General features: G+C 37.9%; 42 protein-coding genes and 1 rRNA gene (1 of these 43 running past the window's edge). 36 read left to right on the forward strand and 7 right to left on the reverse strand.

The features are described from left to right. The 5 genes from LI954_RS00865 to LI954_RS00885 form a co-directional block, all read right to left on the reverse strand. On the reverse strand, window positions 1-371 hold the start of the coding sequence (locus tag LI954_RS00865) for an ABC transporter permease (RefSeq protein ID WP_202067856.1). 439 nt of this gene lie to the left of the window's left edge; 371 of the gene's 810 nt are visible here — the first part of the coding sequence; its start codon is at window positions 369-371; its stop codon lies off the left edge, out of view. A gap of 12 nt (window positions 372-383) precedes the next feature. Next, a complete protein-coding gene (locus LI954_RS00870) occupies window positions 384-1,736 on the reverse strand; it encodes an ATP-binding cassette domain-containing protein (RefSeq protein ID WP_229442417.1) in 1,353 nt (450 codons plus the stop codon). 57 nt (window positions 1,737-1,793) lie between these two features. After that, the gene (locus LI954_RS00875) at window positions 1,794-2,516 is read right to left on the reverse strand and encodes a WecB/TagA/CpsF family glycosyltransferase (RefSeq protein WP_229443244.1); all 723 of its coding nucleotides are present in this window, start codon (window positions 2,514-2,516) and stop codon (window positions 1,794-1,796) included. After that, entirely contained in the window at window positions 2,513-3,631 is a 1,119-nt protein-coding gene (locus LI954_RS00880) for a CDP-glycerol glycerophosphotransferase family protein (protein ID WP_229443245.1), read from the reverse strand. Before LI954_RS00880 ends, LI954_RS00875 begins: the two co-directional genes overlap by 4 nt. A gap of 509 nt (window positions 3,632-4,140) precedes the next feature. Continuing rightward, a complete protein-coding gene (locus LI954_RS00885) occupies window positions 4,141-5,247 on the reverse strand; it encodes a tyrosine-type recombinase/integrase (RefSeq protein ID WP_229442414.1) in 1,107 nt (368 codons plus the stop codon). 554 nt (window positions 5,248-5,801) lie between these two features. On the opposite strand from LI954_RS00885, the gene LI954_RS00890 reads away from it, so the two are divergent. The 12 genes from LI954_RS00890 (at window position 5,802) to tagD (ending at window position 21,714) form a co-directional block, all read left to right on the forward strand. Further along, window positions 5,802-6,920 (forward strand): CDP-glycerol glycerophosphotransferase family protein, encoded by a 1,119-nt coding sequence (locus LI954_RS00890; RefSeq protein ID WP_229443246.1) that lies wholly within the window; start codon window positions 5,802-5,804, stop codon window positions 6,918-6,920. Beyond that, window positions 6,917-7,639, forward strand: coding sequence for a WecB/TagA/CpsF family glycosyltransferase (locus tag LI954_RS00895; RefSeq protein ID WP_229443247.1), 723 nt, complete (start codon window positions 6,917-6,919; stop codon window positions 7,637-7,639). Before LI954_RS00890 ends, LI954_RS00895 begins: the two co-directional genes overlap by 4 nt. 59 nt (window positions 7,640-7,698) lie before the next feature. Further along, complete coding sequence (locus LI954_RS00900; RefSeq protein ID WP_229443248.1) at window positions 7,699-9,060, forward strand: ATP-binding cassette domain-containing protein; 1,362 nt, start codon at window positions 7,699-7,701, stop codon at window positions 9,058-9,060. A gap of 12 nt (window positions 9,061-9,072) precedes the next feature. Further along, a complete protein-coding gene (locus LI954_RS00905; RefSeq protein ID WP_229442410.1) occupies window positions 9,073-9,882 on the forward strand; it encodes an ABC transporter permease in 810 nt (269 codons plus the stop codon). Window positions 9,883-9,905: 23 nt separating this feature from the next. Next, complete coding sequence (locus LI954_RS00910) at window positions 9,906-10,619, forward strand: 2-C-methyl-D-erythritol 4-phosphate cytidylyltransferase (RefSeq protein ID WP_229442409.1); 714 nt, start codon at window positions 9,906-9,908, stop codon at window positions 10,617-10,619. After that, window positions 10,612-11,637, forward strand: coding sequence for an alcohol dehydrogenase catalytic domain-containing protein (locus LI954_RS00915; RefSeq protein WP_229442408.1), 1,026 nt, complete (start codon window positions 10,612-10,614; stop codon window positions 11,635-11,637). The genes LI954_RS00910 and LI954_RS00915 overlap by 8 nt, the downstream gene beginning before the upstream one ends. Then, the gene (locus LI954_RS00920) at window positions 11,625-12,746 is read left to right on the forward strand and encodes a CDP-glycerol glycerophosphotransferase family protein (protein ID WP_229443249.1); all 1,122 of its coding nucleotides are present in this window, start codon (window positions 11,625-11,627) and stop codon (window positions 12,744-12,746) included. Before LI954_RS00915 ends, LI954_RS00920 begins: the two co-directional genes overlap by 13 nt. A 12-nt stretch (window positions 12,747-12,758) precedes the next feature. Continuing rightward, window positions 12,759-13,850 (forward strand): hypothetical protein, encoded by a 1,092-nt coding sequence (locus LI954_RS00925; RefSeq protein WP_229442406.1) that lies wholly within the window; start codon window positions 12,759-12,761, stop codon window positions 13,848-13,850. Window positions 13,851-13,964: 114 nt separating this feature from the next. Beyond that, window positions 13,965-15,107, forward strand: a complete 1,143-nt coding sequence (locus LI954_RS00930; protein ID WP_229443250.1) for a CDP-glycerol glycerophosphotransferase family protein — start codon at window positions 13,965-13,967, stop codon at window positions 15,105-15,107. Window positions 15,108-15,150: 43 nt separating this feature from the next. Further along, window positions 15,151-16,470, forward strand: a complete 1,320-nt coding sequence (locus tag LI954_RS00935) for a polysaccharide pyruvyl transferase family protein (RefSeq protein ID WP_229442404.1) — start codon at window positions 15,151-15,153, stop codon at window positions 16,468-16,470. A 1,238-nt stretch (window positions 16,471-17,708) separates the two neighbouring features. Next, window positions 17,709-21,260 (forward strand): glycosyltransferase, encoded by a 3,552-nt coding sequence (locus LI954_RS00940; RefSeq protein ID WP_229443251.1) that lies wholly within the window; start codon window positions 17,709-17,711, stop codon window positions 21,258-21,260. A 46-nt stretch (window positions 21,261-21,306) separates the two neighbouring features. Beyond that, window positions 21,307-21,714: a glycerol-3-phosphate cytidylyltransferase gene (gene tagD, locus LI954_RS00945; RefSeq protein ID WP_229442402.1), complete on the forward strand. Its 408-nt coding sequence runs from the start codon at window positions 21,307-21,309 to the stop codon at window positions 21,712-21,714. Window positions 21,715-22,465: 751 nt separating this feature from the next. On the opposite strand, the gene LI954_RS00950 is transcribed toward tagD, so the two are convergent. Next, window positions 22,466-22,765, reverse strand: coding sequence for a hypothetical protein (locus LI954_RS00950; RefSeq protein WP_202068830.1), 300 nt, complete (start codon window positions 22,763-22,765; stop codon window positions 22,466-22,468). A 473-nt stretch (window positions 22,766-23,238) separates the two neighbouring features. Between LI954_RS00950 and LI954_RS00955 the strand changes: the two genes are divergently transcribed. From LI954_RS00955 to LI954_RS01005, 11 genes are all read left to right on the forward strand, one after another. Continuing rightward, window positions 23,239-23,607 carry a hypothetical protein gene (locus LI954_RS00955; protein WP_229443253.1) on the forward strand — a complete coding sequence of 123 codons (369 nt, stop codon included), beginning with the start codon at window positions 23,239-23,241 and terminating at the stop codon, window positions 23,605-23,607. A gap of 264 nt (window positions 23,608-23,871) precedes the next feature. After that, a complete protein-coding gene (locus LI954_RS00960) occupies window positions 23,872-25,893 on the forward strand; it encodes a BglG family transcription antiterminator (protein ID WP_229443255.1) in 2,022 nt (673 codons plus the stop codon). A 44-nt stretch (window positions 25,894-25,937) separates the two neighbouring features. Continuing rightward, the gene (locus tag LI954_RS00965) at window positions 25,938-26,411 is read left to right on the forward strand and encodes a PTS sugar transporter subunit IIA (RefSeq protein ID WP_202068826.1); all 474 of its coding nucleotides are present in this window, start codon (window positions 25,938-25,940) and stop codon (window positions 26,409-26,411) included. 216 nt (window positions 26,412-26,627) lie between these two features. Beyond that, window positions 26,628-26,906, forward strand: a complete 279-nt coding sequence (locus LI954_RS00970) for a PTS sugar transporter subunit IIB (protein ID WP_202068825.1) — start codon at window positions 26,628-26,630, stop codon at window positions 26,904-26,906. Between the two features lie 22 nt (window positions 26,907-26,928). Then, the gene (locus LI954_RS00975; protein ID WP_229443256.1) at window positions 26,929-28,317 is read left to right on the forward strand and encodes a PTS galactitol transporter subunit IIC; all 1,389 of its coding nucleotides are present in this window, start codon (window positions 26,929-26,931) and stop codon (window positions 28,315-28,317) included. Window positions 28,318-28,611: 294 nt separating this feature from the next. Beyond that, window positions 28,612-29,547: a 1-phosphofructokinase family hexose kinase gene (locus LI954_RS00980; RefSeq protein WP_229443257.1), complete on the forward strand. Its 936-nt coding sequence runs from the start codon at window positions 28,612-28,614 to the stop codon at window positions 29,545-29,547. Between the two features lie 10 nt (window positions 29,548-29,557). Beyond that, on the forward strand, window positions 29,558-30,205 hold the full coding sequence (locus tag LI954_RS00985) for a class II aldolase/adducin family protein (RefSeq protein WP_229443258.1): 648 nt from the start codon (window positions 29,558-29,560) through the stop codon (window positions 30,203-30,205). 251 nt (window positions 30,206-30,456) lie between these two features. Continuing rightward, window positions 30,457-31,170 (forward strand): NAD-dependent protein deacylase, encoded by a 714-nt coding sequence (locus LI954_RS00990; RefSeq protein WP_202068856.1) that lies wholly within the window; start codon window positions 30,457-30,459, stop codon window positions 31,168-31,170. A gap of 6 nt (window positions 31,171-31,176) precedes the next feature. Next, window positions 31,177-32,025 (forward strand): chorismate mutase, encoded by an 849-nt coding sequence (locus LI954_RS00995; RefSeq protein ID WP_229443259.1) that lies wholly within the window; start codon window positions 31,177-31,179, stop codon window positions 32,023-32,025. A 16-nt stretch (window positions 32,026-32,041) separates the two neighbouring features. Continuing rightward, on the forward strand, window positions 32,042-32,554 hold the full coding sequence (locus tag LI954_RS01000; protein WP_202068821.1) for a transcription repressor NadR: 513 nt from the start codon (window positions 32,042-32,044) through the stop codon (window positions 32,552-32,554). 196 nt (window positions 32,555-32,750) lie between these two features. Continuing rightward, window positions 32,751-34,244, forward strand: coding sequence for an aldehyde dehydrogenase family protein (locus LI954_RS01005; RefSeq protein ID WP_229443260.1), 1,494 nt, complete (start codon window positions 32,751-32,753; stop codon window positions 34,242-34,244). Window positions 34,245-34,480: 236 nt separating this feature from the next. Here the strand turns inward: LI954_RS01005 and LI954_RS01010 are convergent, their stop codons facing one another. Beyond that, window positions 34,481-35,461 (reverse strand): L-lactate dehydrogenase, encoded by a 981-nt coding sequence (locus LI954_RS01010; RefSeq protein WP_202068852.1) that lies wholly within the window; start codon window positions 35,459-35,461, stop codon window positions 34,481-34,483. 427 nt (window positions 35,462-35,888) lie between these two features. Between LI954_RS01010 and pth the strand changes: the two genes are divergently transcribed. The 13 genes from pth (at window position 35,889) to LI954_RS01075 (ending at window position 54,168) form a co-directional block, all read left to right on the forward strand. Continuing rightward, a complete protein-coding gene (gene pth / locus LI954_RS01015; RefSeq protein ID WP_229443261.1) occupies window positions 35,889-36,455 on the forward strand; it encodes an aminoacyl-tRNA hydrolase in 567 nt (188 codons plus the stop codon). Between the two features lie 18 nt (window positions 36,456-36,473). Beyond that, window positions 36,474-40,001, forward strand: coding sequence for a transcription-repair coupling factor (gene mfd, locus LI954_RS01020; protein WP_229443262.1), 3,528 nt, complete (start codon window positions 36,474-36,476; stop codon window positions 39,999-40,001). A 24-nt stretch (window positions 40,002-40,025) separates the two neighbouring features. Further along, complete coding sequence (locus LI954_RS01025; protein ID WP_229443263.1) at window positions 40,026-41,612, forward strand: putative polysaccharide biosynthesis protein; 1,587 nt, start codon at window positions 40,026-40,028, stop codon at window positions 41,610-41,612. Between the two features lie 4 nt (window positions 41,613-41,616). Continuing rightward, window positions 41,617-41,886 carry an RNA-binding S4 domain-containing protein gene (locus tag LI954_RS01030; RefSeq protein ID WP_202068816.1) on the forward strand — a complete coding sequence of 90 codons (270 nt, stop codon included), beginning with the start codon at window positions 41,617-41,619 and terminating at the stop codon, window positions 41,884-41,886. A gap of 67 nt (window positions 41,887-41,953) precedes the next feature. Then, window positions 41,954-42,418 carry an FtsB family cell division protein gene (locus LI954_RS01035; protein ID WP_202068815.1) on the forward strand — a complete coding sequence of 155 codons (465 nt, stop codon included), beginning with the start codon at window positions 41,954-41,956 and terminating at the stop codon, window positions 42,416-42,418. Between the two features lie 63 nt (window positions 42,419-42,481). Continuing rightward, entirely contained in the window at window positions 42,482-42,979 is a 498-nt protein-coding gene (locus tag LI954_RS01040; protein ID WP_202068814.1) for a S1 domain-containing RNA-binding protein, read from the forward strand. A gap of 606 nt (window positions 42,980-43,585) precedes the next feature. Then, window positions 43,586-44,968 carry a tRNA lysidine(34) synthetase TilS gene (gene tilS, locus LI954_RS01045; RefSeq protein ID WP_229442392.1) on the forward strand — a complete coding sequence of 461 codons (1,383 nt, stop codon included), beginning with the start codon at window positions 43,586-43,588 and terminating at the stop codon, window positions 44,966-44,968. 18 nt (window positions 44,969-44,986) lie between these two features. Next, window positions 44,987-45,532 (forward strand): hypoxanthine phosphoribosyltransferase, encoded by a 546-nt coding sequence (gene hpt / locus LI954_RS01050; protein WP_229442391.1) that lies wholly within the window; start codon window positions 44,987-44,989, stop codon window positions 45,530-45,532. Window positions 45,533-45,628: 96 nt separating this feature from the next. Beyond that, window positions 45,629-47,794, forward strand: coding sequence for an ATP-dependent zinc metalloprotease FtsH (ftsH, locus tag LI954_RS01055; protein WP_202068809.1), 2,166 nt, complete (start codon window positions 45,629-45,631; stop codon window positions 47,792-47,794). A 278-nt stretch (window positions 47,795-48,072) separates the two neighbouring features. After that, entirely contained in the window at window positions 48,073-48,969 is an 897-nt protein-coding gene (gene hslO / locus LI954_RS01060; protein ID WP_202068807.1) for an Hsp33 family molecular chaperone HslO, read from the forward strand. Between the two features lie 13 nt (window positions 48,970-48,982). Beyond that, the gene (dusB, locus tag LI954_RS01065; protein WP_229442390.1) at window positions 48,983-49,978 is read left to right on the forward strand and encodes a tRNA dihydrouridine synthase DusB; all 996 of its coding nucleotides are present in this window, start codon (window positions 48,983-48,985) and stop codon (window positions 49,976-49,978) included. Window positions 49,979-50,457: 479 nt separating this feature from the next. After that, on the forward strand, window positions 50,458-51,954 hold the full coding sequence (gene lysS, locus LI954_RS01070; protein WP_229442389.1) for a lysine--tRNA ligase: 1,497 nt from the start codon (window positions 50,458-50,460) through the stop codon (window positions 51,952-51,954). Window positions 51,955-52,607: 653 nt separating this feature from the next. Further along, window positions 52,608-54,168 (forward strand): 16S ribosomal RNA (locus tag LI954_RS01075). Window positions 54,169-54,231: the final 63 nt, after the last annotated feature.

Consider the following 54,231-nt stretch of genomic DNA (forward strand, 5'->3'; position numbering starts at 1 on the left):
TAGTTGATTAAATTACTGGCTATGGAAATTGAAGGTAAGGCACTGACTGGAAATTTCATTTTTGCCACTAAACCGACATTACGATAAATACTGTTAGAGGCACCAATAACTGAACCATTAATAAAAAACCAAGTGCTGATTCCGATCATCATCCAGACAATAAAAGGTACACCTTTAATTTCTCTGCCGCCATTTACACCCAGACCAAAGATCATATAATAAATTCCAATCTGAATCATTGGATTTAATATCTGCCATATCAAGCCAAGATAGTGACTTTGATAAGTTGCTTTTTCCTCGTATTTGGACATCCGGAAAATAATACCCAGATTATTTAGCTGTTCCTTGATAATAATGACTACTTCTTTCATAATCTGCTCCTTTTATTCTCCTTGCGGGATAGTCAGTACTTGTCCTACATTTATGTCAGTTGATTCCAGATTATTTGTTAAAATCAGGGCCTCAACTGTTGTCTGATGCTCTGCAGCAATGCCATCAAGTGTATCTCCTTCTTGAACTAGATAACTTTCTGATACAGGTACAGTTGTGCTTTCTGTTGTTAAGAGATTACCTGTAGAACTCATTGCTGTTGATGTTTCACTTGTTTCTGTTGGGGGCTGGACAATTGTCGAATCAAAAGTCCGCGTAGTGGAGCTTTGGGTAGAATCTTTTGTAGCTGTATCTTTCTTTGGTTCATCTAGCTGATAGAACAAAGTTTTGAACGGTTGAGCAACGACACTGGAAATAGCCCGGCCACTGAAACTAACCATACACAGGAACAGAGTAATAAGCATTAAAACGGCTAAGAGCACCCGCGTCCCACCAGACATGTTGCGCCCCACTTGGATCGGTTCTGTATCCTTTTGTATTTCTTTAATCTCCATTCGAGACATTTGAGTATCTGCAATTTGATTGATTTCCTCACGGCGAAGACGTTTCAAACTGAACGTTTTCTGAGTAGATACCTGTTCTTCTTTGTAGTCGCTTTGTTCTTTCTTCGTTAAACCCTTGAACCATGTATTAAATTTTTTATATTCGGCAATCACTTCTTTGGTAGGACCAAACATTTTTAACTGCCCATAGTGCATCCAAATCGTCTTATCACATAGGTTGGCTACTTGACCTAGGGCATGACTGACAAAAAAGATGGTCTTCCCTTGTTCCTTAAATTCCATCATTTTGTGCAAGCATTTTTGATAAAACGTGTCGTCACCAACTGCCAGAGCCTCATCAATGATCAATATATCTGGGTTTTGGTGTACCGCAATCGCAAATCCTAGTCGACTTTTCATCCCACTGGAATAGCTTTTTACCGGCTGATTGATAAAGTCTCCTAATTCAGAGAAATCAATAATTTCTGAAGTGATTGCTGCGATTTCTTTGTTGGTCATTCCCAACATCAGACACTTTAGCCGGATATTTTCCATTCCCGTAAGCGGACCTTTTAGTCCGGCGCCAATGGAAATGATGGAGGTTTCTCCATTGATTTCCAAATTACCGGAGGTGGGGGGAATAATCCCGCTTAAGATGTTGGACAAGGTGGATTTCCCAGATCCATTAATTCCTATAATGCCCACTGTCTCTCCATCATGAACCTCAAAAGATACACCCTTTAAGGCCCAAAACTTTGGAATATTTTTTCTTTTAATTGAAAAGAGACTTTTTAGCTTATCTGATTTTTTCTTGAGCAGATCATATTCTTTTGTGATGTATTGCGCTTTTACTTTATACGTCAATAGACTTCCCTCGTTTTTTATGTAGAATAGATTGAAGTGGTTGCTGGCAACTACTTCTTATTTTCCTCGTTTGGTACGCATAACCTTCCAGACATACTGTGGAATCTGAATCAGCCGGTCATAACGATGGAACTTAATCGATCGGTACAGCCATTCAATGTTGTGATCCAGAAAGAATTTCGGTGCTCTCGGTACTGCTCCTGACAGCACATCAAAGGTCCCGCCCACATTCAAAAAGACTTTGGCATTCAATTCCTCTACATGCCGTTCCAGAAAAATCTCCTGCTTGGGTGATCCCAGCGCCACAAACAGAAAGTCCGGTGCCGCTTCATTGATAATCTCCACAATGTTTGGTTCCTCTTTACTGGTAAAGCCATGCAAGTGATCGGCAATCACCAAATTCGGATATTGCTTTTGAATGTTTTCCGCTGCCTGTGCCACGATCTCTTTCTTCGCCCCATAAAGAAAAATCCGTTTCCTGTATTCATTGGCATATGTCAAACAGTTGTCCATCACATCAATGCCGGTGATCCGTTCGGTAATTTCCCCGCCGGTTACCTTGGACATCTTGACAATACCAATCCCATCGGCGATCCGATGGGTTGCCCGATGGATGTATTGAAAGACCTCCGGCTGCTCATACGCCTGTAAAGTAATCTGCGGATTTACGCTCGTAATGATCATTTTTTTATTTGCAGCCAGATAGTCCGGAATGTCTTCCAGAATCTTTTCGTGGGTTAACACATCTACCGGCAGTCCCCCTATGTATTCTGTTTTCATTTTATTCTCCCCAATCCGGCATCAACCAACGCCAACACTCGTTTTCCTGCTTCGCCATCGTTATATTGATTCCACTGTTCTTCCCATTGAACAGCTCGTTCTTCAAAAGAACTGAATTCGTTTTTGTTCAATACCTCGGTCAATTCTTCTGTTGTCTTCGTTACGGGTCCCGGTGCATAATCCAAAAATTCTTTCTGAATACCGGGCATTGCTTTATAAATTTCTAGATCTGGTACAAAAAAAATAACTTTGCCGTTCGTTCTGCTCACCATAAATTCGAACAGACTGGCGGAATAATCAGTAACCAGAATCTTTATCTGTGGAAACAACTGTTCTAAAGATTCTTTTGTCAGCACAACATTATTCGGCAGTACCAGCTTATCGATGCTTACAGCAGGATGCAGCTTTAACAGAAAGCTTTGTTCAGAAAGCTGTGAAAATGCTTGAATTGCGCTTTCAATGACTGCCATCATAGCTGCTGAATTCTCGCGGTAGGTGGGTGCATAGAGTATGGAGCTGCCGTGTTGTGTCGCAATGCTTTGCTTGACAAGCAAGTCTGCCTTGGGAAAGCCCAGATAACGAAGGACTTCCGGTGCTGCTTTCCAGCTGTTCACAAAGACCTGGCCCATGGCCTCTGAGCTGACCACAATATCTGTAAAAGCATCGTAGACTTTCTGGAACCGGCGCTGATCAGAAGTGCTGCGGTTTAGGGTGGCGGAATCCTCCCAACCAAAAGTTTTAACAGCACCGATCGCATGCCAAAGCTGGATGATTCGCCGATTTTTGTTTGGTTTCAAGATAGCCAGCTCTGGAAAATAGTTATCTGCCACAACCACTTGAGCTTGCTTTAAATAGGAAATTCCATTATGAACCAGCAACTGTTTTTGGCTGTAGGGTAGAATAGTGACCTCTTTTTCAGCTAATTTCTCAGCATATAATCGATTGTTTTCAGTGAAGAATAACAAAAAATCAGTTGAATACTTTTCAGCTAGTCGTTTAATAACTTCTCCATCATTACTCGAAAAGCTCATCAAATATACAATTGTAACTTGCTTTTTTTTCGATAGAGGAAGCCAGTATATTAAAAATAGATAGAAAGATTTTAAATAGTTCATAACAAGCTCTTTTCCGAGATCATTTCTTATTTGGGTAGTATCTTGAACAGTTAATAAAATTTCGGATAAATTAGGTATTATTCTGATTATCCTTGTGTGTCTTTTTTACTATCTGGACGAGTAAAGCAAGAATCTTTCATACATTAAAAAAAAGAGTTAAAATTCAATAATCACTACTTTGATTTATTTTTAGAAATAGCCTTCTAAAAAAGAGAATTTATTAAAGATGGTAGCAGGTTTGGGTATGGTTAAAAATTTCATGTTTTGCGTAAAAATAGGAATAACTCGCAAATTCCCAATAAAAATAGCCATCAATTTCGCTTTTGACGGCGAAACTGACGGCGCAGAGACTGACAGAGGTTAAAATAATTACATGTGGAAATTTCATATTTTGCGTAAAAATAGGAATAACCCGCAAATTCCCAATAAAAATAGTCATCAAATTCACTTATGACGGCGAAACTGACGGCTCAGAATAGGATAGAGATTAAGTCTTTATAGGGCTTTTCCTATTTGAACGTAAATTTTTCAACAATACTGCGTTGATCTTCTAGAAAACTGCTGGTGTATGTGTCTAGTGTCATCTTGATGGATGAATGTCCAAGCATTGCACTGACAGCAGCAACATTCCCTCCTAAAGTAATGCAGCGTGTAGCGAAGCTATGGCGTAAAGCATGGAAGGTTCCTTGCTCAATCCCCAGCTGTCTTTTCAACTGAACAAATCTGTAATTGATTGTACGTGGTTCAACCTGTTTGTTTTTTCCTGTTGTGACCACATATTCAGAAAACGAAGAGTTCCTTTTTTTTATATCTAATAACGTATTTCTTAATGTACAGGTCAAAGGAATTGTGCGGAATCCTTTAGTCGTTTTCGGTGTTCCTTCTATAAGTTCGGTTTTTTTGTGTTTATCTTGGCTTGAAACTCGCTGGACGGTTCTTCGAACATGAAGGACTGACGAAGTAAAATCAATGTCTGCCCATTTTAATCCACAAATCTCACCAATTCGAAGACCCGATTCTAAGGCTAATAACACGGGTAAATATTTAGTTTCTTTTTGACTGATTTGAATCATTTGTTTCTGTATTTCCATAGAGAAAGCTTCTACTTTTTTATTTTGTATAGCAGGCAATATAACATTATCACAAGGATTAACAGCGATGTATTTTTTTTGTTTTGCTGTTTCCAGACAATCTTTTAATAGATGAAAGATTAATTGAACAGAACTGGAAGCTAATCGTTTAGTTAAATGACCGATCAAATCAGAAATATGATAGATGGTAATTTTTTCCAATTTATACTTACCTAATAATGGGAAAAGATGAACATGAAACTTATTTTGATAACTTGTATAGGTACTTACTTTGATAAGTTTTCCTTTTATTTCTCTTAACCAAAAATTTCCCCAATCAGTAAATGTGCCAGTATAGGGCCGTACTTTTGATGACTGTTCTAGGTAATAATAGGTCTTTCTTTCAAAAAGTCTTTCTTTGACTGAACGATAGGTATCACCATAAATATAGCCATAGTATAAAGAACCATTTTCTTTTCGCCCCTTAGGATACCGACCTTCCCAACGTCCATCCTTTCTTTTGTAAATATTTTCTCCTTTAGCCATAAAGAGTATTCAATCCTTTCTTTGACGGCGAATTTGACGGTGGAAAAAAACAAGAAAATTACTCTCAAACTTTTATTTATAGAATTATAGAAGGTTTTTCCCAATCTTTTAATCAAATTGAAAGATAAAAAGAGCAAATTCGTCCTATGTGTTATTGATTTTTAATAGTAATATGTGTAGAATTTAATTGTTGTGTACAAAAAATGGGTTAGTAAGTGAAAAAATGGAAGAAATACATACTAGAAAATTTCATGTTTTTACGCAAAACATGAAATTTTTCAAGCATATTAACCACATTTTTTTATTTATATGACATCAGTTGCTATAGTTCATAATGGTTGAGTTTAGCGGGAGAGAGTTAGAAGCATCGTTAGCATTCTATATTAATAATACTTCATAATACATAAAATATTTTTTCTTCTGGGAAATTATTATTTATGGTACGTAATTTAAAGTGCTGATCTTCAATTAATATTTGTAGGAAAGACAATTTAGAGAGACTAGTTGTTTGCCTACCACAATTTCTTTAATAAATTTCAGAAAGTGTGAATATTGTGAAGTACCTAAAGGTTTTCTATTTATTGTTCTTACGTCTATTGCCAAAAACAGTAAAAAAGCAAGTTACAATCGTATATTTGATGAGCTTTTCGAGCAATGATGGAGAAGTTATTCAACGACTAGCTGAAAAGTATTCAACTGATTTTTTGTTATTCTTCACTGAAAACAATCAATTATATGCTAAGAAATTAGCTGAAAAAGGGGTCACTATTCTACCCTACAGCCAAAAACAGTTGCTGGTTCATAATGGAATTTCCTATTTAAAGCAAGCTCAAGTGGTTGTGGCAGATAACTATTTTCCAGAGCTGGCTATCTTGAAACCAAACAAAAATCGGCGAATCATCCAGCTTTGGCATGCGATCGGTGCTGTTAAAACTTTTGGTTGGGAGGATTCCGCCACCCTAAACCGCAGCACTTCTGATCAGCGCCGGTTCCAGAAAGTCTACGATGCTTTTACAGATATTGTGGTCAGCTCAGAGGCCATGGGCCAGGTCTTTGTGAACAGCTGGAAAGCAGCACCGGAAGTCCTTCGTTATCTGGGCTTTCCCAAGGCAGACTTGCTTGTCAAGCAAAGCATTGCGACACAACACGGCAGCTCCATACTCTATGCACCCACCTACCGCGAGAATTCAGCAGCTATGATGGCAGTCATTGAAAGCGCAATTCAAGCATTTTCACAGCTTTCTGAACAAAGCTTTCTGTTAAAGCTGCATCCTGCTGTAAGCATTGATAAGCTGGTACTGCCGAATAATGTTGCGCTGACAAAAGAATCTTTAGAACAGTTGTTTCCACAGACAGAGATTCTGGTTACCGATTATTCCGCCAGTCTGTTCGAATTTATGGTGAGCAGAACGAACGGCAAAGTTATTTTTTTTGTACCAGATCTAGAAATTTATAAAGCAATGCCCGGTATTCAGAAAGAATTTTTGGATTATGCACCGGGACCCGTAACGAAGACAACAGAAGAATTGACCGAGGTATTGAACAAAAACGAATTCAGTTCTTTTGAAGAACGAGCTGTTCAATGGGGAGAACAGTGGAATCAATATAACGATGGCGAAGCAGGCAAACGAGTGTTGGCGTTGGTTGATGCCGGATTGGGGAGAATAAAATGAAAACAGAATACATAGGGGGACTGCCGGTAGATGTGTTAACCCACGAAAAGATTCTGGAAGACATTCCGGACTATCTGGCTTCAAATAAAAAAATGATCATTACGAGCGTGAATCCACAGATTACTTTACAGGCGTATGAGCAGCCGGAGGTCTTTCAATACATCCATCGGGCAACCCATCGGATCGCCGATGGGATTGGTATTGTCAAGATGTCCAAGGCAACCGGCGGGGAAATTACCGAACGGATCACCGGCATTGATGTGATGGACAACTGTTTGACATATGCCAATGAATACAGGAAACGGATTTTTCTTTATGGGGCGAAGAAAGAGATCGTGGCACAGGCAGCGGAAAACATTCAAAAGCAATATCCGAATTTGGTGATTGCCGATCACTTGCATGGCTTTACCAGTAAAGAGGAACCAAACATTGTGGAGATTATCAATGAAGCGGCACCGGACTTTCTGTTTGTGGCGCTGGGATCACCCAAGCAAGAGATTTTTCTGGAACGGCATGTAGAGGAATTGAATGCCAAAGTCTTTTTGAATGTGGGCGGGACCTTTGATGTGCTGTCAGGAGCAGTACCGAGAGCACCGAAATTCTTTCTGGATCACAATATTGAATGGCTGTACCGATCGATTAAGTTCCATCGTTATGACCGGCTGATTCAGATTCCACAGTATGTCTGGAAGGTACTACGAACAAAAAATAGAAAATAACTAGTTTGGGTACTATGTATGTCTATACCCTAATACTACTATAAAACGAGGGAAGTCTATTGACGTATAAAGTAAAAGCACAATACATCACAAAAGAATACGATCTGCTCAAGAAAAAATCAGATAAACTAAAAAGTCTCTTTTCAATTAAAAGAAAAAATATTCCAAAGTTTTGGGCGTTGAAAGGCGTTTCTTTTGAAGTTCAGGATGGAGAAACTATCGGAATTATTGGGATTAATGGTTCAGGGAAATCAACACTGTCCAATATCTTAAGCGGAATTATCCCTCCTACTTCCGGTAGTTTGGAAATCAATGGAGAAACCTCCATCATTTCCATTGGTGCCGGACTAAAAGGACCACTTACGGGAATGGAAAATATCCGGCTAAAGTGTCTGATGTTGGGAATGACCAATAAAGAAATCGAAGCAATCACTTCAGAAATTATTGATTTCTCTGAATTAGGAGACTTTATTAACCAGCCAGTTAAAAGTTATTCCAGTGGGATGAAAAGCCGGTTAGGTTTTGCGATAGCTGTACATCAGAATCCAGATATATTAATCATTGATGAAGCATTAGCAGTCGGCGATGACACCTTTTATCAGAAATGCTTGCACAAAATGATGGAATTTAAGGAACAAGGCAAAACAATTTTCTTTGTTAGCCATTCATTAGGTCAAGTGGAAAAACTGTGTGAAAAGACGATTTGGATGCACTATGGGCAGTTAAAAATGTTTGGCCCTACCAAAGAAGTGATTGCCGAATATAAAAAATTTAATACATGGTTCAAGGGTTTAACGAAGAAAGAACAAAGCGACTACAAAGAAGAACAGGTATCTACTCAGAAAACGTTCAGTTTGAAACGATTTCGCCGAGAGGAAATTAATAAAATTGAAGATAACCAAATGTCACGAGTTGAAATCAAAGAAATTAATAAAGATACTGAACCAATACAAGTAGGACGTAATATGTCCGCCAGCACAAGAGTTTTCTTAGCTTTTCTGATGGTGATGACTCTGTTTTTAAGTATGGTTAGTTTTAGTGGACGAGCAATTTCCAGTGTGGTTAATCAGCCGTTTAAATCGATGTTTACACAGCTGGAAGAACCTAAAAAAAGTAGGAAGACATCGACTTCATCAAGAAGTGCCGATTCAACAGTACCCTCAACCCATGCCTCTATAGTGACATATGATTCAACATTGCCAGCTGTGGAGCCTGTTCTAAGTACTTCAATTGAACCTGAGACTTCGGAAAGTAGCACCTCAGTAGATGAAAACGGCAATTATATGGTTGTAGAAGGTGATACACTAGAGGATATTGCCTTCCAGCATCAAACAACAGTTGATGCATTGATTCTGGCAAACAACTTAGAATCAACCGACATCAATGTGGGACAGATACTGGTTATCCCGCAAGGAGAATAAAAGGAGCAGATTATGAAAGAAGTATTCATTATTATCAAAGAACAACTAAATAATCTGGGTATTATTTTCCGGATGTCTAAATATGAAGAAAAGGCGACTTATCAAAGTCATTATCTAGGATTAATGTGGCAGATTTTAAATCCTATGATTCAAATTGGAATTTACTATATGATTTTTGGACTTGGGGTTAACGGAGGTAGAGAAATTGAAGGCGTTCCTTTTATTGTTTGGATGATGATTGGAATCAGCACTTGGTTTTTTATCAACAGCGCGATTATAGGTGCTTCAAATAGTATTTATAAGAATGTTGGCTTAGTGGCAAAAATGAAATTCCCGGTAAGTGCTCTTCCTTCCATTTCAATTGTCAGTAATTTAATGAACTTTTTTTGGATGTTCTTTATTACACTGATTGTTTTGATTAGCGCAAGTGTCTATCCTACACTTTATTGGTTGCAAAGCCTGTACTATTTTGCAGCAATGATTATTTTTATTTTTTCGTTCAGTATCTTGAATGCCACACTGACTACTTTAGTACGTGATTATCATATTATGTTGCAATCTATTTTCCGAGTTCTCTTCTATGTTTCAGGTCCTATTTGGAACATAGAAAATCGAAATTTACCTGTTGGATTGATCAATATACTTAAATTGAATCCCTTTTACTATATCATTGAAGGGTTTCGAGACAGTTTTTTATCTAGAAGCTGGTTCTGGGAAAAAGGAAATTATACCCTGATCTTTTGGTTGACAGCTCTGATTCTACTGATTATCGGCTCCCATCTACATCTGAAATTCAGAGCAAAGTTTGTCGATTATATTTAATTATCATGCTTGGAGGAAAAACTATGTACTTTGCACAAATCATGGCTGCTGGCAGTGGAAAACGAATGGGGAATACGACAATGCCAAAGCAGTTTTTATTACTTGGAGATAAGCCAATTATTATTCATACTTTAGAGAAGTTTATACTAAACCCTGATTTTGAAAAAATCATTATTTCTTGTTCAGAAAGTTGGATTCAATACACTCAAGATTTAATCAAAAAGTATATTGGCTCTGATGATCCACGAATTGTGGTTATTGAAGGTGGGGAAGAACGAAATGATACCTTAAATAAGGCCATAGAATATATTGAAACAGAATATACCATTACAGACAAAGACGTACTACTGATTCACGATGCAGTTCGTCCATTTATTACGAAGAGAATTATTAGTGATAATTTAGCAGCAACAGAGAACTACACTGCTGTTGATACAGGAATTCCAGCATTTGATACTATTGTCCAAGTGAGACAAGACATTATTTCTGATATTCCAAACAGAGATGAGATGTATCAAGGGCAAACACCCCAAACGTTTAATATCAAGGTACTAAAAAGATCCTATAGTTTATTGACGGAGGAACAGAAAAATATTCTCAGTGATTCCTGTAAGATTTGTTTATTAGCTGGTGAAAAGGTCAAAATGGTGGATGGAGAATTATTCAACATTAAAATTACTGCACCCTATGATTTAAAAATCGCTAACGCTTTACTTGAGGAGAGAGAAAATGATTAATCAAGTGATTCGTCTGACAGGTCCAAGACAATTTGAACAATTTTCCATAGAAGAGAAGATTTCAAATAGAACAACTATTGTCAGACCTACCTACCTTTCTATCTGTCATGCAGATCAGCGTTACTATACTGGTTCAAGGGATAAAGAGGTATTAAAGAAGAAATTACCAATGGCGCTAATTCACGAGGGTATCGGTGAAATTGTTTTGGATAAAACAGGAACATTTAAACGAGGGCAACGTGTAGTGTTAGTTCCGAATACACCTACAGAAAGCTCTGAACACATTAAAGAGAACTATTTACCAAGTTCACGTTTTCGCTCCAGCGGTTTTGATGGATTAATGCAAGAATATGTTTTTACAACACCCAACCGATTGGTAACTGTACCAGATTCACTACCTTCTGAGGTAGCTGCCTATACAGAATTGATTTCTGTCGCAATTCACTCAATATCAAGAATGCAAAAAAGAATGAATAGCGATATAGAATCTTTTGGTGTATGGGGAGATGGTAATTTAGGATTTATTACCAGCCTGTTATTAAAGCGGTTCTTTCCGAAATCTAAAATCATAGTATTTGGTAAAAATCCTGAAAAGCTTCAATATTTTTCTTTTGCTCATGAAATCTATTTAATTGATGAGATTCCTTTAGATTTAATGATTTCTCAAGCCGTAGAATGCGTTGGCGGTATGGGCAGTCAAGATGCTATCAATCAGATTATAGATCACATAAAACCGGAAGGAACTATTGCTGTTATGGGGGTTTCTGAACGTCTGATAGAAATTAATACTCGAATGGTTTTAGAAAAAGGCTTGACAATGGTTGGAAGCAGCCGTAGTGGTAGAGAAGATTTTGAGAAAACTGTTCAATTTTTACATGAACATGAGCATGCAAGAAAACGCTTGGAAGGACTAATCGGTATCGTTCAAGATATCTCAACGATTTCTGAGATTCATCATTTCTTTGAGTGCGAACTGCAAAATACTTGGGGAAAAGCCGTGATGAAATGGAATATCTAGCTTATTTAAAGATAAATGTACTGAAGCTTATATTTTCTGTTTTATACCTATTTTGGAGTTTCGTTATACCTTTTAAAAAAAATTCTATTCTATTTTGCAGTTCACGTAGTGAAGAAATGTCTCCCTCTATGCAAGCATTAAAAGACGGACTTTCTTTACAAGCTTATGGTATTTTTTCATTCAAACAACTCATGTTTAACCGGAAAGGAACGAAATCAAGTTATTTAAAAAATTGTTTCAAAGCTACAAAGCTAATTGCAGAAAGCGAAATAATTATTCTTGATGATCATTTCTTTCCAGTAAACGCCTTAATATATAAACAGAAAAAAAATCAAGTTATTCAGATCTGGCATGCAGCAGGAACCATTAAGCATTTTGGTAACAGTTTGCAAAACAAAAAAAATTTTATTCCACATAAAAATTATGATTTAGTATGCGTCAATTCAGAGAAAGATCGTAAAGCTTATGCAGAAGCTTTAGGAGTTTCCATCGAACAGACAATGGTCACAGGTGCAATACAACTAGAACTAGCGAAAAAAATTTATGAAGAGTTCCCCTACCAAATTTCAGAAAAAATTAAAATTTTTTATGCACCTACATATAGAAAAGGTAATGAGGACTATTCTCTTCATTTGATTCAAACACTAATCAAATTATTTGAGGAAGAGATGCCTGGTTTTGAACTAAAGTTATCTGTTCATCCTTACGTTCAATCAAAGGGAGTTAGCGATGATTATATTGTCCGTCCAGATCAGCTATATGAGGAGCTCTTATCCAGTGATTTATTGATAACCGATTACTCTTCTTTGATGATTGATTACAGTATTACAGAACGGCCCATCTTGATTTGGACTCCCGATCTAGAAGAATATGAACAGAATGTTGGTTTTTTTAACAAAAATTTTTTTATTAAATACGACTTTTTTCAAGCTATTGAACTATCAGATATACAAAATTTTTGTATAAAAATGAAAAAAGGAACCTTGAGTGAAAAAACAAAGCACTTGGCAGTAGATGAACATGTTACCAACAATATTAAAGCTGTTGAAACTATTAATGAAATTATCTTAAAAATATGTTTGATAGAAAAAGCAACTACTGAAATTTAGGATGGTATGAGAATGCAAAATATATATAGGACACCTACCGAGATGTATCAGGCACTTTTGGATAATGGATCTGTTAATGTCGAGTACCCCAACATTATTATCTCAGAAAATTTAGATAAAATACTTAAAAATACTTGGCAGAAAATGTTGTTCAACAGATTTATAACCTTTAATTTGCTTGATGCAGTTATAGATAAATCTGCTCAATCTTCTTCTGATTTCTATTCAAATAATATAATGATTATAAATGATTTTAAGCATATTGATCCTATCCAAATTTCTACATTTGACAAAATAGAACGAATGAAAAAGCTGTTAGATTTCTTATCTTTTGATGCTTCCAATTTAAGAAAACAAAAGAGTAAAGAAATGCAGAAAATTAAGCAACGTGTTTATGTGGATGGACAAATAAAGATTAAATATGGTTACAAAAATAATAATGGAAAAAAACTAATGATTTTTTTTCAAGGAAAAAGAGCAAGTCTGGCTGAGATCCACAGACAAGAAAATAAAATAACCCATAAGACAATGAATGAATTATTTCAACATGATAAATATCAGTTTTTTAAATACTCATTAAATAATCCTAACTATGATTTTGTCTATCTTGAAGATGATTTCAACTATATTCATGGGTGGTATATGACTAATTTTGGTTCAATGATTGTCTCTAATATTCAAAATTTCATTGTAAATCTCGGGAATAATTACGAAGAAATCCATTTTGTTGGAACTTCAAAAGGTGGATATGGTGCCTACCATGTTGGAAAAGATATGAAACAACTTACTAGTTTAACCCTTATTGCACCAATTCTGGACATTGCTCATTACATTGATATATTAAAAGTACCAACACTAAAAGCTGAGCTTTCAAATAATGATTCTGCTCTATTTAAACAGATTCAACAAAGGGAACAAATAAAACCTGATTTCCCTGAAAAAATTATGATTGTTACAGGAAAATCAGATTATGATTATAAAAAGTTACTACAGTTGTCTCACGAGTATCCAGAAATCATTTTTGAGGAAGTTGATGAGAACTATACTCATTTGGAAATAATAAGTAACAGCTATAAAAGGGTATTGTCAAAAAGATTAAATTAATTCCCTCTTTCACTACTAAAATGATATTTACTTATCTTTTCTAGTTAATGAATCTCTAATTAAATATCATTTTTACAGTATTAAACTTTTCAAACCGGAAATGAGGATAAAAAGATGAAATTATTGAAACTATTTAGAAAGGCAAAAACATTTAGTTTCAAAATATTATATATGTGCTTTTCTATTATTCCCATCAATAAAAAAAGAATAACCTTTGCCTCAGATAGTCGAGCCACTTTATCGGGAAATTTGGAGTACTTATATACAGAAATTAATCGAAGAAATAAACAGTTTTCAAGTGTCTTTTTTTTAAAAGCATCAATAAATGACAAGAAAACTCTTTTTTATCTTATTAAATTCGCATGGTCATTGGCCAGAAGCCGATACATACTTATTGATGATTTTTTTCCATTGATCTATCAACTGAAAATAAGGAAAGAAACAGATCTAATACAAGTTTGGCATGCTGCAGGTGCTTTTAAAAAATTTGGTTATAGTCGAATGGGTCTTCCAGGTGGACCTTCTCCAAAATCAAAAAACCATAAAAATTATACTAAAGTTTTTGTCAGTTCTTCAAATGTTATAGAACAGTATGCGGAAGGGTTTGGTGTTTCTCCATCTACCATCCTGCCTTTAGGTCTACCTCGTACAGATTTATTTTTTGACTTAAAAAAAATGTCAAAAATTGAAACATATTTAAAGACGAAGCTTCCTTTTATAATCAATAAAAAAATAATACTATTTGCACCGACTTTTCGAGGAAACGGACAATTATCAGCTTACTATCCTAATGACTGGCTTGACTACGAAAAGCTATATGAAACGTATGCCAATTCAAACTATATTTGTCTTATAAAATTTCATCCTTTTATAAAAGAATATACAATCTCTGATAAATATAAGGATTTTTTCTTTGATGTCTCTGAATTTAGAGAAATAAATGATTTGTTAATCATTGCAGATGTTCTAGTTACTGACTATTCTTCAGTTATTTTTGAATATGCTTTATTAAAGAAGAAGATTATATTTTTCACTCCTGATTTGGATGAATATATTGAGAAAAGAGGCTTTTATTTTGATTTTAAACAATTTGTACCTGGCCCAGTAGCTTATTCTTCTGATGAATTAATTCATTTACTTGATGAGCAAATTAAGGCTGATATACCAAAAATTGAAAAATTTATCGAATATAGCTTTGATTACTTGGATGGTCGATCATCAGAACGGATTATTGATTATTTGATAGAAATACAATAATCAATAAATATTTATTAAAAACAGCAACTTAAGGAGAAAAACTATGCGCATTTTAATTAGATCAGCAATGACACCATTAGAAAATTATACAGCAGAAGAATTATTAAAAAAAGATCGCTTTGGAGTAAATGTTGGAAATTTAGTTTATCAATATTCTGTATATAGACTATTATATGATGAAGTAAATACTTTAACTCCAGATGGATTAATTATGGATCCTAACAGAGCTGATTGGATTAATGAAAATTTTGATCTCTATGTTCTTCCTTTTGCAGATGCATTCAGACCTGATTTCAGAAAATATTTGAAATTGTATACCGAACTTTTTAAGCGTTTAAAGATTCCTATTTGTATACTAGGAATTGGAATGCGCGCTTCCTATGAGCCTAATCTACAGGAAAAATTTGTATTTGATGATGATACTAAAGCATTCATCAATGCGGCACTGGAAAAATCTTCAATGATTGGTTTACGTGGTGAAATTACTGCAGAATATCTCACCAAATTAGGCTATACACCAGAAAAAGATTTTTCAGTCATTGGGTGTCCTTCACTTTATACTTTTGGTAGAAATCTAACTCTTAGAGAAATTAATTTGCAAGAAAATTCAAGAATATCATTAAATGGAACCCAAGGTATGTCACAAGACCTAATGGACTATCTTGTCAGTATAAGCAAACAATTTCCTGATCATTTTTTTATTCCTCAAGTCTGGAGTGAAATGGTAACTGGCTATTTAGGTGGTCCTTCGATTGCACATACCGCAGATAGTTACCCTTATTCAATTGAAAGTGATTTTTATAAAGAAGGAAAAGTAAAATTTTTCTTAAATGCCAAAAGTTGGTTTGATTATATGAAAACAGTAGACTTTAGTGTTGGGAGTAGATTACATGGAAACATTACAGCAACAATTAACGGTACACCAAGCCTAACTATTGCAAGTGATGCCAGAGTCAGAGAACTTGTTTCATATCATAAGCTACCTTCTATACCTCTTCATTTAATAGACTATGATAAACCACTTAGCCAATATGTAGAAGAAACAGATTTCAAGTCCCCTGAAAGACAACAGGAACATAATTTTGATCATTATCTTGATTTTTTAAATACTAATGGTATAGAAACAATTTTTTCTAAAGATCGAAACAGAAAATTTGCTCCTATAGATGAAGTATTAGCCAAAATTAATTATGAAAAACCTGTAAAACCAATAATTAGTGTTTCTGATAGTGAAAAAATAAATCGCTTAAGTTTTGGATTAGACTGGTATAAAGAGAAAAAGACAAAAGAAATAGCTGTGGAAAAACATAAAAATACTGAATTGACTAAAAAGCTAAACACTATAAGAGATTTATTAAGATAGTGTAATACCTTAATAAAGATTAGTGTGTTGACCGTTGACTGAATTAAAAATATAGTTATGCTTCTAATCCAAGAAACGTATAGCCAGTACGGGAGTGGGACTGTGACAAAAGTATGTCTGAGATCCCTAAAACCGAATAAACAGTGTTTCAGTCTTTGTATGATTCGAGCATTCGAAGAAACCGTAGGAGCAAGTTCATACCTGCCCCCCAGATATACGACGAGCATTCGAAGAAACCGTAGGAGCAAGTTCATACCTGCCCCCCAGACATGCGACGAGCATTCGAAGAAACCGTAGGAGCAAGTTCATACCTGCCCCCCAGACATACGACGAGCATTCGAAGAAACCGTAGGAGCAAGTTCATACCTGCCCCCAGACATGCGACGAGCATTCGAAGAAACCGTAGGAGCAAGTTCATACCTGCCCCCCAGACATGCGACGAGCATTCGAAGAAACCGTAGGAGCAAGTTCATACCTGCCCCCCAGACATGCGACGAGCATTCGAAGAAACCGTAGGAGCAAGTTCATACCTGCCCCTCAGACATACGACGAGCATTCGAAGAAACCGTAGGAGCAAGTTCATACCTGCCCCCCAGACATGCGACGAGCATTCGAAGAAGCGTAGGAGCAAGTTCATACCTGCCCCCCAGACATGCGACGAGCATTCGAAGAAGCGTAGGAGCAAAGCCCCTCCATGCTTCGAGGATCGGAACGAAGTCCTTCAATTCTTAGCGGCTCTGCCATTTAGAAATTGATGAGATCGAAACGAAGTGTAGTGAGAACCGTAGATGCAGACAAACGGATACAGCGTAATGTTTTGTCTCGAGAATCGTTAGACTCGTAGAGACAGCAGTTCTGGAAATAAGTTGAATGATACTGAAAATATGAGTAGCTCAAGGGAGGTATCAATTCACAGCTATTCATTTTATAACTAGTGTTTCTTGACAATTTTCGTATATTCCGACTTATTGATATAAATCACTACGATTGACTTGTCAGAGTAGATGATGCATGATACCTATCTGGTTCTTGAGACAGAACACTTCTGCTCCTGCGGTTACTCGTCGCATGGAGAAGCTTTGTCACAACCTCATTTTCTCCTATTAATTAGCAGATACTTGTTCTTGTCATTGAATCATACAAGTTAAAATATTCTACCATTGAATATCATTTATAATTTGGTTGGAGCACTAGGTGTTAAGAAAAATACAATTTATGCAGAAAGGTGCTAAATAAAAATGTTGATCTCTGTTATTATACCTGTGTACAATGCTGAAGATACGATAGAAGATGCTTTAATATCCATTTATAATAATCAAAATCTTTCAATTGAAGAATTGGAGATTGTTATTATTGATGATGGCTCTACAGATAATTCTAGAGAAATTATCAATGCATGGAAAAACAGATTGGATACAAATATAATTATATTAGATGGATATCATAATGGTGTATCAAAAGCCAGAAATTTAGGGCTTAAAGTAGCTACTGGAAAGTTCATTACATTTTTAGATGCTGATGATACATACTCAAATAATCATTTTGAACCGATTATTGATTTTCTTGAATCTGATACAGGAAAAGAAACTGATATAGTTGCTTATCCTGAAAGATATTTATATGAATATCCTATTGAAGTATTTGCAAAATATGGTTTTCCTAAAGATTACAAAGAATATAAACTTGTAAGGAATTCGAACCAAAAATTTATTTACAGAAAAATAAATGATTCTGTCAAAAATACATTATATAAAAATGGATCTGGACTTTACCCAACAGATTTGAATTATCACATATCACAGGCTCGCTTAAACGTAGTAATTAAAAATCTTCCCGAAGACGAAAAAATCTATTTTGATGAAGAATTACCGTATGCTGAAGATTCTTTATTTGTAACCCAATATATTATAAGAAAAAATTGTATTGGCTATGTAAAAGAAGGGCTTACTTATGATTACTTAAAATCTGGTTTTTCTACAGTCGATAAATATGCAAATCCTGTACAGGCTTCAGATATTTTATTGACATGGTCAAAAACATTGATTAAAGCTACTAAAAGAATGGATAATACAATCCCCAAATATGTTCAAGGAGTTTTATTAAATGAGTATGGCTGGCGTTGGTTAGGAACAAAATTACTCCCTAAACATTTAAATCACTTTGAATATGCTGCATGGCTGGATGAGTTTAAAAAAATATTAGCCTATATTAATTCTGAAATAATTTTAGAAGGACTCAAAAATTCAAAAAATTGGGATTCCTTTTTTATGGACATGATTGCTGAGCTTAAGGGAATTTCAATTGACTACAAATGCAGAGAAAATAGTATTGAATATTATCAAAAGAATGAACTAGTTAGAATTGACAAAAAAGTGGAATACTTTTGGACTGATTTAGATATAAAAAATAATAGATTGCTGCTCTCAGGTTTTTTCAAACTTCACTTTGGAGCAATCTTGAACCCCAAATTTTTTTACAGGAATGGGGATATAGAAAAAGAAATTTGTAGTTTTGAATCTTCATACAGTTATTACCGAAATAAAATAAAAACACATAAATTTTTTGCAATAAATATAAGTATTCCTCTTGAAAATCTAATTGAAGGAAACTTAAATGTAGGTTTCTACTTAGATAATAAAGAATTTTGTCCTCAGGTAGTCTCAGTTTTAAATAATCGTCTTTTTCCAAATGAGCTTGGGAAAAATACTGTTGTAAGAAATGGCTTCATTTTTTCTTTAGTTGATAGTAATTCTACATTGTATATAAGAAAACATTCTGCAAGTTATTCCCCTTATTTAGAAATTGGTTTTTTGCAAAAATTAGAAAAACTTGAAAATAATACATTAGCACAAGCTATTATTTATAAAACAATTGATAATGCAGCTAAGATTTGGCTCTATTCCGATTCTAGTACAGCTATAGATAATGCATACTATCAATTTATTCACGATATATCATTAGATGATGGAATAACTAGGTACTATGTTTTACACAGAGGTTCAAAAGTTGAAAATATAATATTATCTTCAGCAATTGATCAAAGAAACATCGTCTATTTTGCTACAGATAAGCATAAAGAACTCTTTATTAATGCAGAAATCATTATCTCTTCTTTTCAGGATGTAGAAATTTTTTGTCCTTTCCCGATTGTAGATGTTAATAAACTTTCAGGACTATTCAATTTGAATGTGGTTTATCTACAACATGGTGTTTTGCATGCTAATATGCCCCGACTTCTGAGTAATGAAAAAAATAAACATATACTTGGTATTGTAACTTCTACAAAACAAGAATATAAAAACTATATTGATATCTATGGTTATTCATCTGAACAGCTCTTACCTGTCGGTATGCCGCGTTTTAATTCAATTTCATCGAAAAAGACAGTTGAAGATGAATTATATAGAATTAACCCATCTGTTCAAAAACGAAAACTTTTATACGCTCCTTCTTGGAGATCATCAGTTATGATAGGAAAAAATGTTAATGGCGGCTGGATTCCTAATATAGAAGCTTTCAAAAAATCAAAATTTTATGCAACATTAATTGAATTAACTCAATCTGTAGCAATTGAAGAATATTTGAAGAAACAGTCACTCCAACTAGATATAAAATTACACCCAATATTTAATGATATTTTATCTGATATTGCATTAACTAATAAGCATGTTAGTATATTGTCTTCTTCGGCAGTTATTTCTGTAGATGATTATGAAATGATGATTACAGATTTTTCTTCTTATCTATTTGATGCTGTAGAAAGTAAAATTCCAGTTATACAATTTATTCCAGACTATGAAGAATTTCGTGCTGGAGAGTTGCACACTTATAACGAGTTGGACGAACTTAATGAAAAAAATATGTTCAAAACATTATTTAGTTTAGAAGATCTATTACATGAAATTAATATGATTATCACTGATGAGGGGGCCCGAAATACTTACTTAGAAAATATGACAGATTTTTTCACTATTGATATGAATGTGAATTTAAAAATAACGGAATTTATTTATAAATTAAGCGAAAAAAAACAATTGGCTCTCAAAAATAATAATATGGAGTATTTGATTGAACAGCTTAATGAATCAGATAATGAAATCATAGCTGCTTCATTTATTTTTGCAAAATCTGGTGATTATATTGCACCAGTAAAAGACCTGCAAATTTACCATGATCCTGAATTGACGCAACCATCTTCAAAAAACAACCTAGCTAACCAATATTTTCAAGTACTTGAAAGACTCTTTAATCAAAATGGAAATCCTGTGTTCAAAGTAGAAACTGGCTTTGTTTCTTCTTACAGATCTAATTATAGCTATTCTAATGATTCCACGGATGTTTCTTTGCAGAGTTTAGATACTTCAAAGTACAAATTTCCATTAAAATTAGCTGCAAAAACAGATATAGAAAAAGAAGATGGATCAATTTATTCTGCTGGAAGTATTATTGATGTAAAAGGTTATCTAATAGATAGTTCTACTGAAAATACTTATTTTGTTACAAGTGATAATCATCGAATAATTCTTAATTTGACTAATCTAATTCTGGTAAGAAACGATTATGACAGGTTTGTCATTGATCCAACTGTAAAAAAAATACGACTTCTTCATAGCTTGTTTGTTTATGACTCAGTTGAGTTCTCAAAATACAGTAAAACAAATAAGAAACTTTATAAATACACTACAATAGAAGTTTTAGGTATTGGATGGTCAGATGGTGGAACACCTAGACTTATCACTAAATATGGTTATATTTCTGCAAATAAGATTAATGTAAAAGAAAAAAAATAAACGAATCCACAATACCTTCTTGCTTCGGACAAAAGGAATGTTTTCAATGAAAAAAATAATAACTTATGGAACATTTGACTTGCTTCATTATGGCCATATAAATCTGTTAAGACGTGCCAAAGAAAAAGGCGATTTTTTGATTATCGCTCTCTCCACAGATGAATTTAGTATTAAAGAGAAAAAAAAGAAACCTTACTTCTCTTTTGAACAACGCAAGCAACTGCTAGAGGCTATCCGCTATGTAGATCAGGTGATTCCTGAGGAGAGTTGGGAACAAAAGGTTTCAGATATTTTTACACACAATGTCTCTACTTTTGTCATGGGCGATGATTGGGCTGGAAAGTTTGACTTTATTGAGAAAAAAACAGATGCTAAAGTCATTTATTTAGAACGAACACCTGAAATTTCTACAACTCAAATAAAAAAAGATTTAAATTCTATAGATAAACAGTAACTGAATAACTCTTTTAAGATATGCTTCATGTCTAACAAGTTGGGTATTTATTTCCCACTTGCTAAAGGTGAAGTGTATCTTCTTTTTTTAGAAACTACATAAAAATAGAAAGAAACAATTATTATACTGAAGCCTACGAAAAGAAATGTATTATTTCTTCCTTGCTTCGTATTCCTCATAACATCAGCTTTTATTCTTTCTGCTCCTTCTAAAGCAATTATTTCTTAAACAAAGGAGTGATGATTCCTGCCCGTTGATTTTTCTTGAAAGGATTTTAATTACTCTACAAGGGCTATTGACTAAGGGGGGGGAAGAGCCTTGTTCAACAGAAGAAGCATAAAAGCTTTCTTCTTAACAAATTGACGGGTTACTTTATAGATTTTTTATCTATCAGAAAATTTGCCTGACTGGAATTAGTGCACTTACTAAAAAAATGATTCGTTTTCTCTTTCTTGATACTACGAATAATTATGAGCAATCGATTGCGGGGAGGACAATTGTCTAAACTGAAAAAGTAATGATATATCTGGATATCAGTCTCAGAAATCTAAGGGAGATTCCACAATACGAGAATACTCAAAATCAGGATAACGGATTGGGTGAGTAGGGCTCCAAGTATTATTGATTAATAATGAATTGAATAATAAAAAAGTTCAGGACATTCGTTGCATTGAATGTTGAAAATCAGATTTTGAATCTAGCTTTCAACATTCAGCAACATACATGCCCTGAACTTTTTATTTACGTTTTTTTATGCTTTAGCCGGTGTTTTAGGTTCTCTCCCAAGAATCGCCTGTAAGACAGTCATTACACCATATGTTGCTAAAATAGCGTAGATCAGACTTGAATAAGTCGTGATATCGAAATCCCATGTTTTATAAATAACCAATACAATTGCTAATACAATACCAGCAAGTACATTGAATAAAGCGAAAGCCCAAAGGTTTCCATTTTCCTTGCGAGACAGATAGAAAACTGAAAAGCCGAGACTTAATACACCCCATGCAATACATACCAGGATTGCTGCCCAGTAAATAATAAATGCTACCACATCATTTCACCTCACTTTGTTCAGTAGTATTTTATCATGTTCTGGATTTTTTGTCATGAAAAGCTGGTGAAAAACTGTTGTTAAATGGAAATAGTTTCAGCAGGTCAACCCTGCTAAACCAATAACAATCATTATAAAAGCTAATTCGAAATATTAGATAGGAAAACATAATGATACGACAATATTTTTATTGACCGTCTCTATCCTTTACCTTACCTTATTAAAGATGAAAATGTTTAAGGGAATGGGGTGTCTGCATGTGGTTTCTACCTGCACTGCTAACAGTTTTGGCATGGCGAGCAGCAGATTTGTTTTACAAAAAAGGAAATAATCAGAGAGACTGATTTACTGCAACAAAAACGACTGTAATGGTTGGTCTGGTCAGGGGGCTTCATGTATTGTTCTACTATGTCATTTATGAGGGGATTGCCTATGATTGACGTAATATAATTCTCTATTTGTCGGTTTCTTTGATGTATATTCTATCAATGGCAATCGGCTATTTTGGTTTGCGCTATATCGAATTATCTATCTCTTCTCCCATAAGCAACTTTTCGGGTGCTGTTTCAACTTTGCTGACTTTCTTTTTACTGGGAGGTACAATGGACGGCATTCAGTTTGGAGCAGTCGTAATTATCTCCATAGGGATTTTTCTACTCTCTTTCTTTGAAAAGCAGGAATTTAACAGAGAGCTGAAAGCGGAAGGTCAAAAAATAGAAAAGAAATACAAGATCAGAGCTGTTGCAATTATTTTTCCAATCCTCCGTTGTATCATTGATGGGTTGGGTCCTTTTTTAGACGGCTATTATTTGGAATTTAATCAGCTTATGTCAGAGGATTAGGTGAATGTGAGTTATGAACTCGCCTCCTTTTTTTACTGTCTGTTAAACGTGGGAGACACTTTTTTCTGATAGAAAATATAGGAGAAAACAGCTAAGCAAAAGTTTAGAGTCAAAAAAGGGAATTGTTTCACATTTTATAAGGAATAAATAAAAAAGAAAAGGAGAACATCCCAATTTAAAAAAAGATAGCGGTTACATTTTGTGATGAAAACAGAAAGGATACACCAATTATTCAGTTAAGATAGAATTAGAAAGCGGGTGACAATGATGGATAGTTTGGAAATGGCCTTGATTCAAGATATTCTGCAAAGAGACAACCTAGTGATAGAGAAACTCCTGTCTTCAAATCTTTTATCACAAATGGATTTGATAGAACATTTAAAGACGATCAACCATACTCTCAATTCCGAACTTGGTATTGAAAATCAGCAGATTTATTTATCAGATAAAGATCGGGAAAAATGTTATGGCTATCTTAAAAAGCATAAGCAGATACTGTTTACTTATTATGAAGCGGATTATCGAAAAGCCCTTCTCTTTTTGAATTTGCTGTTAAGTGAAGAGGATTTGAATCTTCAGGAACTGGCGGATCAGCTGCTTGTAAGCAAAAATACTGCATTGGCAGATGTTAAACGCTTGAAGCAAGACTTGGAGGAAAGCGGAATATTCCTGAAATATTCAAGAAAATCAGGATATACCTTACTTGGATCCGAATTTATCATTCGAAATGAATTAGTTAATATACTGAAAAATTTATTAAAGCAGCCTTCCGGTAAATATTTTTTGCTGGAAACAGGGTTTGTTCAGGAATACGAAGTGTTTTTGCTAAAAAGAAGACTGGCGCATCTTCAGAAAAAAGCGCAGCTTACGTTCACAGAGGAAAGTATGGAAGAATTGCCGCTGGTATTGGCTTTTCTGATTCGAAGGGCGCAATTGTTTACAAGTAACTGGCATTTTAAATTTGAGAAATATGATATCAAGAATACAAAAGAATTTCCGATGTATGCAGATATATTCAGAAATGTTTTCGGCTTAAATGAGAATGATTTGTTGTACCTGGTTCTGCAAATTCTGTCAGCAACAATGATTAACAGAAAATTGAGCCTGTCGGAAAGTGAAGAGCTTGTACGGGCGATGGATAAGTTTATTGTCTTTTTGGAAGAAGAATGCGTGATGCAGTTTCGCAGCAGAGAAGGCTTGAAAGAGAAGCTTCTGCTCCATTTAAGACCGGCGATCTATCGGTGTCTGCTGAGTATGAATATAAAGAATCCTTTGACTGATGTCTTTATCGAAGAATATAAACCGCTGTATTCAAAGATTAAGGAAGGAGTCACCGTATTTGAACAGCTTACAGGAAGAGCATTCCCGAAAGAAGAAATTGTATTTATTGCAATGATTGTGGTCAGTTCCATGATGCACACTGCTGAAGAAACTGAAGCACCGGTTTTTAAAGCGATGGTGTTATGCCGCAGCGGTATGTCTATTTCCAAGCTTTTACTGGAAAATCTGCGGCTGCTGTTTCCAAAAATAGAATTTGTTGGAGCTTATGCTATTCACGAAGTTTCTCAGAGTGGTTTTGATCCTGATTTTATATTTACAACCATTCCGATTCACACAGAAATTACGACTTTTTTAGTGCCGCCGGTTTTAGACAGAGAGGCAAGGGAGAAAATCAAAATGCAGGTGGAACTTGCTATTAATCAGGACGTAACTAAAAAGACAAAAGAATTGTTTGGCTATCTTAGCGACTTGTTTCCAGAATTTTGTAAGGAAGATGCGTTTATGCGCATCGAAAGCTTTTATACCCAAAATAATCAACAGGAAGTTGCTGTGAAAGAAGATTATTTTCGCTTGACACCGAAACATGTCACAGTCATTGAAACAGCAACTCTGGATGAGGCATTGACTGAGGTTTTCCAGCCTTTAGAGGAGCGCCATTCTGTTACGAAAGAATACATTAGCGAATGTAAAGAAATTTTCCATCAGGACTATCCCTATATGATGATTGCCCATGAATGCTATCTCCCGCATGCAAAGCCTGAATATGGCGTGATAAAGCCGGACTATCAGATTCTTTTGATAAAAGAAAAAGTACAGCTGCCGAATCAAGAGAATATGCAAATAGTGATTGCATTGGCACCATCCATTGAAAATCAACATGTGGAGTGGCTTTTAACAATAAATCAGCTCTTTCTGGAAAATGAGATACAGCAAGAGTTAAGTAATGTGAGATTGGACGAAGACCTCTTTTCTTTGATTGAACGAGGACTGAGTACCATCACATAAAAGTAAAAAATGTATTATTCGAAAGACATAAAGAGGTGAAAAATATGGTGGGGACAGAACTATTTAGTGAAGAACTGATTTTTATTGAACAGGAACTGGAAGATCGAACAGCATTGTTTAAATGGTTTAACAATTACATGTTCAAAGAAGGCTATGTGAAAGAGAACTATTATCAAAGTATTTTAAAGAGAGAAGAACAGTTTCCCACGGGGATTCAGACAACAACAGTTGGAGTCGCAATCCCGCATGCTGATCCGGAGAATCTGAACGAACCATTTATTGCAGTGATTATTCCGCAAAAAAGTATTGAATTTGAACCGATGGGCATTGCTGAAGGGAAAATACAGGCAAAGTTAATCTTTATGCTGGGTGTTCTGAAAAACGGTGATCAGGTGATCGCCTTGCAGAAGCTGATGAATCTTTTATCAAATGATGAAGCTGTGCAGCAATTATTAGAGGTGAGAACGTGCAAAGAAGTCATGGCTGTTATTCAAAAGAATTTTGATCAGCCGGAATAATTATCAGGGTAAAAATAGCAGCAGAAATAGATGCATGTGTACGGCAGGAGTCAACAGCTGAAAGAGACAGGAGGAATTTGTTGCAGATTTGGTGGGAATTTTCAGAGTTATTTTAAGAAAAAAATGGCAGTATCAAAAAAAGAAATAACTATCAGATAGATAAAAATGCTGTAAGGCTTATACTTAAAAGCTGTTCAGCAGATCAGGAGGAAGAAGATGAAAAGAATTATTGTAGCATGTGGAAGCGGAGTGGCAACATCTCAGACTGTTGCAAGTAAAGTGAGTCGTCTTTTAAAAGAACGGAAAGTAGATGCTTATGTGGAGGCGGTGGATTTGAAATCAGTAGATCGTTATATGGATTCAAGCGTGGCGTATATCACAATTACAAAAACGAAAAAAGAGTATCCGATTCCTGTCATTAATGGTATTGCATTTTTAACAGGGATGGGACAGGAAGCAGAGCTTCAAAAGCTGATTGATATTTGCAGTGAATAACTCATAAGAATGAGGAGGAAAAATGATGGAGATACTGAGTAATATTGTTAACTATCTATTGAGTTTAGGTGCAGCTGTTTTTGTTCCGATTATTATTATTATCGCAGGACTGATTGTAGGAATGAAGGTGAAGGATGCCATCAGTTCAGGCTTGACACTTGGGGTTGCTTTCATGGGAATGACGATGCTGATCAACTTTATGACCGGAGCGATAAGTCCGGCGGCAGAAGCAATGCTGGATACAGCTGGTATTTCACTGCCGATTGTTGATGGCGGCTGGACTACCATGTCAACGATCTCGTGGTCCTGGCCGTATGCATTTTTAATGTTTCCTTTAATGATAGGGATCAATGTCGTTATGCTGGTTATCAATAAAACCAATACCTTTAATGCCGATCTCTGGAATGTTTGGGGGAAAATATTTACGGCTGTTGCTGTTGTAGGGATTACCGGGAGTATTCCGCTTGCATTCGGAGTTGCAGCGATCCAAGTTATATTTGAGTTGAAGTGTGCGGATGCACATCAGCACAGGATTGAAATATTATCAGGAATTCCCGGCGTAACCTGTACCCATAAAATGGTCTTTCTTGCAGCGATTTTTTATCCGATTGACAAGCTGTTGAGGAAAATTCCGGCACTAAATAGAGACTTTGATGCAGAAGCACTAAAAGATAAAGTTGGGATTTTTGCTGAGAATCATGTGCTTGGATTCATTTTAGGCTGTCTTTTTGGTGTCCTTGCCCGCTACACAATTGCAGAAACTCTGACTCTGGCTATTCAGGCGGCCACTGCGTTAACGCTGTTTCCAGTAATCACAAAGTATTTTATGCACGCGCTATCCCCTATTTCAGAGGCAGTAAGTGACTTTATGAATAAGAAATTTGAAGGCAGAACTTTACTTGTCGGATTGGATTGGCCGTTTATGGGCGGTTCAAATGAAATCTGGCTGGCTGTTATTTATTCAGTTCCTGTCACCTTGATTTTCTCAATGTTTTTACTGGGAAATGAACTCCTTCCGTTTGCGGGAATTATCAATATAGCTTTGGCAGTGCCTGCTTTCCTTGTAACAGGAGGAAATTTGCTGCGGATGATTATTCTGTGTACAATTGGCTCGCCGATTTTCCTGTGGGTCGGTACTGCATTTGCACCGTTTATGACCGACTTGGCAAATACAACCGGTGCTGTACAGCTGGAAGCTGGGAAAATGATCTCCAATAGTTCAATTGATGGACCTGTGTTTACGTATGCATTCTCCCATGTCTTCAAGTTTTTGGAAGGAAACTTTATTCCGCTGATTATCCTTGTTGTCTGGGTGATATGCTTCCTCTTCTACTACCATGAACTTCTGGACGAAGCAAAAGCAGCACAGCAGGCAGAAGATGGTGAAATATTTGAAACATCAGAAGCTTAAAATGGCAACTCAAAATAATCTATGAAAACTCTGTTCTAAATAGCCAATGCCCTTGATAGTGAGCCTCTAACATTGAGCGTTCTGAGATAAAAAGCGCAGTAAGAAAGCGTGTCAGGAGAGTAAACTTAGCTCAATGATGCGCACTGTAAAGTGTTCGCTTCCCCTCTTAGATAACAGGTCTGCGGCATAGGAGGGAAGGAGTGGAAAAACGAGTGTAAATCGTACTGCTGTTAAGTTTTCATAGTATTTTTTAGAATATATTTTAAATACGCTTAAAATAAAAGAGGGAAGTCTATGATTTATACAATTACGTTAAATCCGGCTATTGATCGTCTGGTGTTTCTGGAGAAGCATTTGTCAAAAAGAAAAACCAATCGAGCTGCAAAAGTTACTTATGATATTGGGGGAAAGGGAACCCATGGCTCTTATGCGATGTCGCGTTTGGGCATCCCTAATCTAGCATTGGGATTTGCCGGAGAAAAGAATTTAGAGAAATTTGAACAGGTACTGGAACAGAAGAATATTTCACATCTGTTTTTGAAAATACCAGATGAGCAGACACGAGAATCCATAGTTATTATTGAACCCAATAATCAGGGGACGACTATGTTGACAGAACCCGGCTTTTTAGTGCCAGAGAGTATAAAAAACGAGCTGTTGGCTTATTTGGAGGAACAAGTGACTGCTGAAGATGTTGTGCTGATTGCCGGATCATTGCCGGAGAATTTTAATTTGTCTGATTTGGAAAAACTGATCATAGGTTTAAAGGGAAAAAACTGTTTTATTGCCTGTGACTTGTCAGGAGAAGCATTGGTGAGAGCTGTTGATTTAGGTGTGGATTTTATCAAGCCCAATGAATTTGAGCTGACTGAGCTGCTCCTGTCTGAAGAGGGCTCTGCTGACTATGCCTTGAATCAACTGGCACAGAAAATCACCTGCGTTGTTGCTTCCAAGGGAGAGCTGGGAAGCATTTGCTGCTATGAAGGGAAAAGGTATCAGGTAAAAGCACCGAAAGTGAACGAAGTAAACGACACTGGAGCAGGGGATTGTTTTGTGGGTGCTTTTCTGGCAGCTTTTTCCAAAGACTGGGATATTGAAGCGGCGTTGAAAACGGGAAGTGCCTGTGCAGCCAGTAAAGTGCAATATGAAGATAGTTCTTATTTTGATCCTGTTGAAGCAGAACAGCTGATGAGTCAGGTAGAATTGACTGTCTGTCAAAATACAATTTAGGAGGAATTTGATGCTTTATCAAGCAGAAAGAGAAGATTTATGTAAAATTACAAGAAACATTTATCAGCGTTATGGAACAAACGCGGCAGGAGGAAACATTAGTGTACGCCTGAATGATGAACATATTATCATGACGCCGACATTGATGTCTCAGAATCATTTATGTGACTTGTCTCCTTATCAAATTCTTGTTGTGGATATGAACGAAACGATTATTGAAGGTTATGGTCGGCTGACAAGAGAAATCAATATGCATATGGCCTGTTATCGGGAAAATCGTAAAGTTGGCTGTGTGCTTCATGGTCATGCCAGAGAATCCATGGTTTTTGCTTCCCAGGGAATGGATATGCCGAATTTAACAGAAGCCACCCAAAAATTTGGACAGATCCCCTGCTTGCCTTTTGCACCAGCCTGTTCTCCTGAACTGGCGGAGATTGTCAGCAGCCATGTAAGAAGTTTAGGGGACGATGTACTGTCAAAGGTTATGCTGCTGAATAAACATGGTGTTTTAGTTTTGGAAGAAACACTGCATAAAGCAAATGATATGCTGGAACGACTGGAATACAATGCATATATAGCCTATAAAGCATTGTTGTTTGATAAGTTGGGAATTCAAAAAATCGAAACAGTTGAACATGCGTATAATACAGAAGAATAGAGCAAAAGGAAGCGAAAGAATAAACGATAGGCTATAGTTCATCCATCAAATGCCTTCTAAAAGCAAATAAGAAAGAACCGTAAGGATTTCTGAAGTGCGCCTCTTTAGTTAGACCAAAAAATCTAGCTCAGGGGCGCACTGTATTTCTGTTCTCTTTTTCTTAGTAATAAAACACAAAATTTTACAGGAAAAGATTCCCTTCTTTTTCTTTTATCGTCTATAATAGTAAAGAGCGGGAGTTGACTAAAATGATGGAAAAAAGAAGTATAATTGATGGAAAAAACTGGATTGAAGCGGCACAGTCGATCACTTTCTTAACGGGAGCAGGAGTGTCCACAGCGTCAGGAATTCCTGATTATCGCTCGTTAAAAGGCGTGTATCAGGGATTGGAGCGGCCGGAATATTTGCTTAGCCGAACCTGTCTGCTGAAAGAACCGGAAAAATTTTATCACTTTGTCAAGAAGCTTTATCATCCGAAAGCAAAGCCAAATGTTATTCATCAGGTGATTGCTGATTTGGAAAAGTCGAAAAACTGCTGGACAGTTTCCCAGAATATTGACGGTCTTCATCAAAGAGCCGGGAGTGAAAACAGAATTGATTTTCATGGAAGCTTATATTGCTGTTCCTGCGAAAAATGTTGTCAGGAGGTTGATGTTGCCGCATATTTAAATAGTGACCGACATGATCATTGCGGCGGACAGCTTCGTCCGGATATTGTTTTGTATGAAGAGGGATTTGAAGAACAGATAATAGAGCATGCTGTTGAAGCAGTGGCACAAGCTGAATTGATTGTAATTGTCGGAACAACTTTTCAGGTTCATCCCTTCTGCGACTTGATTTTTTATGCTCAACCCACAGCGAAAATAATGGTTGTCAATCAACAACCGGTTCCAATTCAAAAACAAGCATATTATATAGAAACAGATGCTGTTGAACTATTTAAACAAATTACTGCGAAGGAATGATGGTCAGTGGAGACTTTTAAGACGGAAAAACAAAAAATGATCGATGGAGAATTATATTTTGCTTCAGACCCTGAATTAGTGGCAGGTCGAAAACATGCGAGAGAACAAATGAAGCTGATTAATAATGAAGCAGATCAACAAATTAGAAGGCAGCTGGTAGAAGAGTCATTTGGTTCTACAGGGAGCAATGCTCATATCGAACCCGAGATAAGTTTTGACTATGGCTACAATATCCATGTAGGGAAGAACTTTTACGCCAACTTTAATAGTATATTTTTGGATATATGTCCAATTACAATTGGAGATAACTGCATGTTTGGCCCAAATGTTCAGTTGTATACTGCTTCGCATCCATTAAATCCGGCAAAACGAAACAGCGGATTGGAGTTTGGTAAACCGATTACAATTGGAGATAATGTCTGGCTGGGCGGCGGTGTGATTATCATTCCAGGCGTGACTTTGGGGGATAATGTCGTGGTTGCTGCAGGTTCAGTTGTAACGGAATCTGTCCCGGATAACTATGTAGTTGGAGGAAATCCTGCAAGATTTATCAAGTCTGTTGAGGATGAACCTGCTTCAGAATCAGATGATTTAGACAGCCAAAGAGAAAAAATTGATTTGATTGACCGAAAAATTATTGCTCTTTTAGAACAAAGAATGGATGCTGTTACAGAAATTGCAGCGATTAAAAAGAGCCGTGGTCAAAAAGTATTCGATCCTTCAAGAGAAGAAAAAATTCTGGAAAAAGCTGCTTCTTACGCTAAAAATGAAGCGTACAGAGAGGCCTTAAAAGATACTTATCAGGGAATCATGGATGTTTCCAAAAAATATCAAAAAGACCAGATAGATAAGTAATAAATGAGGTGAAAATATGGAGGGGACAAAACGACGGACAGAGATTTTAGAAGTACTGAAGGAAGCTGAAAAGCCGGTCAGTGCGAGCAAACTAGCTGGAAAGTTCGTAGTCAGCCGTCAAATTATTGTAGGAGATGTAGCTTTGCTGCGTGCTTCAGGACATGAGATCATCGCAACTGCACGAGGATATATGTTGGAGAAAGAAGAACGGGGATTTTCAGCAAAGATTGTCTGTCAGCATCGGCCGGATCAGACGGAAGAAGAATTATCCTGTATCGTAGAGCTGGGCGGCGAGATTCTTGATGTTATTGTGGAGCACCCAATCTATGGCGAGCTGACCGGAAATTTAAGAATCAGTTCAGAAAGCGAGGTACAGCGTTTTATTAATACACTTAAGCACAGTCGCGCTGCACTTCTGTCAGAACTGACTGGCGGACTTCATTTGCATACAATCCGTTGCAGGGATCAGCAACATTTGGAGATAATCAAACAAGCATTACTTGAGAAAAAAATTCTTTATCAGAATTAATTTTGTCCAAACTTAAGAAACTGTCATTTAGCTTCTGAGCTTTTTGTCAGTTTTTTTCGTTACTGTTTTAAGGTCCTATATACAAGATGAATGCGTAATATATTTCGAAATAATTCGTTTTGATGGTTCTACTGTACTTTTCAAGTTGATCTATTATAATTGTAAGCGTAAACATAAAAAGAAAGGCGGTAATTTTTTGAGTAATTCAACAGATTTTTTTGGAGTTGTGGATGCAAGTTATCAATTGTATATTGATGGAGAATGGACTGCCGGATCAGGAAATAAGAAAAAGACCAGTTATAATCCAAGTAATGGAGAGGCATTGGCAGAATTTATTGATGCAGTCCATGAAGATGTAGACAGAGCGGTTGAAGCGGCTCAAAAAGCATTTATCACTTGGAAGGATGTTGACGTAGTTACCAGAAGTAATATGCTGCTAAAAATTGCTGATTTAATTGATGAAAATGCAGATCGCCTGGCTATGGTTGAAACCTTGGATAACGGCAAACCAATCAGAGAAACGTTAAGTATCGATGTTCCGCTGAGCTCAGATCATTTCCGCTATTTTGCTGGTGTGATTCGCTCAGAGGAAGGAACTTTAAAGGAATTTGATAAAGATACTCTTTCTTTAGTTATTAAAGAACCTATAGGTGTTGTTGGTCAGATTATCCCTTGGAATTTTCCGTTACTAATGGGAGCGTGGAAGCTGGCTCCTGCACTGGCAGCTGGAAATACAGTCGTTATTCACCCTTCTTCAGCAACCTCACTGAGCTTACTGGAGTTATTCAAAATTTTTGATCAGGTTCTTCCTAAAGGTGTCGTGAATTTAATCACAGGTAAAGGCTCTGACTCAGGAAACTATATGCTGGAGCATGAAGGCTTTGACAAGCTGGCATTTACAGGCTCAACGGAAGTCGGTTATACAGTGGCGAAAGCGGCTGCTAAGCGTTTAATTCCTGCTACACTGGAGCTGGGTGGAAAGTCAGCAAATATTATTTTTGATGATGCAAACTGGGAAAGAGCATTGGAAGGCGCACAGATGGGTATTTTATTTAATCAGGGTCAGGTTTGTTGTGCAGGTTCCAGAATTTTTATTCAGGAAGGGATTTATGATCGTTTTCTTGCAGAGCTGAAAATAAAATTTGAAGAGATAAAAGTTGGATTGCCTTGGGAAAAAGATACTCAAATGGGTGCACAGGTGAATGAACGGCAACTGGAAGGTATTCTGAAATATGTGGATATTGGAATTAAAGAAGGTGCCAGACTTGTTACGGGCGGAGCCCGTGTAACTAAAAATGGTCTGGATAAAGGAGCTTTTCTAGCACCGACTCTTCTGGCAGATGCATCAAATGCAATGTGCATTGCACAAGAAGAGATATTTGGTCCGGTTGCCACAGTGATTAAATTTAAAACAGAAGAAGAAGTGATTGAAATGGCTAATTGTTCTGAATACGGTTTGGGGGGAGCTGTCTATTCCCAAAATATTAACACTGCTTTAAGAGTAGCTAAAGGAGTTAGGACAGGTAGGATGTGGATCAATACCTATAATCAGTTGCCGGCAGGTGCACCGTTCGGAGGGTATAAAAAATCGGGAATTGGCAGAGAGACACACAAGTCAATGCTGGATGCTTATACTCAAATGAAAAATATTTACATTGTAACTAAAGAAGGAACAGATGGATTGTATTAGTACAATTGTGTGCGGCAAAATGGAGTGAAATTTTTAAATAATTACAAAAAGTATCTATCCAAACAGGAGGTTGTGATAAAGCTTCTACAACACTGTTTATTCGGCTCTAGGGGACTCAGACATACTAATGTCACAGTCCCCCTGTTTGTTTGCAAAAAGAACTGTATACCAGCCTCGTTCATCTGATGCACAGTTCCCAATATTTTTTGATATTTTCTTTTGCAGTAATCCGTCGTTTATTTTTTCTCAGCTTCAAACTTTTCAAAAGCGGAATTAATTACTTCTTTAAGTGCCGAAGCAGAAGCATTCATTCGGTCTTTTTCGGAATCCGACAGCGGAATTTCGATAACCTGTTTGACGCCCTGACGATTGATGACTGCAGGGGCCCCGATAAAAATATCTTTTTGATCATATTCGCCATCCAGATAGACTGACAACGGGAAGACAGAATTTTCATCATCCAATATTGCTTTTGTGATTCGGGCGAGAGCAACGGCGATTCCATAGAATGTTGCCCCTTTTTTATCAATAATGGAGTAAGCTGCATCACGTACGTTGAAGAATAGATTGACCATTGCCTCTTCGTCAACCTCAGGATTGTTTTTAATCCATTCATAAATCTGCAAACCGGCAACATTTGCATGTGACCAGACAGGAAATTCAGTATCACCGTGTTCGCCCAGAATATAGGCATGAACGTTACGTGCATCAACCTCTACCAATTCAGCAATTGCCTGACGGAAACGGGCAGAGTCAAGTGAAGTTCCGGAACCAATCACGCGTTCTTTAGGAAACCCTGAGAACTTCCATGTAGAATATGTCAAGATATCAACAGGATTGGCTGCAACTAAAAAGATTCCGTTAAATCCTGAGTCAACGATTTGAGTGACAATTTCCTTATTTATTTTTAAATTTTTATGAACCAGATCAATCCTTGTTTCACCGGGCTTTTGTGGAGCACCCGCTGTCAGTACAACAAGATCTGCATCGTGACAGTCTTCATAAGAGGCAGCATAAATTTTTTTGGGAGAAGTAAAGGCAAGGGCGTGAGAAAGATCCATTGCATCTCCTTCAGTCTTCTTCGTGTTGATATCAATGATACCAACTTCCTGAGCAATATTTTGAGTAACAAGAGCGAAAGCATAACTGGAGCCGACAGCACCGTCACCCACTAAAATTACTTTTTGATGATCTTTTTTTTCTGCAGCTGCGTTCATGTGTACCATTCCCTTCTTAGGTTTCTTTGCTACAAGAATAGTATCATTACCTGTGCTTTTTGTCACGTGATTACGCTCGAAATTAGTACAGTTTTTGAACCTGTTATAAATGGTAACTCTTTCATGTTCGATAGTTCACTATTCTTGCTTGTTACATTGTTCTAAGGTTTCAAACTGTAAATTATTGAATTTTTAATCTTTAAAATATTAGGAACAGCGGATATTGTGTTATACTGTGAAGATAGAATCTGGGCAGTTAATTGACTGCTCGGGTATTTTGTGTTGGACAATTGCTTCTTGAGAATATTATTAGCACAGTTTTGGAAAAATAGTAAACATGAAGCAGTTTTCGGACATAAAAAATTCAATGAGTTTTATGACGGTAGTCAATGACTCACTGAACAAAGAGATTAAAGGGGAGTCTGTAATGAAAATGATCGTTGGATTGGGAAATCCAGGAAGTAAATATCAGGAAACGAAGCATAATATAGGATTTATTACAGTGGATGAAATTGCTTATCGGCAAGGGGCTGTGTTTAAAAAGTCTCAGTTTGAGGCGGACATTGCAGAGTTCTTTATAGGAACAGAAAAGATCATGCTGGTGAAGCCGCTGACATTTATGAATGAATCCGGTCGTTCAGTGGGACCGTTAATGACTTATTATGGTGTGGAGGATCATGAACTAATCGTAATCTATGATGATCTTGATTTGGAGATTGGCAAGATTCGTCTGAGAGAAAGAGGCGGAGCAGGCGGACATAACGGAATGAAAAGCCTCATCTCACATTTGGGAACAAATGTATTTCCAAGAATTAAAGTAGGAATTGGTCGACCGGCAGGAAATGAAACAGTTGTTCAATATGTGCTGAGTAAATTTCCTAAAGCAGTCCATGAGGATATTCTGCTGGCAGTCAAAAGAGCAGCAGATGCTGCCCTTTTTGCATGCGAAGGGCATACTTTTATAGATACAATGAATCAATTTAATGGGAAATAACAGGAGGTGGTTAGCCAGATGAATATTATTGAACGAATTAGTGAAAGCAGTATTGTTCAAGAGTGGGTTAAAAAACTTACTGGAAATCACCGACAACTGATTACGGGACTTTCCGGCTCTGCGAAAACGCTGGTCATGACCAGCGGCTATCAATATAAAAAGAAGAAAATGATGGTGGCTGTACCCAATCTATACTATGCAAATCAGCTAGTAGAAGACTTGAGAAATGTTCTTTCTGATGATGAAGTCCATCTGTTTCCTGTTGACGAGGTTTTGTCAGCAGAAATGGCCTTTTCTTCGCCAGAAGCCAGGACCGACCGCATTGAAGCACTGAATTTTTTACTTTCTGACAAAACAGGGATTATAGTCGTACCTGCAGCGGGGTTAAGAAAATTTCTTCCTGAAAAAGAAACATGGAGACAGGGACAGCTTCACTGGAAAATTGGTACAGAGGTTGAGTTGGATAAGCTGGCACAAAAACTGGTTCTAATGGGTTACGAAAGACAGTCCTTAGTAGGGAAGCCGGGAGAATTCAGTATCAGAGGGAGTATTGTTGATGTTTATCCCCTTAATTCACAGTATCCGGTAAGAGCAGAGCTGTTTGATGTGGAAATAGATTCTTTACGTTATTTTGAAGCAGATACGCAACGTTCAACTGAAGTAATTGATTCAGTGGATCTATCTCCCGTGACGGATACAATTTTTTCAGATGAAGATCTGTCGTCTGGAATTGTTCGCTTACAGGACTTACTGGAAAAACGGCTGTCTGTGACTAAGGAAGAAACAGATAAAGTGTTTCTGGAAGAATACTTTGGTCAGATTATTACTTCATGGGAAGAGGGCATTCCTACGGAAAATGCCCGTTACTATGCTGATATTCTGTATAAAGGACCGACAACTATCTTGGATTACCTGCCTGAGGACAGTCTTCTGGTTGTGGATGATTATGCCCGCATCTTGGAAACTGAAAGAGAAATTGCGCGTGAAGAAGCCGAATGGCATGTCCTAAAGCTGGAAGAGAAGCGTGTTTTTTCTGAACAAACTTTTGGTATGGGGATTCATGATCAGTTGAGAAAGCAGCGTTTTGCGGCAACATTCTTTTCTCTTTTCCAAAAAGGAATGGGAAATCTTCGTTTTCAGGAGATACACAATTTTCAATATCGGTCCATGCAGCAGTTTTTTGGTCAGATGCCATTATTGAAGGCCGAAATGGACCGTTGGAAAAAACAGGATCAAACAGTTTTAGTGTTCGTACCGACGAAGGAGAGAGCTCAGAAAGTTGAAAGTCTGTTCAGAGATTTTGATATATCCAGTGTGGCAGTTGCCGAAAATCAGCTTTTAGAAGGAAGAATTCAGCTGGTCCCCGGAGAGTTGCAGACAGGCTTTGAATTGCCTTCAGAAAAATTAGTCGTGATAACAGAAAAAGAGATTTTTCATACAGTCACCAAAAAGAAAACCCGGCGTCAGACCATTTCAAATGCTGAACGTTTGAAAAGCTACAGTGATTTGAAAAAGGGAGATTACGTGGTTCATGTGAATCATGGGATTGGTAAATATATAGGCATGGAAACACTGGAAGTTGATGGTGTTCATCAGGACTATATCACTATCCTGTATAAAAATGATGACAAGCTTTTTATTCCCGTCACTCAGCTGAATTTAATTCAGAAATTTGTTGCTGCAGAATCTAAAACACCGAAAATCAACAAGCTTGGCGGAAGCGAATGGACAAAAACGAAAAGTAAAGTTTCTGCGAAGATTGAAGATATTGCAGATGATCTGATTCAATTATACGCTGCCCGAGATTCTGAAAAAGGCTTTGCGTTTCCTCCAGATGACGGCTATCAAAAAGAATTCGAGAATGCCTTTCCTTATTCAGAAACGGAAGATCAACTTCGCAGTTCTGCTGAAATCAAGCATGATATGGAAAAGAGCCGACCAATGGATCGCCTGCTGGTAGGTGATGTTGGTTTTGGTAAAACAGAAGTTGCGCTGCGTGCAGCTTTCAAAGCCATTTCAGCTGGAAAACAGGTGGCATTTCTTGTTCCGACAACCATTTTAGCTCAGCAGCACTATGAAACGATTCAGGACCGATTTGAAGGGTTTCCTGTAGAGGTTGGTTTATTGAGCCGGTTTAGAACAAAAAAGCAGCAAAATGAAACAACCCAGCAGTTACAAAAAGGTCAGGTAGATATCGTAGTGGGAACTCATCGTCTTTTATCAAAGGATATTGTGTTTGGCGATCTGGGACTTTTGATTATAGATGAAGAGCAGCGGTTTGGGGTTAAGCATAAGGAACGGCTGAAGCAGCTGCGGTCCCAGGTGGATGTTCTGACTCTGACAGCTACACCGATTCCAAGAACCCTGCATATGTCGATGCTTGGCGTAAGAGATCTGTCTGTGATTGAAACACCGCCTGAAAACCGATATCCGATTCAAACCTATGTAATGGAAAATAATCTTGGTGCTATTCGTGAAGCGATTGAGCGGGAGCTGGCCAGAGACGGTCAGATTTTCTATTTATATAATCGAGTGGACACAATTGAGAAAAAAGTGGAAGAGCTTCAGGCGCTGGTCCCACAAGCCCGAATTGCCTATGCTCATGGTCAGATGACTGAAATACAGCTTGAGAACACACTCTTTGATTTCATTGAGCGGCAGTATGATATTTTAGTAACAACAACTATTATTGAAACAGGTGTAGACATTCCAAATGCGAATACATTATTTGTTGAAAATGCTGATTATATGGGATTGTCAACGTTATATCAATTGCGCGGCCGTGTTGGGCGGAGTAATCGTGTCGCCTATGCATATTTCATGTATGAGCAGCAGAAAATTTTGAATGAAGTCAGTGAAAAACGATTGGAAGCTATTAAAGACTTCACTGAACTGGGGTCCGGTTTTAAAATAGCGATGCGGGATTTATCTATCCGTGGAGCCGGCAACCTTTTAGGGGCTCAGCAGCATGGCTTTATTGATTCAGTTGGATTCGACATGTATTCTCAAATGCTGGAGGATGCTGTTGCCCGCAAGCAAGGGAAGAAAGTTCTGGATCAGAAAACATCAGTTGAGATAGATTTGGGAATTGATGCGTATCTTCCAAATGAGTATATTTCAGATGAACGGCAGAAAATTGAAATTTATAAACGTATCCGTCAGCTGGAGAATAAAGAGATGTACGAAGAGCTGGAAGCAGATCTTTTGGATCGATTTGGCGAATACCCAGATGAGGTTGCCTATCTTCTGATGACAGGCCTAATAAAAATGGACGGAGACAGGGCCCTACTTGAAACAATCCGTAAGAACCAGCAGGTAATCAAATTTACGCTGAGTAAAGTTGGGACAAAAACATACACTGTTGAGCAAATATTTGAAGTTTTGGCGGTTACTTCTCTAAAAGCCGATTTGGCTGTGGATAATGAAAAAATGACGATACGGCTGCAACTGTACAATGGAATGAAAGCAGCTGCCTGGCTTCAGGAAGTTTCAGCTTTTGTTTCAGCTTTGCGACAGGAAAAATATAAACAGAAAACGAGTTTGTAGTAAAAAGAGACGGGAGGAATCGAAATGGCGCACAAGGAAATTCGTTTAATGCTTCAGGGGGCACTGGTAATGACTATAGCCTCTTTCATAGCCAAATTACTGAGCGCTGTTTATCGAGTTCCTTTTCAGAATCTGGTTGGGGATGAAGGCTTTTATGTTTATCAGCAGGTTTATCCGATTTATGGTATTGCCATGACACTTGCGTTGTCGGGCCTGCCCCAGTTTATTTCAAAAATCGTTGCAGAGCAGGAAACAACCAGTGAAAAAAAACTGGTCCTGCAGCGACTGTTTCCGTTTGTTTCAGCAGTCGGTCTGGGCTGCTTCCTCTTTTTCTTTTTTGGAAGCAGCTGGCTGGCCTATCTAATGGGAGATATCCAACTGGCTTCTCTTATTCAGGTTGTTTCGATCACTTTTCTGCTGGTTCCTGTTTTGTCTTTTTACAGGGGGAACTTTCAGGGACATCTGCTGATGACACCAAGTGCGGTCTCTCAGGTACTTGAACAAGTGATTCGTGTAGGTGTAATTCTGCTGGCCGCCGGCTTCTTTAAATCATTTCGCTGGAATGTCTATCAAACCGGCACAATGGCAATGGGCGGGGCAGTATTGGGCGGAGCTGCAGCAGTTTTCAGTCTGTGGTATTATGATCGGAAAATACAGCCTGCAAGCTCAAATTATTTTATTCACTGGAAAATAGATAAAGAAGGCAGACAGTTGTTTCATCGATTGTTTATTGAGGGTGGACTTGTTTCTTTATACAGCGCTTTTTTGATTGTTTTTCAGCTGGTTGATTCATTTTTTATTAAGAATGCTTTAGTTTTATCGGGAATGACCGATAAAGCCGCTAAAATAGACAAAGGGATTTATGACAGAGGTCAGCCTTTAGTTCAGCTGGGACTTGTAGTTGCTCTTGCACTTAGCTCTACATTTCTTCCTGCGCTCACAAAATATTTTATTGGTAAAAAAGATAAGCAGTTTAATGAAGCAGCAAAAATGTTTTTGAGATTGACAACTACAGTGGCTTCGGCGGCTTCAGCAGGACTTCTAATGCTGCTTCCCTATATAAATTTTGCTTTATTTAAAGATTATAAGGGAAACGGTGTACTGGGTCTTTATGTATTTGCCATTGCTTTTATGGCAATTATTCAGGCTTATCAGAGTATTTTACAAAGTAAAAATAATTTTAAAATCTCTTTTCTGGCAGCTTCTGCCGGGATATTGGTAAAGCTTCTGCTGACCAGTATCATGACTCAGAGATTTGGAACAGTTGGTTCAAGTCTTTCAACCATTTTTGCCTTACTTGTTACTCAGGGGGTATTGATGAAAATGTCAGACAGGAAGTTGAATCAATTCTGGCAGGAACGAAACTTTTTAAAAAAGCTATTGACTGGCCTTGGGATAATGGTTATAGTCTTATTGATTTACCAAGGAATACTCGGACTGATTTTTGGGATTACAGCGCATAGAGGGCTGGCGCTGATCTTTGCATTAATTGGTGTCGGGCTTGGTCTGACAACATTTTTCTTTGTAATTATACAATTACGACTGTTTACAGTCAGAGAATGGCTGATGGTACCATTTGGTAAGAAAGTTTTAAGAATGAAAAAGAGGTGAGCCTATGCGTTTAGATAAATTTTTAAAAGTCTCTAGAATTATTAAGAGAAGATCTGTTGCTAAGGAAGTTGCGGATAAGGGGAGAATTCAGATCAATGGAATTCTTGCAAAATCTTCCAGCAATGTCAAGCTGGGAGACGTTATCAAAATTCGATTTGGGAATAAGCTGTTGGAATTCTCGGTAAAAGAGCTGCATGATTCAACTAAAAAAGAAGATGCACAGAAAATGTATGAAATTATTTCTGAAACAAGAGTTGAAAATTCCGAAGATTAAGATTAGACAACCTTTGAAGATGTTGGTATAATAAAGCGGACATACAAAAGTGAGTGGAGCGAAAGAAATGGGAAGAAATAAAAAAGAATCAAATAACATTGCTGCACTGAACAATGAATATACCAAGGAACAATATGCGGAGTTTCAGAAACAGCAAAAAAAATTGATTTTTAAACGTCGTCGGCTCGCAGTCATCTTTTTTATCGCAATCGTTGTTTTTTCCATATCCGGCATTGAACTGCTTAAGGATTATCAGAAACTGCATTCTTTTGAAAAGCAAAAGGAAGAAGTTGTTGCTGAATCGTCGGAAGTGGATAAAAAGTTAAGGCGATTGGAAGAAGACGTAGCCTTGTTGAAGGATCCTAATTATGTCGCAAAACTGGCAAGAAGTCGTTACTACATGTACAAAGAAGGGGAACAGATTTACCATGTTCCTGATTTTGGCTCGGCAATCAGTACAGATAAAGAAACCACTACCGCCACTACTACAACAGAAAGCAGTCAAACACAGTCGCAATCATCCGACGAATAATTGGATGCTGACTGAATATATATATTTAATTACTAGGGTAAAAATAGGAGGAACACATTTTTTATGTCAATCGAAGTAGGAGCAAAGCTGTCTGGAAAAGTGTCAGGAATTACAAATTTTGGGGCCTTCATTGATTTAGGTGAAGGAAAAACTGGTTTAGTCCATATCAGTGAAGTATCGAATGGTTTTGTAAAAGATATCAACGATATTTTATCTGTAGGAGATGAAGTAACAGTAAAGGTTACTTCTGTAGGAGATGATGGTAAGGTAGGTTTATCTATCCGTAAAGCGCAGGATAATCCGGAAGCGCCTAAAAGCAATTTCCAACGTCGTAACAACAGCTCTCAGGATAATCGCAGCAGCCAGCAGGATAATCGCGACAGAGGTCATCACTCGGCGCCCAAAAAACAGTTTAATAAACCAGTGAACAATCATTCTAATAGCGGACAGGATTTTGATTCATTAATGAGTTCCTTTTTAAAAGATAGTGACGATCGCTTATCTTCGCTGCGCAGAAATACAGAGGGCAAGCGAGGCGGACGAGGCGGACGCCGAAATTAATTGAAGTGTGAGGTTATGACATATCTTCATTTGTCTAGAGCTGCCAACGTTTTTCAAATATAGAAGCGTTTGTATCGAAAATCGGGCAATGTAAGACTCGTAGATTTAGTGTAGGAACATCTAGCGAGATTGCCAGACCTGCTTACCCAACAGTAAGTTAACAGGACGGTATGCGAAGCTCTGATGGGGACTGTGACATTAATATGTCTGATATTAGGTTTCTAGGGGATGTGACTTTTTTGTCGCACCCCCTTTTCTTTGCTTTTGGGATGTTTTAAACACCAGAAAATCTTTTATTTGCTTTGAAAGCAGAAGGTCCTTCAATTTTTTGGGGAAAAATGAATAAAGTAATGAAGGTATACTAGAGCGTGAATGAAAAGCTAGTGGAATTCAAATTTTCCAGTGATTTTTGTTGAAGTCAAGGAAGAAAACACAGCTTATGTGGTTCATAAGCGAGTATTTATGACGATGGGTTCTATAAAAAACATCAAAATATTCATCGCTTGAGTTTTTAGATATACCCTAGATAAGTAAATCGGATTTTTGTCGTTGGAAAAGGGGAAACAGCTTTCGTTATAGGGGTTGATGAATGGGGAGGAGAAACACGTGCTGGAAAAATTTTATCAGGAAGTAAAGCAATTAGACTGCTGGCATCCCGAAGAGCGGATTTTGCTTGCAGTTTCCGGCGGCGTTGACTCTATGATTTTATTGTATGCGATGATGAAAGTATCTGAAATGTCAGGCTGTACAATCGGTGTGGCTCATCTCAATCATAACTTGCGACCGGAATCTAAAAAAGAATCGACCTATATAGAAGAGTTCTGTACAGAACATCAACTCCCTTTCTATTTGGAAGTATGGCAGGAAGAAATACCTGAAAATAATCAGGAGGCAAGATACAGAGAGTTTCGCTATAATTTTTTTAGAAAGCTTATGGCTCAATATAATTATACGACAATCATGACTGCACATCATGCAGATGATCAGGCGGAAACTATTTTGATGAAGTGGGTTCGCGGCAGTCGATTAGTGAATTTAGCCGGAATAAAAAAAGTTCAGGCATTTGGGACTGGCAAATTAGTTCGACCTTTTTTGATTTTTTCTAAAGAAGAGCTGAAAGTATTCGCAAACGAACAGAATATTGTGTATTTTGAAGATAGTTCCAATCAATCAGAGGTCTATTTCAGAAATAGAATACGACATCGTGTTATCCCCTATTTGAAAGAAGAAAACCCCAATTTCCTTAAACATGTTGAAACATTCAGCACACAAGTCTCAATGGCTGATGAATTAATTAATGGGATCATGGAAAAGAAGTATAAACAATGGGTAAGTAAAAATAATTTTGGCTGGGAAGTTGATTTGACGGAGCTGAAAAAAGAAAGCAGCGGTATGAAATATTTCTTTTTGCAGTATCTGCTGCAACAGACATTGATCCGGCAAAATATTGAAATGAATCAAGATCAGCTTGAGTTTATACTAAGCAGTCTGGACAGCAGCAATCCTCAACAAAGAATTTTTCTGAAAAAAGGCTGGTACTTTATAAAAGAATACAATATCGGTTATTTAACGAAAGAAACCATAAGCTCTTCGTTTGTCACACATATTTTAGAAAAGAATCAGGGGCTGTTTTTATCTGAAAATGAATGGATTGGGCTGGAAAGTTCTGAGACAAAGCTGACTGTTCCGGAAAAGGTTCGAGAATGGAAACCGCTGGAGAGACTTCTTTCTTCCGAAGTGATACTGCCATTAAAAATCAGGCATAGGGAAGACGGTGACAGAATCGCATTGTCTGAAACCCTGACAAAACGTTTAAACCGGATATTTATTGATAAAAAAGTGACAAATTCATTAAGAGAAAATGCATGGGTCGTTTTGACTGCCGATGAAGAGGTCATTTGGGTACCTAATTTTGCGAATTCTTATTTGAGTATTCCTAAAGAAACTGATAAAATACACTACAGACTCCTTTATCGGACAAAGGAGTAAAGTTGAGAGGAGAGCGTCATGCTAGACAAAGATATTAAAAGCGTTTTGATTACAAAAGAACAGATTATTGAGAAAACAGCTGAGCTGGGGAAAAGGTTGACTGAAGACTACAAAGATAAAAGTCCATTGGTTGTTGGGATATTAAAAGGTGCAGTTCCTTTTCTTGCTGATGTTATTCGCGAAATCGATACCAATTTGGAAATGGATTTTATGGATGTGTCAAGTTATGGCAATGCCGCTGTTTCTTCCGGTGAGGTAAAAATCATCAAAGATTTGGATACAAATGTAGAGGGACGTCATATCTTAATTGTAGAAGATATCATTGACAGTGGACGTACGCTGGCTTATCTGGTTGACTTGTTCAAGTACAGGAAAGCAGCTTCCGTGAAAATTGTCACATTTCTTGATAAACCAGAGGGCCGTGTCGTAGACATCGAGGCAGACTACGTTGGATTTAACATTCCAAATGAATTTGTAGTAGGCTACGGTCTGGATTATGCAGAGGCTTATCGGAACCTGCCATATGTTGGGGTATTAAAGCCAGAGGTGTATGAAACAAAATAATATCTCTCCTTGAAATAGTTATGTTACAATATAAAGGTCAGAATTGATAAAATAAAAATGTGAATAATTTCTAAAAGACAGGCTAGGTGGACAGATATGAATAAAAAAGGGAACGGCATGAAAAACGGGCTCTACTATGTATTAGTCATTTTAGCGATGATCATGGTTGGGAGCTTTATTTTTGGAAATAACAGCTCGCAATCTCCTGATATCGAGTTTTCTACTTTTAATGAACAATTACAAGATGGAAATATTAAGGAAATGACTATTCAACCAACAAACGGAGTATTTAAAATTGTTGGTGAATACAGGAAAGAACAAAAAGTAGAAAATCAAACAGGTTTGTCATTCTGGGGAACTACTGAGACGACAACCAAAAACTTTTCTACAATTGTACTTCCAAGTGATACAACATTAACAGAAATTCAGAATGCAGCTCAGGAAAATGATGTTACGCTGAGTGTTAAAGAACAATCAACCAGTGGAACTTGGATCTCACTTATTTTCAGCTTCCTTCCTCTGATTTTGCTGTTCTTCATGTTTTACATGATGATGGGACAGCAAGGCGGTGGTGGCGGTGGCGGCGGCCGAGTAATGAATTTCGGAAAATCCAAAGCCAAAGAAGCAGATAAATCTGCGAACCGTGTACGTTTTACAGATGTTGCCGGTGCAGAGGAAGAGAAACAGGAACTTGTTGAAGTGGTTGAATTCTTGAAGGATCCGCGACGATTTGTCGAACTGGGTGCGCGTATCCCAGCCGGTGTATTGCTGGAAGGACCTCCGGGAACTGGTAAAACCTTACTTGCAAAAGCAGTTGCAGGTGAAGCTGGTGTACCATTCTACTCAATCTCAGGTTCTGAATTTGTGGAAATGTTTGTCGGTGTCGGAGCAAGCCGTGTTCGTGATTTATTTGAAACGGCGAAGAAAAATGCACCTGCCATCATTTTCATTGATGAAATTGACGCGGTAGGTCGTCAACGTGGTGCCGGTATGGGCGGCGGACATGACGAGCGAGAACAGACCTTGAATCAGCTGCTGGTTGAAATGGATGGTTTTGATGGTAATGAGGGTGTTATCGTTATTGCTGCAACAAACCGTTCAGATGTACTCGATCAGGCGTTGCTTCGTCCTGGACGTTTTGACCGTCAGATTTTAGTGGGGCGTCCGGATGTTAAAGGTCGTGAAGCAATTTTGCGAGTCCATGCACGAAACAAACCATTATCAGATGATGTAGACTTGAAAGTAGTAGCGCAACAAACTCCTGGCTTTGCCGGAGCCGATTTGGAAAATGTTCTGAATGAAGCTGCTTTAGTTGCCGCAAGAAGAAATAAAAAGAAAATTGATGCTTCTGATATTGATGAAGCAGAAGATCGTGTAATTGCCGGACCAGCTAAGAAGGATCGGGTAATCAACAAAAGAGAACGTGAAATGGTTGCCTACCATGAAGCTGGACATACTATTGTCGGATTGGTATTAAGCCGTGCTCGTGTTGTACACAAGGTAACGATTATTCCTAGAGGCCGCGCCGGCGGGTATATGATTGCTCTGCCAAAAGAAGATCAGTTCCTTATGACAAAAGAAGATATGTTTGAACAACTGGTAGGATTACTGGGTGGACGAACTGCAGAAGAAATTGTCTTTGGGGTTCAGTCTACAGGTGCTTCCAATGACTTTGAGCAGGCAACTGCGTTGGCCCGCAGCATGGTGACTGAATATGGAATGAGTGATAAATTAGGACCTGTTCAATATGAAGGAAATCATCAAGTATTTGTTGGACGTGACTATGGACAAACGAAAGCTTACTCAGAGCAGGTAGCCTTCGAAATAGATCAGGAAGTACGTAAGCTCTTGATGGATGCACATGCGAAAGCACGTGAAATTATTGAAACTCACCGGGACACACACAAGCTGATTGCAGAAAAACTTCTGGAATTTGAAACACTGAATGCGAAAGCAATCAAATCATTGTTTGAAACTGGTGAAATGCCTGCCGGAAAAACTTCTGACTTCCCTAGTGAAAAGGCACAAACATTTGAAGAAGCAAAACGTGCTTTGGAAGAAAAGGATGCAGAAAAACAGGCAGAAGAAAAACAAAGCTTTGATAAAACCAAAGAGGAGCTTCAATCTGAGCAAGAAGAAGTGAAAACTGATTCTGAAGAGACAGAAAAAAAAGTTCAACTCGATAAAAAAGACGATGATGATCCTAATGGAGATTCAACTTCTGACTACAATCGGGAAAAGTTTGAAGACCGTTACAAATAATTAAATGAAACAACCGACAGCTGCAGAGAAACTACTCTGCAGCTGTTTTACGTTTTAGCCCAGTTGACAGTGCTTTTAGGAGCTAACAGATCTGAGCTTAAAATGGTGTGCAAAAAAGAATGTTTTCAAAATTTTATTATAAATACTTGAACAGCAAGAAAAGTTCATTTATATCTAAGGGTAAAGAGAAAGTCAAAATTATTTAGTTGAAAAAAAGCGGGTTTCCTAGTATTATCTGATAATGAGTCAAAAAGCACCGAAAGAAGAGGGAATGAAAAATGGAAGATTATTTAGTGAAAGCACTTTGCTATAAAGGATCGATTCGCGCGTATGGAATATGCGCTACTAATACAATTGCAGAAGCTCAAAAAAGACATGACGCATGGAGTACTTCAACTGCAGCTCTTGGCAGAACAATGGTTGGTGCGTTGCTGCTAGGTGCAACATTAAAAGGTGAAGACAAACTAACAGTGAAGGTTCAGGGGAATGGTCCGGCCGGTGCAATTATTGTTGACAGTAATGGAAGCGGTGATGTCAAAGGTTATATAAAGAATCCGCATGTCAGTCTTCCGTTAAACGAAAATGGAAAAATAGACGTTCGGGGAGCAGTTGGTACAGAAGGCATCTTCACTGTTATCAAAGATTTGGGATTAAAAGAGACATTTTCCGGGCAGACACCTATTGTTTCAGGAGAAATTGGTGAAGATTTTACCTACTTCATGGCTGTTTCTGAACAGATTCCTTCAGCAATAGGATTAAGTGTGCTGGTAGAGGCAGATGAAACAGTTAAAGCGGCTGGCGGGTTCATGATTCAGGTGATGCCGGGGGCTGATGAAAAAACGATAGATTTTATTGAACAGCGATTGAAAGAAGTTCCGATGGTCTCACGTTTATTAGATGAAGGAGAAGCGCCGGAACAAATTTTAGAACGTCTGCTTGGTGAAGGAGAAGTAGATATACTGGAAAAAATGCCTGTTCAGTTTAAGTGTGACTGTTCAAAAGAAAAATTCGGCACGGCAATTATTGCTGTAGGATTGGATGAAATAAATGCAATGATCGAAGAAGATCATGGGGCAGAGGCTGTTTGTCAGTTTTGCGGAAACAACTATCAGTACAGTGAAGAAGACTTGATGAAACTTAGAGATGAAGCAATTAAAAATACCCAAAGAAATTAGGAGGAATTGATTGATGTGGAAAATAGGTAATGTAGAGATTCCCAATCGCGTGGTAGTTGCTCCAATGGCTGGTATTTCAAATGCTGCATTTCGGGTAACAGTGAAAGAATTTGGTGCAGGGCTGGTTGTCTGCGAAATGATCAGTGATAAAGGCATCCATTTTAGAAATAAAAAGACATTGGATATGCTGTATATTGACGAGCGGGAACATCCGTTAAGCCTGCAAATATTTGGTGGGGATAAGGATACTCTAGTTGAAGCAGCTCAATTTGTACAAGAGAATACAGAAGCAGATATTATCGATATTAATATGGGCTGCCCGGTAAACAAAGTGATTAAAGCAGAAGCCGGAGCAAAGTGGCTGCTGGATCCAAATAAAGTTTACGAGATGGTTCATGCTGTAGCATCATCTGTTGATTTACCAGTTACTGTAAAAATGAGGATCGGGTGGGATGACGAGCACGTTTTTGCTGTAGATAATGCTTTGGCAGCAGAAAAGGGCGGAGCATCAGCGATTGCCATGCATGGTCGAACACGTATACAGATGTATGAAGGACAGGCAGATTGGGATATTTTGAAAGAAGTAAAAAGCCAACTTACCATCCCTTTTATGGGAAATGGAGATGTACGCACCCCGGAAGATGCAAAACGTATGTTGGATTATGTGGGTGCAGATGGCGTTATGATCGGAAGAGCTGCGTTAGGCAATCCATGGATGATTCATCGGACACAGCATTATTTGGAGACCGGAGAACTTATCCCTGAACCAACTGCTTTTGAAAAAGTTGAAACAGCAAAAATACATCTTCAAAGGCTTGTAGACCTAAAAGGTGAATCTGTCGCAGCCAGAGAATTTCGTCAACATGCCTCTTATTATCTAAAAGGAATTCCAAGAGCGGCAAAAGTAAAAGCAGCAATTAATCAGGCTGATACTCAAAAAGAAATCGTGGAGCTAATGGATCAGTTTGTAGAGAAGTCAACCAGCAACAAAATAGAAGAAGCCATCTAGGCTTTATATGAAAGCTCTAGCGGCGACTCTTTCCAAAAATATTAACTGAGCGGACTCCCATTAATGGAATGAATTTTTTCGCATTCACTTAATCAGCATTGCGCATATCATGATTCATCCCCTATAAGCAAAAAAGGAAAAGCTTCAGCTATCTATTTCCAAAACACCTGTACTATTTCGTCAAAAACGGGAAGCTTCTATACAATTATTTGTTGAAAGTTGATAACAACTCCCTATTTTCCTAGTTACTAAAAGTTCCTACACCGACAGAAAATCCCTGTATCTACGAGTCTCACAATGTTCGATTCCCGATACAAACATGTCTATTGGGAAATGCATGGGCAACTCGATTCCTCAATAGCTTTTAGCTAGGTCCTAAAATAAATAATTTCAAGCCGAATAGCAATATTCGGCTTGCTTTTTTTAGAATTACTATGGCATTATTAGTGTATGTTTATTTTAAGAATGGAGGAAGAAAAGTGTCTGAAGAACAACAATCACAAGTCGCAGATTTGAATGACCAAATGTTGGTGCGGCGTGAAAAGATGGAAAAACTGCGTGAAGAAGGAATTGATCCATTCGGTAAACGTTTTGACCGTACACATAATTCTGCAGAATTGCACGAATCTTTTGATGAGCAGACAAAAGAAGAGTTGAATGAAAAAGAGCTGTCAGCGAGCGTTGCCGGCCGTATGATGACAAAACGAGGAAAAGGAAAAGCTGGGTTTGCTCACCTGCAGGATCGTGAGGGGCAAATTCAAATATATGTACGCAAAGATCAAGTCGGCGATGAAGCATACGAGCTTTTTAAACACGCAGATTTGGGTGACTTTTTTGGAGTCACCGGTCAAATTATGAAAACAGACACAGGAGAAGTGACAGTCAAAGCAAAAACAATTGAGCTTTTAACTAAAGCATTACGTCCTCTTCCTGATAAATATCATGGACTGACAAATATTGAGCAGAGGTATCGCCAGCGTTATCTTGATTTAATCAGTAATAAAGAAAGCTTTGACCGATTCATGAAACGCAGTCAGATTATCAGTGAAATTCGCAGATATTTGGATGGACAAGGATATGTTGAAGTTGAAACACCAGTGCTTCATAATGAAGCCGGCGGAGCAACTGCTCGACCATTTATTACACACCATAATGCTTTGGATATGGATTTATATTTACGAATCGCACTGGAGCTGCATTTAAAACGATTAATTGTAGGCGGCATGGAAAAAGTTTATGAAATTGGTCGTGTCTTCCGTAATGAAGGAATAGATACGACACATAATCCGGAATTTACAATGCTGGAAGCTTATACTGCTTATACAGATTTTAATGACGTAATGGATTTGACGGAAGGAATTATCCGTAATGCGGCTGAAAAAGTGTTGAAAACCACAACTATCAGTTATGATGGAAAACAAATTGACCTAGGCAGTGAGTTCAAACGTCTGCATATGGTGGATGCAATTAAAGAGCAGACAGGTGTTGATTTTTGGAAAGAAATGACTATAGAGGAAGCTCGTGCATTGGCTGAAGAACATAATGTGGAAATAAATGAAAATATGGCAGTAGGCCATATCTTAAACGAATTCTTTGAGACCTATGCAGAGGAAACACTGCAGCAGCCGACATTTATTTATGGTCATCCGGTAGAAGTATCTCCTCTGGCGAAAAAGAATCCTGAAGATGGTCGCTTTACAGACCGCTTTGAACTCTTTATTGTAGGTAAAGAGTTTGCAAACGCATTTACAGAGCTAAATGACCCAATTGATCAAAGAGAACGATTTGAAGGTCAGGAAAAAGAGCGGGAGCAGGGGAATGATGAAGCACACGGTGTGGATGAAGACTTTATTGAAGCTCTGGAGTATGGACTCCCGCCAACAGGAGGTTTGGGAATTGGTATTGACCGGCTTGTTATGCTGCTGACTGATGCACAGTCAATTAGAGACGTACTGCTATTCCCGACGATGAGATAAAATAGAATCAACCAACTGCTGAAAGCTTCTTTGAGCATTTGGTTGATTTTCTATTTATCAGAAGAGAAGAAAGAAAAATTAGATAGTTAAAGTACGTGCGCATTAAGACCGAAATCGGAACGAAAGAATAACTACTTCAAGTTGAAAGTGGATCAAATGCGAACATTAGGTGAACAAAATAGGATAATGATCGGCAATGAAAAAAAGTTGTAAAAAATGACATATTTTGATTGACCTGAGCGAAGAAACTTGATATATTATTACTTGTCGCAAGACAGGACAACCTCTTTTGAAGCACTGGATAGAATAACAGTGGGAAGGAAGAAAAAAGTTGTCCGACCAATAAAAAAGTTGTTGACAAATAACAAAAATGTTGGTAAACTGAAACAGTTGTTATGAAACAAGAACAACAAATTGCAGGCAGAAAAAACTTTTCAAAATTTTATTAAAAGAGTTGACAAGCGCTTCTCGATTTGATAAGATATAAAAGTTGCTGCAAGGCGACAAAGTAGACCTTTGAAAACTGAACAAAGTAAGACAAACTAAATGTGTAGGGCGTTTTGATCAATTCAAAACAACAAACATTTTTAACAAGCAAGCGAAAGCTAGCGCAACAACAATGAGCTTAACAATCGTAAGATTGTTCTAACTTTTATTATGAGAGTTTGATCCTGGCTCAGGACGAACGCTGGCGGCGTGCCTAATACATGCAAGTCGAACGCTTCTTTTCTGCCGAGTGCTTGCACTCAATTGAAAAGAAGAGTGGCGGACGGGTGAGTAACACGTGGGTAACCTGCCCATCAGAAGGGGATAACACTTGGAAACAGGTGCTAATACCGTATAACAATAGGAACCGCATGGTTCTTATTTGAAAGACGCTTTCGGGTGTCGCTGATGGATGGACCCGCGGTGCATTAGCTAGTTGGTGAGGTAAGGGCTCACCAAGGCCACGATGCATAGCCGACCTGAGAGGGTGATCGGCCACACTGGGACTGAGACACGGCCCAGACTCCTACGGGAGGCAGCAGTAGGGAATCTTCGGCAATGGACGAAAGTCTGACCGAGCAACGCCGCGTGAGTGAAGAAGGTTTTCGGATCGTAAAACTCTGTTGTTAGAGAAGAACAAGTGGGAGAGTAACTGCTCTCACCTTGACGGTATCTAACCAGAAAGCCACGGCTAACTACGTGCCAGCAGCCGCGGTAATACGTAGGTGGCAAGCGTTGTCCGGATTTATTGGGCGTAAAGCGAGCGCAGGCGGTTTCTTAAGTCTGATGTGAAAGCCCCCGGCTCAACCGGGGAGGGTCATTGGAAACTGGGAGACTTGAGTGCAGAAGAGGAGAGTGGAATTCCATGTGTAGCGGTGAAATGCGTAGATATATGGAGGAACACCAGTGGCGAAGGCGGCTCTCTGGTCTGTAACTGACGCTGAGGCTCGAAAGCGTGGGGAGCAAACAGGATTAGATACCCTGGTAGTCCACGCCGTAAACGATGAGTGCTAAGTGTTGGAGGGTTTCCGCCCTTCAGTGCTGCAGCAAACGCATTAAGCACTCCGCCTGGGGAGTACGACCGCAAGGTTGAAACTCAAAGGAATTGACGGGGGCCCGCACAAGCGGTGGAGCATGTGGTTTAATTCGAAGCAACGCGAAGAACCTTACCAGGTCTTGACATCCTTTGACCACTCTAGAGATAGAGCTTCCCCTTCGGGGGCAAAGTGACAGGTGGTGCATGGTTGTCGTCAGCTCGTGTCGTGAGATGTTGGGTTAAGTCCCGCAACGAGCGCAACCCTTATTGTTAGTTGCCATCATTCAGTTGGGCACTCTAGCGAGACTGCCGGTGACAAACCGGAGGAAGGTGGGGATGACGTCAAATCATCATGCCCCTTATGACCTGGGCTACACACGTGCTACAATGGGAAGTACAACGAGACGCGAAGTCGCGAGGCTAAGCAAATCTCTTAAAGCTTCTCTCAGTTCGGATTGCAGGCTGCAACTCGCCTGCATGAAGCCGGAATCGCTAGTAATCGCGGATCAGCACGCCGCGGTGAATACGTTCCCGGGCCTTGTACACACCGCCCGTCACACCACGAGAGTTTGTAACACCCGAAGTCGGTGAGGTAACCTTTATGGAGCCAGCCGCCTAAGGTGGGATAGATGATTGGGGTGAAGTCGTAACAAGGTAGCCGTATCGGAAGGTGCGGCTGGATCACCTCCTTTCTAAGGAATATTACGGAGACTTACACAGGTTTGCATTACTTTGTTCAGTTTTGAGAGGTTTAC

The sequence above is a fragment of the Enterococcus sp. CWB-B31 genome, assembly GCF_020567645.1.
Classification (GTDB): domain Bacteria; phylum Bacillota; class Bacilli; order Lactobacillales; family Enterococcaceae; genus Enterococcus_L.

Coding starts and splice junctions, on each gene's coding strand:
- dusB (WP_229442390.1), top strand. CDS start 48,983: ATGTGGAAAATAGGTAATGTAGAGATTCCCAATCGCGTGGTAGTTGCT.
- LI954_RS00940 (WP_229443251.1), top strand. CDS start 17,709: ATGTTGATCTCTGTTATTATACCTGTGTACAATGCTGAAGATACGATA.
- LI954_RS01040 (WP_202068814.1), top strand. CDS start 42,482: ATGTCAATCGAAGTAGGAGCAAAGCTGTCTGGAAAAGTGTCAGGAATT.
- LI954_RS00975 (WP_229443256.1), top strand. CDS start 26,929: ATGATGGAGATACTGAGTAATATTGTTAACTATCTATTGAGTTTAGGT.
- LI954_RS00935 (WP_229442404.1), top strand. CDS start 15,151: ATGCGCATTTTAATTAGATCAGCAATGACACCATTAGAAAATTATACA.
- LI954_RS00895 (WP_229443247.1), top strand. CDS start 6,917: ATGAAAACAGAATACATAGGGGGACTGCCGGTAGATGTGTTAACCCAC.
- LI954_RS00885 (WP_229442414.1), bottom strand. CDS start 5,247: ATGGCTAAAGGAGAAAATATTTACAAAAGAAAGGATGGACGTTGGGAA.
- LI954_RS00970 (WP_202068825.1), top strand. CDS start 26,628: ATGAAAAGAATTATTGTAGCATGTGGAAGCGGAGTGGCAACATCTCAG.
- tagD (WP_229442402.1), top strand. CDS start 21,307: ATGAAAAAAATAATAACTTATGGAACATTTGACTTGCTTCATTATGGC.
- LI954_RS00910 (WP_229442409.1), top strand. CDS start 9,906: ATGTACTTTGCACAAATCATGGCTGCTGGCAGTGGAAAACGAATGGGG.
- LI954_RS00960 (WP_229443255.1), top strand. CDS start 23,872: ATGATGGATAGTTTGGAAATGGCCTTGATTCAAGATATTCTGCAAAGA.
- LI954_RS01030 (WP_202068816.1), top strand. CDS start 41,617: ATGCGTTTAGATAAATTTTTAAAAGTCTCTAGAATTATTAAGAGAAGA.
- LI954_RS00925 (WP_229442406.1), top strand. CDS start 12,759: ATGCAAAATATATATAGGACACCTACCGAGATGTATCAGGCACTTTTG.
- LI954_RS00965 (WP_202068826.1), top strand. CDS start 25,938: ATGGTGGGGACAGAACTATTTAGTGAAGAACTGATTTTTATTGAACAG.
- LI954_RS00990 (WP_202068856.1), top strand. CDS start 30,457: ATGGAAAAAAGAAGTATAATTGATGGAAAAAACTGGATTGAAGCGGCA.
- LI954_RS00955 (WP_229443253.1), top strand. CDS start 23,239: ATGTATATTCTATCAATGGCAATCGGCTATTTTGGTTTGCGCTATATC.
- ftsH (WP_202068809.1), top strand. CDS start 45,629: ATGAATAAAAAAGGGAACGGCATGAAAAACGGGCTCTACTATGTATTA.
- LI954_RS00915 (WP_229442408.1), top strand. CDS start 10,612: ATGATTAATCAAGTGATTCGTCTGACAGGTCCAAGACAATTTGAACAA.
- LI954_RS01025 (WP_229443263.1), top strand. CDS start 40,026: ATGGCGCACAAGGAAATTCGTTTAATGCTTCAGGGGGCACTGGTAATG.
- LI954_RS00880 (WP_229443245.1), bottom strand. CDS start 3,631: ATGAACTATTTAAAATCTTTCTATCTATTTTTAATATACTGGCTTCCT.
- LI954_RS00980 (WP_229443257.1), top strand. CDS start 28,612: ATGATTTATACAATTACGTTAAATCCGGCTATTGATCGTCTGGTGTTT.
- LI954_RS01035 (WP_202068815.1), top strand. CDS start 41,954: ATGGGAAGAAATAAAAAAGAATCAAATAACATTGCTGCACTGAACAAT.
- hslO (WP_202068807.1), top strand. CDS start 48,073: ATGGAAGATTATTTAGTGAAAGCACTTTGCTATAAAGGATCGATTCGC.
- LI954_RS00930 (WP_229443250.1), top strand. CDS start 13,965: ATGAAATTATTGAAACTATTTAGAAAGGCAAAAACATTTAGTTTCAAA.
- LI954_RS00985 (WP_229443258.1), top strand. CDS start 29,558: ATGCTTTATCAAGCAGAAAGAGAAGATTTATGTAAAATTACAAGAAAC.
- LI954_RS01010 (WP_202068852.1), bottom strand. CDS start 35,461: ATGAACGCAGCTGCAGAAAAAAAAGATCATCAAAAAGTAATTTTAGTG.
- LI954_RS00905 (WP_229442410.1), top strand. CDS start 9,073: ATGAAAGAAGTATTCATTATTATCAAAGAACAACTAAATAATCTGGGT.
- pth (WP_229443261.1), top strand. CDS start 35,889: ATGAAAATGATCGTTGGATTGGGAAATCCAGGAAGTAAATATCAGGAA.
- LI954_RS01000 (WP_202068821.1), top strand. CDS start 32,042: ATGGAGGGGACAAAACGACGGACAGAGATTTTAGAAGTACTGAAGGAA.
- mfd (WP_229443262.1), top strand. CDS start 36,474: ATGAATATTATTGAACGAATTAGTGAAAGCAGTATTGTTCAAGAGTGG.
- LI954_RS00875 (WP_229443244.1), bottom strand. CDS start 2,516: ATGAAAACAGAATACATAGGGGGACTGCCGGTAGATGTGTTAACCCAC.
- LI954_RS00920 (WP_229443249.1), top strand. CDS start 11,625: ATGGAATATCTAGCTTATTTAAAGATAAATGTACTGAAGCTTATATTT.
- hpt (WP_229442391.1), top strand. CDS start 44,987: ATGCTAGACAAAGATATTAAAAGCGTTTTGATTACAAAAGAACAGATT.